Origin of the sequence: Tolypothrix sp. VBCCA 56010 (assembly GCF_050875635.1) — a bacterium.
Classification (GTDB): domain Bacteria; phylum Cyanobacteriota; class Cyanobacteriia; order Cyanobacteriales; family Nostocaceae; genus Hassallia.
On record NZ_JBPAOH010000001.1, the window covers coordinates 115204 to 156502 of the forward strand.

Annotated in this window: 31 protein-coding genes and 4 pseudogenes (1 of these 35 cut by a window edge); 8 read left to right on the forward strand and 27 right to left on the reverse strand. The window is 41.2% G+C overall.

Annotated elements, in window-relative coordinates:
* Positions 1 to 151: the 5' end (the start) of a peptidylprolyl isomerase gene (locus tag AABK37_RS00515; RefSeq protein ID WP_432549663.1), read on the reverse strand. 632 nt of this gene lie to the left of the window's left edge; the window shows 151 of its 783 coding nt (coding positions 1-151); its start codon is at positions 149 to 151; its stop codon lies beyond the left edge, outside the window.
* 106 nt (positions 152 to 257) lie between these two features.
* Positions 258 to 1811, reverse strand: a complete 1554-nt coding sequence (locus tag AABK37_RS00520; RefSeq protein WP_432549664.1) for an HlyD family efflux transporter periplasmic adaptor subunit — start codon at positions 1809 to 1811, stop codon at positions 258 to 260.
* On the opposite strand from AABK37_RS00520, the gene AABK37_RS00525 reads away from it, so the two are divergent.
* Entirely contained in the window at positions 1792 to 1920 is a 129-nt protein-coding gene (locus tag AABK37_RS00525) for a hypothetical protein (RefSeq protein WP_432549665.1), read from the forward strand. The two genes, AABK37_RS00520 and AABK37_RS00525, sit on opposite strands and share 20 nt — an antisense overlap.
* 88 nt (positions 1921 to 2008) lie before the next feature.
* On the opposite strand, the gene AABK37_RS00530 is transcribed toward AABK37_RS00525, so the two are convergent.
* Entirely contained in the window at positions 2009 to 5020 is a 3012-nt protein-coding gene (locus AABK37_RS00530; RefSeq protein ID WP_432549697.1) for a peptidase domain-containing ABC transporter, read from the reverse strand.
* 261 nt (positions 5021 to 5281) lie between these two features.
* Positions 5282 to 5485: a hypothetical protein gene (locus tag AABK37_RS00535; protein ID WP_432549666.1), complete on the reverse strand. Its 204-nt coding sequence runs from the start codon at positions 5483 to 5485 to the stop codon at positions 5282 to 5284.
* 2171 nt (positions 5486 to 7656) lie between these two features.
* On the opposite strand from AABK37_RS00535, the gene AABK37_RS00540 reads away from it, so the two are divergent.
* A complete protein-coding gene (locus tag AABK37_RS00540; RefSeq protein ID WP_432549667.1) occupies positions 7657 to 8490 on the forward strand; it encodes a hypothetical protein in 834 nt (277 codons plus the stop codon).
* Here the strand turns inward: AABK37_RS00540 and AABK37_RS00545 are convergent.
* From AABK37_RS00545 to AABK37_RS00645, 21 genes are all read right to left on the reverse strand, one after another.
* The gene (locus AABK37_RS00545; RefSeq protein WP_432549668.1) at positions 8404 to 9474 is read right to left on the reverse strand and encodes an MvdD family ATP-grasp ribosomal peptide maturase; all 1071 of its coding nucleotides are present in this window, start codon (positions 9472 to 9474) and stop codon (positions 8404 to 8406) included. The two genes, AABK37_RS00540 and AABK37_RS00545, sit on opposite strands and share 87 nt — an antisense overlap.
* Before the next feature lie 29 nt (positions 9475 to 9503).
* Positions 9504 to 10496 carry an MvdC family ATP-grasp ribosomal peptide maturase gene (locus AABK37_RS00550; protein WP_432549669.1) on the reverse strand — a complete coding sequence of 331 codons (993 nt, stop codon included), beginning with the start codon at positions 10494 to 10496 and terminating at the stop codon, positions 9504 to 9506.
* 100 nt (positions 10497 to 10596) lie between these two features.
* Complete coding sequence (locus AABK37_RS00555) at positions 10597 to 10929, reverse strand: microviridin/marinostatin family tricyclic proteinase inhibitor (RefSeq protein ID WP_432549670.1); 333 nt, start codon at positions 10927 to 10929, stop codon at positions 10597 to 10599.
* Between the two features lie 182 nt (positions 10930 to 11111).
* Positions 11112 to 11450 (reverse strand): hypothetical protein, encoded by a 339-nt coding sequence (locus tag AABK37_RS00560; protein WP_432549671.1) that lies wholly within the window; start codon positions 11448 to 11450, stop codon positions 11112 to 11114.
* A gap of 91 nt (positions 11451 to 11541) precedes the next feature.
* Positions 11542 to 13302, reverse strand: a complete 1761-nt coding sequence (locus AABK37_RS00565; protein ID WP_432549672.1) for a GNAT family N-acetyltransferase — start codon at positions 13300 to 13302, stop codon at positions 11542 to 11544.
* A 43-nt stretch (positions 13303 to 13345) separates the two neighbouring features.
* The gene (locus AABK37_RS00570; RefSeq protein WP_432549673.1) at positions 13346 to 13669 is read right to left on the reverse strand and encodes a TonB-dependent receptor; all 324 of its coding nucleotides are present in this window, start codon (positions 13667 to 13669) and stop codon (positions 13346 to 13348) included.
* 34 nt (positions 13670 to 13703) lie between these two features.
* Positions 13704 to 13916: a hypothetical protein gene (locus AABK37_RS00575; protein WP_163518782.1), complete on the reverse strand. Its 213-nt coding sequence runs from the start codon at positions 13914 to 13916 to the stop codon at positions 13704 to 13706.
* A gap of 71 nt (positions 13917 to 13987) precedes the next feature.
* Positions 13988 to 14317, reverse strand: a complete 330-nt coding sequence (locus tag AABK37_RS00580; RefSeq protein ID WP_432549674.1) for a hypothetical protein — start codon at positions 14315 to 14317, stop codon at positions 13988 to 13990.
* A gap of 107 nt (positions 14318 to 14424) precedes the next feature.
* The gene (locus AABK37_RS00585) at positions 14425 to 14697 is read right to left on the reverse strand and encodes a hypothetical protein (RefSeq protein ID WP_432549675.1); all 273 of its coding nucleotides are present in this window, start codon (positions 14695 to 14697) and stop codon (positions 14425 to 14427) included.
* Positions 14698 to 14838: 141 nt separating this feature from the next.
* Complete coding sequence (locus AABK37_RS00590) at positions 14839 to 15111, reverse strand: hypothetical protein (RefSeq protein WP_432549675.1); 273 nt, start codon at positions 15109 to 15111, stop codon at positions 14839 to 14841.
* Between the two features lie 465 nt (positions 15112 to 15576).
* Positions 15577 to 16359 carry a peptidylprolyl isomerase gene (locus AABK37_RS00595; protein ID WP_432549676.1) on the reverse strand — a complete coding sequence of 261 codons (783 nt, stop codon included), beginning with the start codon at positions 16357 to 16359 and terminating at the stop codon, positions 15577 to 15579.
* A 125-nt stretch (positions 16360 to 16484) separates the two neighbouring features.
* Positions 16485 to 16682, reverse strand: a complete 198-nt coding sequence (locus AABK37_RS00600) for a hypothetical protein (protein WP_039748075.1) — start codon at positions 16680 to 16682, stop codon at positions 16485 to 16487.
* Positions 16683 to 16782: 100 nt separating this feature from the next.
* Positions 16783 to 18336, reverse strand: coding sequence for an HlyD family efflux transporter periplasmic adaptor subunit (locus AABK37_RS00605; protein WP_432549677.1), 1554 nt, complete (start codon positions 18334 to 18336; stop codon positions 16783 to 16785).
* Between the two features lie 221 nt (positions 18337 to 18557).
* Positions 18558 to 21629 carry a peptidase domain-containing ABC transporter gene (locus AABK37_RS00610; protein WP_432549678.1) on the reverse strand — a complete coding sequence of 1024 codons (3072 nt, stop codon included), beginning with the start codon at positions 21627 to 21629 and terminating at the stop codon, positions 18558 to 18560.
* Between the two features lie 847 nt (positions 21630 to 22476).
* Entirely contained in the window at positions 22477 to 22656 is a 180-nt protein-coding gene (locus AABK37_RS00615) for a hypothetical protein (protein WP_432549679.1), read from the reverse strand.
* Between the two features lie 1242 nt (positions 22657 to 23898).
* Positions 23899 to 24648 carry a peptidylprolyl isomerase gene (locus AABK37_RS00620; protein WP_432549680.1) on the reverse strand — a complete coding sequence of 250 codons (750 nt, stop codon included), beginning with the start codon at positions 24646 to 24648 and terminating at the stop codon, positions 23899 to 23901.
* A 252-nt stretch (positions 24649 to 24900) separates the two neighbouring features.
* Positions 24901 to 25371 carry a HetP family heterocyst commitment protein gene (locus AABK37_RS00625; RefSeq protein WP_432549681.1) on the reverse strand — a complete coding sequence of 157 codons (471 nt, stop codon included), beginning with the start codon at positions 25369 to 25371 and terminating at the stop codon, positions 24901 to 24903.
* Positions 25372 to 25619: 248 nt separating this feature from the next.
* The gene (locus AABK37_RS00630) at positions 25620 to 25889 is read right to left on the reverse strand and encodes a hypothetical protein (RefSeq protein WP_432549682.1); all 270 of its coding nucleotides are present in this window, start codon (positions 25887 to 25889) and stop codon (positions 25620 to 25622) included.
* Between the two features lie 217 nt (positions 25890 to 26106).
* Entirely contained in the window at positions 26107 to 26442 is a 336-nt protein-coding gene (locus tag AABK37_RS00635; protein ID WP_432549683.1) for a hypothetical protein, read from the reverse strand.
* Positions 26443 to 27110: 668 nt separating this feature from the next.
* A complete protein-coding gene (locus tag AABK37_RS00640; protein WP_432549684.1) occupies positions 27111 to 30224 on the reverse strand; it encodes a cysteine peptidase family C39 domain-containing protein in 3114 nt (1037 codons plus the stop codon).
* A 981-nt stretch (positions 30225 to 31205) separates the two neighbouring features.
* Positions 31206 to 33716, reverse strand: a complete 2511-nt coding sequence (locus AABK37_RS00645; RefSeq protein ID WP_432549685.1) for a GH116 family glycosyl hydrolase — start codon at positions 33714 to 33716, stop codon at positions 31206 to 31208.
* Between the two features lie 116 nt (positions 33717 to 33832).
* Between AABK37_RS00645 and AABK37_RS00650 the strand changes: the two are divergent.
* From AABK37_RS00650 to AABK37_RS00670, 5 genes and pseudogenes are all read left to right on the forward strand, one after another.
* A pseudogene (locus AABK37_RS00650) lies at positions 33833 to 34037 on the forward strand (RNA-guided endonuclease TnpB family protein); the annotation flags it as partial.
* 298 nt (positions 34038 to 34335) lie between these two features.
* Positions 34336 to 35137 (forward strand): annotated as a pseudogene (locus AABK37_RS00655) (IS1 family transposase).
* A gap of 833 nt (positions 35138 to 35970) precedes the next feature.
* A pseudogene (locus tag AABK37_RS00660) lies at positions 35971 to 36174 on the forward strand (reverse transcriptase N-terminal domain-containing protein); the annotation flags it as partial.
* A 41-nt stretch (positions 36175 to 36215) separates the two neighbouring features.
* A pseudogene (locus tag AABK37_RS00665) lies at positions 36216 to 36793 on the forward strand (RNA-guided endonuclease InsQ/TnpB family protein); the annotation flags it as partial.
* 231 nt (positions 36794 to 37024) lie between these two features.
* Positions 37025 to 37384, forward strand: a complete 360-nt coding sequence (locus AABK37_RS00670; protein WP_432549686.1) for a DUF6464 family protein — start codon at positions 37025 to 37027, stop codon at positions 37382 to 37384.
* Between the two features lie 126 nt (positions 37385 to 37510).
* Here AABK37_RS00670 and AABK37_RS00675 read toward each other — a convergent pair whose 3' ends face one another.
* Entirely contained in the window at positions 37511 to 37750 is a 240-nt protein-coding gene (locus AABK37_RS00675; RefSeq protein ID WP_432549687.1) for a hypothetical protein, read from the reverse strand.
* A gap of 2 nt (positions 37751 to 37752) precedes the next feature.
* A complete protein-coding gene (gene fmt, locus AABK37_RS00680) occupies positions 37753 to 38757 on the reverse strand; it encodes a methionyl-tRNA formyltransferase (RefSeq protein ID WP_432549688.1) in 1005 nt (334 codons plus the stop codon).
* A gap of 836 nt (positions 38758 to 39593) precedes the next feature.
* Here fmt and AABK37_RS00685 point away from each other — a divergent pair.
* Positions 39594 to 40856: a hypothetical protein gene (locus AABK37_RS00685; protein ID WP_432549689.1), complete on the forward strand. Its 1263-nt coding sequence runs from the start codon at positions 39594 to 39596 to the stop codon at positions 40854 to 40856.
* Positions 40857 to 41299: the final 443 nt, after the last annotated feature.

Genomic DNA, 41299 nt, shown 5'->3' on the forward strand with positions numbered 1-41299 from the left:
GTTCTGATTCTGCGACTGTAATACCTGCTTCTGTTGCAGCATCGACAATAATTTTTTGCCTAGCTATAGCCTCTACTAAATCAGGAACTTGGCAAGATAGTTTAATGCAGTGAATTATGTCTTCAGGCGAAATAAAAAGAGGTGTGGACATGATATAGTACCAAGGGAGAATTGTAGTAAGCACGCTTTGTGCTTAAAATCCTTGCTCTGAGCGGTAAACCACTCACTAGGAACAGTCAAGCAGATACGCCCAATGACTAAAGTTCTATACCGCCTTTTTGGAACTTTTGAAATGGCTCTAAGATGAAGTCAATAACGCGCCGCTGGCGAACAATTACCTCGGCTGTTGCTGTTTGACCGGGGCTTAATAGAATGTGTTGATTGCCATTCTGAATATAAGGTTTATCCAAGGTAATTTCTAATTCAAAGCTTTCGATATTACCTTGGGGTGTTTGCTGCACTTTCGTATCAGGTGAAATCCAATTGACGCGCCCTTGAACTATTCCATATTCTTGGAATGGATAGGCATCGAATTTTATTTTTACTGGCATTCCTACTTTCAAGAAGCCACTTTCCTGGCTGGGTATATTCGCTTTGAGTACGAAGCCAGCATTTTTCGGGGCAATTTGAGCAATCCTCTGACCTGGTTGTAATACTGCTCCTGGCTTGGAAACTGGCAATTCAAAAATCATGCCATCAACAGGCGATCGCACTATTCTTTGCCCTAACTGAAGCTTTAGGGATATAATCTGGCTTCGGGTTTGAACGATTTGCGATCGCGCATCACCGATTTGCGTTTGCAGCGATTTCAGCTGTTCCTGAGTTTTCAGCACAGCTAGTTTCCCAGCATTCACCACACTTTGATAGCTACTTTGCTCCTCTTGCAGTCTAAGTTTTGCTTGCTTGATATCAGACTCCAACTGGTTAATTGTTGTCTGATAGCGACTGAGTTCTTCAGCTAAACGTAATTCTGCTTGTTTGACATCGGATTGCGCTTTCTGGTAAAGTCGTTTGCTTTCTTGTTCTTCTTTTCGGAGTTGGTCAATTTGGTTTACGGAAACCGCACCATCCTTTACAAGTTGGCTAAAGCGTTCGACTTGTCTGGAATCTATACTTAAACGACCAAGAGCCGACTTTCGGTCATTCTGACTGGTGCTAATCTGTTGCTGTGCTTGACTGACTAATGACTGTTTTTCTAACTTTTGTAAATTGTAACTACTCTGTTTAGCTTCAAGATTCTGCCGTGCTTGATTGATTTGGGCAATCTTTTCTAATTCTTGAGATTTGTTTTGTTGCTCTTGAACGCTAATTGCTAACTGTAATTGGTTTTTGAGTAGTTCTTGTTGTGCCTGCTGGTTTTGTAGTCCATAAAGCTTGGCTTCTGCTTGTTGCAAATCGGTTCGCAGAACATCAGATTCCAGTTCTAGAAGAATTTGCCCTGTTCTTACGTTGTCTCCTTCTTTGACTCTGACAGCAGTGACGCTACCCCCAGAAAGACTATCTAATTTTTGCGTTGCTCCTTTGGGTTCTATCCGTCCTCTAGCGCTCCCGGTTTCATCGACTTTAGAGAGAATTGACCAAGGTATGATAATCACGACAAAGCTAGTTAGCATATACACCAAAGAGCGTGTCCAAACTCTGGGTAAGGCATCTAACAGTTCTTCGGTTCCGTAGAACCATTCCTTCGCTTCGCTGGTTTCTTCTGTCTGAGGATTTATCTCAGTAAATTCACTGTTGTCAATGTAAGCTTTATCCGGATCTTCTTCTATATGTGCAAGGGGGGATGGTGAATTGCGGGATGGGTGTGGCATAGTTTCCTTTCCACGATGGGGAGGGGGGGAGGGGGAGATGGGGGGAGAGGGGGACAAGGGGACAAGGAGACAAGGAGACAAGGAGACAAGGAGACAAGGGGGAGAATAAGAACTCCGCGCCTCTTGTACAGACGTTCCACACAGAACGTCTCTACCGTGCCTTCTCTTGTACAGACGTTCCATTGGAACGTCTCTACTCAACCTGCTTGCGCGAGTTGTTGTTGATTCAGATAGTAGTAATGACCTTTTTTAGCGATTAAGTCTTCGTGAGTACCGCTTTCCACTAAGACACCTCCATCTAACACCAGAATTAAGTCAGCATTCCGCACGGTGGAAAGCCGATGGGCGATAATTAAGCTTGTCCGCCCTTGGAGAATTGTTTTTAAATTGTTCTGAATAATGCGTTCTGATTCGGCGTCAAGATTACTGGTGGCTTCATCGAAAATTAATAAGCGCGGATTACCAAGCAAAGCACGAGCGATCGCTAAACGTTGGCGTTGTCCACCCGAAAGCATTCCGCCACCTTCACCGATTTGGGTTTCATAACCCATTGGTAATTGTTGAATAAATTCATCTGCCCCTGCTAGATGCGCCGCTTCGGTAACTGCTTCATTGTCAGCGTCTGGATGAGCTATACCGATATTTTCGCGGATTGTACCGCCAAACAGAAAGTTCTCTTGATCGACGACACCGATTTGCGTTCTGAGCGATCGCAAAGAAATACCCTTGATATCATGACCATCAATGAAAACTTTGCCATCTGTCGGCGGATATAAACCCAAAATTAATTTGGAAAGTGTTGTTTTCCCGCTTCCGCTACGCCCGACCACGGCAATCATTTGCTCTGGTTTAATTTCAAAGCTGATATTTTCTAAGATGTTGATATCGCTTTCTGGGTGATAGCGGAAAGTGACGTTATCAAAGCGGATGTTCGCTCGAAGTTTGCCTAAAGACTTACGGTCAGAGGTGAGCAAGTCTTCTTCTGGTTCCGCTTCTAAGACATCGTTCAGCCGTTCCACAGAAATGAAAATTTCTTGCAATTGATTCCAAACTCCTGCCAATCGCTTGAAGGGACTGATAACATTACCCATCAACATATTGAAAGCAATTAATTGTCCGATGGTAAGTTGATGATTAATCACCAACGATGCCCCATACCACAGCAATCCTGTAGATGTCAAGGTATCAATGCTGCCGCTGATAACTTGCAAGCGAATGTTAATTACCTGTGCGTTAAAGCTTTTTTTCACCAAAGTATTTAGCAGTTCTTCCCAACGCCAGCGCACTGTCTGCTCAATTGCCATTGAGCGCACAGAACGAATACCTGTGAGTGATTGAATTAGATAGCTATTCTCTTGGGCACCAGCATTAAAAATCTCTCTCGACATCCGCCGCAAAATGTTGGTACTTGCCAATGCCAAGATGAAAAATGGCGGCACAATCAACAGTACCAGCAACGTCATGCCCCGGTTGTACCAAAACATCGCTGCCAAATAGATAACTATTGTCAATAAATCCAGAATGATGGATAGCGTTTCCCCTGTGAGGAAACTCTGTATTTTCTGGTTTTCTTGGATACGGGAAACAATATCGCCGACGTAACGAGACTCAAAGTACGACAAAGGCAAGCGGAAGGTCTGTTTCATAAAACCCACCAGCAGCGCTACACTCACACGGTTGGCAGTGTGCGACAGCAGATATTGCCGCACGGCGTTCATAACGATGCTGAAGAAGCCAAAAATTAGCAAGCCTAAACTGATAGCGGTTAAAGTGATGGTGCTGCCCTGGACAATCACTCTATCTAGCAGTAGCTGAGTAAATATTGGCGTGATTAATCCAAATACTTGGAGTAATAAAGAGGCGATAAATACCTCTAATAGAATCTTCCAGTGAGGTTTGATTAAATTAGAGAATTGCCATAAAGAGTTAGTAGCTTCTTCGGCGTTTTCTAATTCGGTGGTGGGTTGCAACAGCAATGCATATCCAGTCCAGCCGGCGTTGAATTGGGCATGGGTAAGGCTGCGTTGACCGATCGCCGGATCGCAGACAATCACTCTTTTAAAGCTGATTTCATGAACGACAATGTAATGCTTGCCTTCCCAGTGAGCGATCGCTGGTAGTGGTTGTTCTGCTAATTTGTCGAGACTCGCTTTCACCGGACGGCTCGTAAAACCGAGAGTTTCGGCTGCTGTTGCCAAGGCACGCATAGATGCACCGCTACGATTAGCATTGGTGAGATCGCGCACTTTATTGACGCTAAAACGCTTACCCCAGTGGCGACCAATCATTACCAAACAAGCTGCGCCACAGTCGGAGGCGCTATGTTGAGCAAAGAAGGTATAATTTTTGCTCAAGCGTCCCCATAAATGCCCTGCTACGACTTTAGGTGAAGGAAAGTAAGGGCGTGGTTTTTTCGAGTTTGGTTTTGCAGTGCTAGAGCTTTTGGCAGTTTGACCATCGCGCTGCGGAAAGGGGATAATGTTTTTCGGGGAAGCAATTCGTTCTGGTTTAGATTTCCTCGTAGATGTCTGAGTCACCGACTGTTCTGAGCCGATAATTGGTGCTAATTGCGGACAATGTTGTAGTGCGGTAGATACATCTGAATTCTTGAGAATGTAAAGGATACTGCTTTGGGTAGCCATCCATTGCGTTTGTTTTTCGGCTTCTGGAACCAAGAAATTTCCTGGTGTGATGCAATTATCTTTGTGCTTGAGTTGACCTTTGTATAACAGCCACAGCTTGCTATCTGAAGATAATGAGGCATCTAGAGAGCCAATTTCTACTTGATGTCGTTCAAATAGAGATAAAGCTTTGAGCATTCCCTGGTGTTTATTTTGACAACTCAGCAGGAAATCGCAAATTTCTGCGCGGGCATTCAGGCGATCGCCGATACTTGGATGTTCGCGAATTAATTCTTGCAGCGCTTCTAAGGGGATATAGCCAAGCTTTAAATTAACAGAAGCCCTAGCTGCGTAATTTGTCAACTCTTGTTTGGGAAACAGAGTCACCTCACCGAATGATTCTCCGCTGGTGAGAGTAGTAATTAAGTTATCAGCACTATCTAATAGTCTGCATTTACCCGCCAGGATAATATAAATTCCCGGTTTTGCCGATGCTGCTTGCCAAAATTGCTTTGCCGGTGATGGTTCGACAATTTCCACCGCTGCCAAACACCTGTCAAGTTCGCTATCGCAAAGCGTCTCAGCCATAACTTGGGTGAGTTGTTGACTTAACTGTTGCCGTGAAAACACAGTTTCCCCCTGCAAATTTCACATAATAGTCAAGAGTTTTTGGCACTTGACGTCATATTAATCGAAACTAAGGAACATAAGTTAGATTGGTAGTTGCAGATCTTAATTCCCACATGCTTAGAGGAGTGAATTTCTTCACGCGCCAAATAATTTTTGTTAAGTGGACGCGATCGCGCTCCTAAGCGTGCCGCTCTTATCGCTCGTTCTAGATATTGATGATTAGGTATGGACGTGCGATCGCGCTCCTAAACGTGCCGCTCTTATCCAAATCGAACATCCGACAGCAATCCAACCGAACGCTGTTTCTGGTAAATAACCTAATCTTTTAGACATTCGGGTTGTAAATTCACTCCTCGAAGCCAGCAACATAGTTTTTCTCCCACTACTATATTCTGGCTGCAAATTCGCGCCGAAATTCTTCATTCATAGCTTGACATCCACCCATGCGTTAACAACTTGCTTTTTTGCAAGTCGTATCTCTCAAGAGCCTTGTCTTTCAAAAAATCTTGTGACATAATTTTATCCAGTTGTCATCAACTGTAGAAAGTGGGCAAGTTCGTCCTTCTCAGCTGTTTCTTTAAGCCTGCAAGCAAAAGTTTTCCAGCTGAAAAGGGTTAATTAGTCGTAAAAGGCTAATTAAGTTGTTAAGTGATGTGCAACTAACACCGGGTTTCCCCCCTTTGCTTTGCGAGTCTAGGGGGGTTACTACCTGGTTGTATCATTTGATGCGTTAATATCCACGGATAAGAACGTTTCTCCAGAAATATAGGGGCATTAAAGACTTGCAATCACATGATGTCGTGTTTTTATTTTGTTCGTCAACCAAAATCCTATCTGAAAACTTCGCTATCCGAAGGTGAGTCCATGATAAACAACGATACCTGACACAGCACCTCAAAGACTGAATTAGTTACTAGTTAAACCCAGAATTTGTCAAGCTTTTAGAACTTACATCAATGCGTAAGTTTTATTGTATTAATTCCATACCTCCATTCGTGACACGTTAACATAGCGCAAACAAGTAAATAAGCAATTATGCTGAATTTTAACTTGAAATTCAGGTATCAAATTAACCTAGTAACCCAACTGTAGCGGTATTCTGGAGAGATAGATGTAAAGATTATGTTAAATCTTCCCTGAAATTATAAGTTTTCTACAAAGTATTCTCAAGAATTCTCAGTATTATTACTAATTGACAAATGGGATGAAACCCTAAATTTTCACAAATGCATACCTCATCTCAACGTCGGTTAAGCGAAGACAGAGCTTTTTTGTGTTCCTGTATCCTTTATGGGTGTATAAAAATAAAATTATACACTTTTGGGATAAAAACGAGAAAAAGCTGAGAAATTTATGACAACCATAACTTAATCTTCAGCAAATACTCGCCTGCTGTAACGCAAAAAGTGAAGTTGATTCACACAACCACTTTATCAAGTGCATCAATTAAGCGCGATCGCGAAAATCAACAGGCACAATACACTTGTAGCTATTATAACATACTTTCTCAGCAAATATTCTTAATAAGTTTGATTGGAATCTGTCAAAAAGTCTTATCTTCATTATCTTGTTGAATTCTGCACCATACCTGCGTAGCTACTCCTCCAAATATTTGCATTTGTTAAGGATGGTTAAGAAAAAAAGTTTAAAACTGTTCTAGCCATTGAAGATAAAAGCGACTAAGACGCTTGTCTTAGTACAATACTCACTTTTTGCTAGCCTACCATTAGCTCTTTTATAATCAGCAGATTCTGAGAAATCTGAAATAATCTAAAAGTCAATGAACAGCTAGAAAGCTACATATTTTTATACTATGGATCGCACACTTACTCTTTGTTAATAGATTTAAGTATATTTCGTCAAGGTATTCTGATAAAAAAAGCAAATCTTCATCGCAATTTTATAATTTATTTACGAAATTTTAATATCGTATTGTATTTGACATAACTATATAAGAACTTCAAGTTAATTTAATTTTTATTAACTATTTTGTTTGATAAACATTTTCTCAGCTAAAAATTAGCGCTCAAAATCTTGTGATGTCATTTATTTTTTACAGCCAAGATTTAATTGCCAAAAAGACTATATAGTATTTGTGCATCTATCTAAAGTAGTAAAAATATAAATTTATTTAAAGCATCTATCAGAAGTATGAAAATAATATAGTCTGACTAATGAGATTTTAAATGCCTCGCTTCAGCTAAACAAACGAACAAACTTGCGTTATGACCGCTCGTAACCTTTGCGGTAACGAAGTTAAAGCTGCGCTTATCGGCTTTTTTCCACGTAGGTGAATTAGAGCTTTCTAACTTTATCATAATTTTGTATAAATTTGACATAAATTACACAAACTTCATAGAAGGCATTTTTTTTGCGCCTTAGTATGTTTACGTAGGCAATAATTTACTGCTCAAAGAGCGATCGCAATTCTACTGATGCGTTTATCGCCTTATTTTGGGTGCGAAGATGGTTGAAAATCATTTGTGATTGAATCAAACATGGCACGCCAAAACGTCAAGATGAACTTCAGAACTTCTCAAGCTCAGTAATGTCCGCTGTCAATTTTTGTGTGTGCCTAGTTACTTTACAATTGTATGAACCAATATCAGGAATTTACCAAGCGCTTGTTGCTACTAGTTACTCCGGTAATAGCTAGCTGTGTGTTAGCATCCTCACCCAGTAAAGCTGCTACTTTTGCTTTTTCTCAAGGTAAAGCAAACTTTACAAACTTTAGTCAAAGCCCCTCGGGCGTGGGAACTAACACTGACACTAACACCCTTACTATTGCCAAGGATGGCATGGTGACGGCTTTGGCTGACGCAAATGCAACTTTTGTAGTAGCTCCACCATCAGCATCCAATTCATCTTTAAGCATAGCCTTGGGTAAAGGTAGAGATTATTTAGGACTAGCTGAAAGTGAAGCTACAGTTATCGGTTTCTTTGATGTAGGTGCAAATACAAATTTTTCTTTCAACTTCAATGCTAATTTAAACCTGCAAACAAAAATAGACAATCCACCAGCGGAAAATGCCAGAGCAGCTGGAGATATATCTTTCGCTTTATTGGACACTAATAATAACAGTATTTTAGACTTTTTTAGCGTTGTCGGTAATTTAACTACCGAAGGCGATGACGATTTTATTGCCGTTCAAAAAAGCGACAATGTTACCTTAAAAAATCAAGACATAAATTTCAATTTTGGCGGTAAACAAGAATTTGCCACAGCTTCTTTTGATGGTTCTCTACAGCGTTATTTTGGTAATCAAACAAATTTCGCCTTAATCGAAGTTAAGCAAAATCGGGCTACAGTAAAAGCACCAGAACCTTCAACTAGTCTAGCTTTAATCTTGTGTGGTGGCGTAATTGGCGTTGTCTTGAGCAGACGCAAACCAACTGCTGTACTCTGGTTTGTCAGAAACAAAGGATGATGAATATGTATGTCCGTTAGTTAGCAGCACCTCAGCAATTGCTTGAGAAATCGGAAAACCCGGACAATGTTCCAGCCAGAAAAACTCACCTACGGGGTTAATCTCAAGGAATATATGCCGACCGTCTGGTGTTAAAATAATATCAATTGCTCCATAATTTAAGTTAAAGTAAGCCATCAGTTGGAGAAGTTTTTGCTCTATATCCTGGGGTAAATCGTAAGGTTGCCAAGCATTGAGTAAGGCAATTCCTTGTCGTCGCCAGTCGTAACGAGATAGCTGCAAACTTTGGGAATCAACAGCAGCGGTGAACACACGCTTACCCACAATTGTTGTCCGCAACTCCAGCGCTTTGGGTACTTTTTCTTGAAATGTCATCGGACACAAATCCAATCCATCCAGATTGTCTAAATCTGCATCTGTAACCGGATTGGTGAATACCACATGCTCTTGTCCAAGGCGATCGTAGATAGCAAAGGAAGAGAGCATTTTTGCAATCATACCCTGCTCGCACTCCTGGGAAAATTCCTTGACTGCCTGGGGGTTATTTGTAATCAACGTGTGTGGTATATCTAAACCTAGCTGTCGTGCTACTTGTAGTTGTAGTTGTTTATTATCAGCTAAACGGATATTTGGCAATCTGTCTAAATGGAATCCCTGAATACTGGCGATCGCACCCTGAACGGTGACACGAGATTCCTGAACAGAGGCTTGTCTTAGTTGCGAGTCCATTGTATTAGGAATTCTTTGGGCGATCGCAATTCGTCGATACCAAACTGCTGATACTTCACTCAAATCTAACTTTTTATCTTCATCGACTAGAATCTGTTGCTCTTTTTGTTTGCCGTAATAAACATTTAGCTGCACTTGCGTAGGAAATCTATCTGTATCAAAACGAAATGCCTTTCCTCCTTGGGCTGCGATCGCTTGCATTACCAAAGGAATGCTTTCGTTATCTTGGCTATGGGTAATTATTAAAACTGTCATTATTAAATTTAGAATTTTAAATGAATTTTTTAGTCAAGCAAAGCCGAAGCGATCGCTGACGAAATCGGGTAGCCCAAATCTCGCTCTAACATTCCCCATTCCCCTACCGGGTTAATCTCTAAAAAAACGTATTCTTCTGCTGGTGTAACGATAAAATCAAAGGCTCCGAAAACCAGCCCAAACCTTGCCATAAACTCTTTGAGACAAAGTTTGACTTTCAAAGGTAGTTCGTAGGGTTGCCATACACAAGCTTCGTTTTTCGCACAACGCCAGTCAAGGGTGGATGCATTATATACAGATGCGTCCAACGCTCCCACAAAGAAATTACCATTAACAAATACCACCCGCAATTCCCATTGTTTGGGTATTTTCTCTTGAAAAACCATCGGGGAATAGCGCAGTGTTTGAGCATCAAGCAAATCTTCCTCTTTAACAGCGCTGGTGTAAAGGAAAAAAGGGGAGCCTTTCATACTTGTGGAAAGAGGAACTAACAGTTTAGCCACCATTTTCCCCTTCACCTGGGAGAAAAACTCCCGCGCCGATTCAGCATTGTTAGTGACAACAGTCCGAGGGATAATAAGACCAACCTCAGACGCTACTCGCAGTTGGTGTAGCTTGTTCTCCGCAGCGTTGATTTGCTGCAAATTATCTACCCAACGCGCTTCACGCAAACTATCCCAAAAACCATCTAAAGTTGCTAATGACTCTCTAGCGCAGGCTGCTTGGAACTGAGGAGCCAATTCTTGACTCAGATAAGGCGGAAAAAGACGACGCATCCAAACTGCTTGCACTTGATCGGTACTAATAGAATGTAGATTTGGCGAGGCTTCGTGATATTTCAGTTTGTAACTACTTCTAGAGTTGCTCAGTTGCGCTTCTAGTTTCACTACCAAGGGAAATTTATCAGTGTCGAGACGAAACGGTTGTGCGCCGCGTTTTGATACAGCTTCTGCCACTTTATCTACTGTGAAAAAATCACCACTATGGGTAATTAATAAAACAACGTCACGCGATAAGTGCATAAAAACATTTGATTATTTTTGGCGTTTTCCCTTACCACCTAGCTGCTACGCTGATGTGTCGTGCGATCAATTGGTAGTAAGCATTTTAATGCTTCAGTATTTAATCTATAGGAAAAGCGTGGTCGTCTCCATCCGATGGATACTTTTGTGTCACAGCATATTCATCAGCATCTGATGGGGACTTTTTGGTAACAACTCCTCCACCCCAATCATGTTGATCCCGGAATTTGTTAGTGATTATTCCTCCACCTATTCCTCCATCATGACTGCCTTCTTCGTTGTCGGAGGGATATTTTAGGGTAACAAATCTAGTACCACCTTGAACTGTGTCCATTTCTTCTTCTGACAAATCTTCACAGAATTGCCCTTCTAAGTAACGAGCGAAGAATGGTACTTTTGAGGAATTTAAATCTAGCGGTTTGTTGTCAGACATATAGATTGCTCCTTCAGGTGAATGTAAAAAGTGTATGTGGTTAACAACTAATTAAATAACAGTGGCTACAGGAAAAATTGCATTTTCAGGGAATTTTACATCCAGCATCATTTCGGCGGTAATATGTTATAATTAAGTATGAATAGTGCTGACATCAAAGCTAAAACGCTGACTGCAAGCTATCATTTGTTTGGTCGATCAATCGCTTTTATCTTAACAATCTCCAAATCAAAGTTTTCTCCTTGTATAGAACGAGTTTTTACCTTCACTTTATCAAAACCTTGAAGATCGTAGTAGACATCAGCTATAGGATCGTCGCCGATCGCCAGAGCTATTCCTGTACCCTTTACCTTAGAACCACCGTTACGCAAAGCCTTGTGTGCAAGGTCTGTATCAGTAACAGCGAGAGAATTAGATCCTTGAGCTGATGCATTAGCTTCTATATACGCACTAGCAGCACCTAAAATCAACTCCTCTTCTGGAGCATTATCTAAATAGGATAAATCATTGATTAGCATCATGAGTCTTATTTTTTAACTAAATAAACTGACGGGGTTAGGTTTGTGTATTCCACTGAAAAAGTCAAATACTTTTGCTAAAATTTAGTGGTTACTAGGCACGAATGAGAGTTTTTTGATCGCGGGTGCTTGCAGTTTCATTTTCACTTTGTTCTTGCAGCACCAGCTCCAAATTATAGCGAGCTGATGCCAAGTCAGGCTGCATAGAAATGGACTGCTGATAGTAGGCGATCGCCGTTTTTAAATCCCCTGCCTGTTTACACTTCGAGCCTAAATCGTTGTTCATCGCTGCGTAATGAGCTTGTTTATCTGGGGAGAGCTTTCCTTGAGCATAAAGTGCATTGGCTAAGTTAACCTCAGCTTCAACGCAATCAGGCTGTAGCGAGAGTGCTTTTTGATAACAAGCGATCGCATCTTCAACATCACCTTGTTGATGCAGCGCATAGCCAAGGTTATTGTATACGGCGATCGCCTGTGGCTGTAGAGCTAAGACTTGATTATAGGCTTCTATCGCTTTTGATAATTGACCTTGAGCTTGATATAAATTCCCCAAGCTAAATAAAGCCTTGATAGAATTGGGCTGAACCTGAAGCAAGTTTTTGAGAAGATTTTCGCTTCTTTCGTACTCACCTTTTTGCCTCATCAACACCCCCAGTCCATAGAGTGCTTCCGGGTGATTTGACTGAGCTTCTAAAATCTGACGGTATCCCTGCTCGGCTTCGGTAAGTCGGTTTGCTCGATGCTCCCCAAGAGTAAGTTGCAGCGCGAAAGGAATAATCCTCACATCGAGTTGTCTATTCTGGCAATCTTTGTATTTGGCTACGATATGCTGAATCCGACGCTCTTTAGCCCCAAAAGAATACTTGTATTCCTCATTTCCCCTTAAAAAGTCGTAAACTTTAAATCCATTTTGAATAGCGTATCGGATAGCGTCAGCATGAAGGATAAGTCCAGGTGGCGGATTTTTAAAAGTTTCATCGCGACCTGTAATGGAGAATAGCATGGATTTTTGACGAACATCAACAAAGTTAGCGATCGCTCCTAAAGGTGTATCCCCTTTCCATAGAACCGGTAAATACAGACAGTTATTTTCAAAACAATGACGTAAAATAGCGCGAACGTAATCCATAATTACGTCACAGTTATCCCCTTTTTTATCTCTCCATTTTGACTCCCAGAACCTGAGTAGTATCTCAATATGAGACTCCAGATTGTTTGCGTCAACGTGGGTAATATGAAACTCGTTATAGCTTTCGATTTTCTTTAAAAAGCGCCTGATTTTTTGGCGAGTATTTGAACCTACGTTGTTTTGCAGATATTGATCCCAGTCGTCTGCTAATGAAACATAAGGGGCAATATAATGATCGGTATCTTCTCCCTGATTTTGAATGCGGTGTTGACTGAACTCAAAAGTATCTCTAGAGAAATGACTCAAGAAGAGGGACATCCGTGTATCTGTTTCTAAAATATTTTGTACATCGAAAGTAGACCATACTAACTGCTGTTGGATGTAAGCGGCAAAAGCAGGAATTACCTCTTCTTCATAACCTGGCAGGCAAATAAGTCCCGTGTAATCTGCCATGCTATTTCCTGCCATGTAGAGTTGAGTATAAAAACCACCTCCATTCTGCTGTTCTAGTACAACTTTCAGCGGAAAAAACGCAACATAGGATGAATCGTGGGTATCTGGTTTGGCAGCTAATATGAACCACGGTTCATGCACCATCTGCAACCATCCAGACAGCCAAACCCAAGATAAGAAGAACTCAGCCTGAGGATCGGCAGCGTATACAGAATCCCAATTTTCTCTTATTTTCTTAAATGTTTCAAAATTATCAATTATGTTAATCTGCATATCATTTTTGCCTCAGCAATAATCTTCCTATCGGGTGAGACTATTAACGGTTGGTTAAATTAAGTGAAATTGAAGTACTACTACTCCGAGATGAAGCAGTTTGGTTTCCAGTTTTTGCATATGCTGTGGCTGTTGCATCGGCTCGACTATAGTCAAGGCTACCCAAGTTTTTAACATTTGTCTTGCTTTGAGTATTAGTATAAGTAGTCTCACCGATGGCAACTGCACCTGCACCAGCTGTGGCATATCCAGGACTGGTTGTTGTTGTGGTAACTGTACCAGCGTAAACATTGCCACCATACACAATGCTGCTTTCGTTAATCGATTGTAAATAACTTAAGTCAGAGATGATCAAGAAATTCCTCACACTTACCTCACGAGAAATTTTCAGCCAACTAAATTCACAGAAAAGAACTACTAGAGCAACTAGATGTTGATGTGCTGCTACTATTTGCGTAACTGCTGGAACTATTACCAGATGAAACGTGTACAGAAACGCTTTGACTAATCTCACCCTCATCATCACCAGATGTTTGGACTACGCTTTTAGCCTCGGCAATCACTTTACCATCAGGTGAGACTATGCGTTTAACCACAACTTTATGTTGAGTCATAATCTTAACACCATCTCTTGTTAATTATCAAAAAATAGCAATCACTAAGATGTGATTGCATAAAATACTAACTAAGTAGAACGGCTGGCGAAGGAGACGGCATAATTAAGATTATTTATCTGCCCAGATGCTCCACCCAATAGTTCTTTACCATCTTGACTAGTGGCTCGATATCCGTAATGTTGCCCGTTTTGATCGCTGAATTCTTCAAGCAAATATTCCCCTGTTTTTTTTGAAGATTGTTTGTAAAATCCAGGGATGCGAATCATTAACCAGTCCAATATATCAAGTTTCGGTGCTATATCTGCTGTATCAGCTGTATCTTCTGATAATCCGCCTCGAACTTGACTAATATTGGCTGTTTCACAAAAGCTGAGATCGTAAATTTTGAGTCTGCTCATATGACTCCTTAAACCCCCTGAAAAAGACAGCCAGAAGCTATCTATATATAGTTTCTGGCTGTTTTTAAGTAGAGCTATTTGTTGCTCTAGTGTTCAACGGTTAATAATCAGTTTGTAGCAGCAATCGAGGTGCTCTTAGAAGAATATGGAGTGGTCTCAACAAAGGTTTGGCTAACAGTATCGTAACCGTAAGCTTCAGCTTCAGCAGTAGCTGCGTTGCCCTTGACGTTAACTTTTGAATCAATATCTTTTTTGATACTGACGTATTCCTTAACGTAGAGTGTACTTGACGCATTAGATTTACCATTACCTAGATAGATACCACCAACAACAGCAGAACCTTCAGTAGCTTCTAAGTAGTTCAAATCTGAGATAATCATTGGGTTTCTCCTGGGAATTAATAACTATGTTCTGGGAATTGGTGCAAACAACTTGTTATTTATTGTTTGCTTTTTCTGCAAGCAACTTGTTTCTCTTTCAAGTAGAGCTATTTCGTTGCTCTAGTGTTCAACGGTTAATAATCAGTTTGTAGCAGCAATCGAGGTGCTCTTAGAAGAATATGGAGTGGTCTCAACAAAGGTTTGGCTAACAGTATCGTAACCGTAAGCTTCAGCTTCAGCAGTAGCTGCGTTGCCCTTGACGTTAACTTTTGAATCAATATCTTTTTTGATACTGACGTATTCCTTAACGTAGAGTGTACTTGACGCATTAGATTTACCATTACCTAGATAGATACCACCAACAACAGCGGAACCTTCAGTAGCTTCTAAGTAGTTCAAATCTGAGATAATCATTGGGTTTCTCCTGGGAATTAATAACTATGTTCTGGGAATTAGTGCAAACAACTTGTTATTTATTGTTTGCTTTTTTTGCAAGCAACTTGTTTCTCGTTGCTCATATTTATAAGATACCTTATTCATTTAAAAAGTCAACCCGTTTTTTAGGTTTTTTTGAAAAATTTTGGATTTTTATTTTATTATTAATAACCACAATAACACATGATAAAACTAGGCAATATTTAACTTTTTTACTGCCTAGGAACAATGTTTTTATGACTATTTTTAGAAGTTATAAAAAATTATTCTTTCGGAACAAAGATTCCAAAAGATAAATAATTTTTCTTGTCTACTATGAATTTACCTGTCTTAAAAAGAAGTATGGTTTGACATATATTTCCCTTTTACACCCGAAAATGGGCGGATTATCCGTGATAAAAATGTTTAAATTTATCAGGTATTTTGTGTTGGTTAATAACAAGCTTAAGCCGGCTTAAGCACTTCTGACTGTGGTTGCGAATTGCCATCCGAGTCTAACTTAGTGACAATTTCCAAAACCTGAATTTGTTGCTTTAACCACTCAGAAAACAATTCCGAAATGATTTTTTCGCGTAACTGGTCATCCAATTGGGGTTGAATAATTTCTTCCACCCAAATGAAATGCACTTGTTTTGAAGTGGTAATCGGTTTGAGAATTTTTGGAGCAGAAGCAAGAAATACAGCGGCTGCAATTTCTGGACGGAAATCTTTGCGGTATCGGAGTCCCTGATATCCATAAGCACGGCGAAGTTCAGGTTCTTGGATATATTGGCGAGCGATTTCTGGAAAAGTGATTTCGCCTTCTTCGAGGGCATAAAAAAGCTCTAAAGCCAAGTCTCTATCCTCAAAGATGACCTCATAGGTGACAGCAGCCACATAATCTAGTTGGTGTTCATAAAAGAACTTTTCGACGTGAGCCGAAAAGAGATGATTCGCCAACTTCCTGGAAAGGACGTTGTTATAGACTAATTCTTCAAACTCATTGACAGACAGATGGTGTTTTTCTAACCATGTCCATGTATCTTTAGCTTTGACAAGCTTCTTGGCTAGGCGTAAGTTATCTCCTTCTTGCTGTAGTTCGGCTTCCGTCAGCTTAATGCCAGCTTCTTCAGTTGCTTGGACAATAATTTTTTGAGATGCGATCGCTTTTACTACATCAGGAATTTGGCAGGAAAGTTTGATGCTATGAATAATGTCTAAATCAGTAATCGTCAGAATATTGGACATAATGCAATTCCTCCATAAGTTATTCCTTATCTACAAACTAGATAAGATGGAGTTTTGATTCTTAATTCCTTATTAAAACCCGACTTGGAAATGGGGTCTAGGTCACTTAGGTAGTAACAATGGTTCTATGCAGATACAGACATAGTTGATAATTCCCGATCAATTTTTTCCGCTAGTTTGTAAGCCATTAATGGGGGATTTCGATAGTTGCTGGCAGTTTTTCTAAATCCCCATCGTCTGGTTTCAGCTTCTGAAACTCCAAACTCTGCGGCTAGGTGGTGATAAGACCAGCCATATTTTCTCATTAAGTCAATTGGATGCATATAATAAGCTTGCTCCTGGTGTTGCTATATCTACGTTTAGGGTTTCCGAATGCTGCTAGGTCGAAGGTGGACTTTATATGCGCTCCTATAAAAGTGTTGACTACATCTCTAAACCGCCTTTTTGCAGTTTCTTAAACGGATCTAAAACAAAGTCAATCACGCGTCGCTGGCGAATAATTACTTCGGCGTTTGCTGTCTGACCGGCGCTTAATTGAATGCGTTTCTCACCATTTTGAACATACTGCTTGTCTAAGGCGATTTCTAACTCAAAGTTTTCTATGGTTCCTTGGGGTGTAACGCTTGCTTTGGAGTCGGGAGAAATCCAAGTAACTTTACCTTGGCTGATGCCATATTCTTGGAAGGGATAAGCATCAAACTTGACTTTGACTGGCATTCCCACCTTCAAGAAGCCGCTATCCTGAATAGGCATATTCGCTTTGAGTACGAAGCCACTATTTTTGGGTGCAATTTGGGCAATCCGCTGACCTGGTTGTATCACCGCTCCGGCTTTGGTGGTTGGCAACTCAAAAATCACTCCATCAATAGGCGATCGCACTACTCTTTGTTGCATCTGAAGCTTTAAGGATGTGATTTGGCTTCCTGCTTGAGCGATTTGAGATTGCAGTGCCCCAATTTGTGTATCCATGTCTTTGAGTTGTTGCTGATTTCTCAGAAGCGCCAATTGACCGTTTTGCAACAAGCTTTGATAGCTGTTTTGCTCCTCTTGCAGTCGGAGTTTTGCTTGCTTGATATCAGACTTTAACTGACTGATTGTTGCCTGGTAGCGATTCTGTTCTTCTTGCAGTCGGAGTGTTGCTTGTTTAATGTCAGATTGCGCTCTTTCGTAGAGTCGTTTGCTTTCTTGTTCTTCTTTTTTGAGTTGGTCAACTTGGTTTGCAGAAACGGCACCATCCTTCACTAGTTGGCTAAAGCGTTGGACTTGTCTTGAATCTATATCCAAACGAGCTTGAGCCGACTTCTGGTCATTTTCAGTGGTGCTAATCTGCTGCTGTGCCTGATTGACTAATGCCTGTTTTTCTAACTTTTGCAGGTTATAAGTACTCTGTTTGGCATCCAGGTTTTGTTTTGCCTGGTTGACTTGGGACATCTTTTCTAGGGCTTGGGATTGGTTTTGTTGCTCCTGAACGCCAAGAGTCAACTGTAATTGTTTTTTGAGTACATCCAGTTGCACCCGTTGATTTTGCAGTCCAGATAGCTTTTCCTGAGCCTGTTGCATTTCCGTTTGCAAGATATCAGACTCAAGTTCTAACAGAACCTGCCCTGCTGTTACGGTGTCACCTTCTTTTACCCTGACAGCTTTGACACTGCCACCTGCTTGAGAGTCTAATTTTTGCGTTGCACCTTTGGGTTCTATACGTCCTTTGGCGCTTCCAGTCTCATCTACTTTCGAGATGCTTGCCCAAGGTAAGGCAATGACGGCAAAGCCTACCAGCACATACAGCACACCACGTGTCCAGAGCCTAGGTAAGGCATCCAGGAGTTCTTCGGTGCCGTAATATAAATCTTGGGCATCACCTTCTCTTTCTCTACCAGGTGGAACCTCAGTAGATTTATCAGTCTCTGCGTAATTTATATACTCATCCGTTTCATCCTTGGTAAGTGCGGATGAGGAATTAAGAGATGTAAATGGCATAGTGATATCTCTGTTGAACGTTAGATGGGAAGAGGGGGAGAGGGGGGACAAGGGGGAGGGGGGGGAGCAGGGGGAGCAGGGGGAGCAGGGGGAGCAGGGGGAGAGTATTAAATTTTGAATTCTCCTTGTCTCCTTGTCTCCTTGTCTCCTTGTCTCCTTGTCTCCTTGTCTCCTTGTCTCCTTGTCCCCTTGTCCCCTTGTCCCCTTGTCTCCTTGTCTCCCTAAACTGCTTGAGCCAGTTGTTGTTGATTTAGGTAGTAATAATGACCTTTTTTGGCGATTAATTCGTCGTGAGTGCCGCTTTCGACTAATAAGCCGCGATCCAAAACCAGAATTAAGTCAGCATTGCGGACAGTAGAGAGTCGATGGGCAATGATTACACTAGTCCGTCCTTTAAGAATTGTTTTTAAGTTGTTCTGAATAATCCGTTCTGATTCAGAATCTAGGTGACTTGTGGCTTCATCAAAAAGTAACAAACGGGGATTTCCCATCAAGGCACGGGCGATCGCCAGACGTTGGCGTTGTCCACCAGAGAGCATTCCCCCACCTTCACCGATTTGGGATTCATAACCCATTGGCAGTTGCTGAATAAATTCATCAGCTCCTGCATATTTTGCTGCTTGAATAATTTCTTCTATAGACGCTTCCGGGTGCGCGATGGAGATGTTTTCGCGAATGGTACCACCAAACAGAAAGGTATCTTGATCGACAACACCGACTTGAGAACGGAGCGATCGCAAGGATACACAACTGATATCATGACTGTCAATCAATACTTTGCCATCTGTCGGAGGGTATAAACCTAAAATTAATTTGCTCAGGGTTGTTTTTCCAGACCCAGATCGTCCAACTAGTGCCACCATTTGATTGTTCTGGATTTCAAAGCTGAGATTTTCCAGCACGTTCGTCTCACTTTCTGGGTGATAGCGGAAGGTGACATTATCAAAGCGAATGTTACCGTCAAGTCTACCTAAAGTCTTCCGGGGTTTATTGTGTAAGTCTTCTTCCGGTTCCGCTTCTAAAACATCATTAATGCGTTCGGTGGAAATCACGATTTCCTGCAATTCGTTCCACAGCAGCGACAGCCGTTGAAAAGGACTCAATACGTTACCCACCAACATATTGAAGGCAACTAATTGCCCAACGGTGAGATCCCCTTGAATCACCTGCCATGCTCCAAACCACATCAATCCTGTATTCACAAAGGTTTGAATTGCACCACTGATGATTTGTAAGCGATTGCCGATTATCTGAGCATTAAAGCCTTTTTTTACCAAGTTATTCAGTAATTCTTCCCAACGCCACCGTACTGTCTGTTCAATTGACAACGAGCGGACTGTACGAATTCCTGTCAGGGATTCAATCAAATAGCTGTTTTCTTCGGCACCAGCGTTAAAAATCTCTCTGGAAATACGGCGCAAAATACTGGTGCTAGCTAGTGCCAAGATAAAAAATGGCGGCACAGTACACAGCACAAATAATGCCATCCGCCAGCTATAAGTGAACATCATCGCCAGATAGACGACCAATGTCAGCATATCCAGCATGATTGACAGTGTTTGACCGGTCAGGAAACGCTGAATTTTCTGGTTTTCTTGGATGCGAGAGACAATATCCCCGACATAACGCGACTCAAAATAGGAGAGGGGCAAGCGGAAGGTATGTTTGATAAAACCCACCAGTAACGAGAGACTAACGCGGTTTGCCGTGTGATCCAGCAGATATTGCCGCACTCCGTTCATGGCAATACTAAACAACCCAAAAACGATCATCCCCGTACCAACGGCGTTTAAGGTGGCAACGCTGCGTTGTACAAGCACTCTGTCTAGCAACAACTGGGTAAATACCGGCGTTACCAGTCCAAATAGCTGCATCAGCACGCTTGCCAAGAAGACTTCTATCAATACCTTATAGTGAGGTTTGATTAACTCAAAAAACTTCCAAAAGCCTGCACTCTCGGCTTTGGCATCTTTTAGTAGTGATGTGGGTTGCAGTAATAATGCATATCCAGTCCAACCGATTTGAAATTCCTTTTTGGTCAAGCTGCGTTGACCAAGGGCAGGGTCGCAGATAATTACTTGCTTTTTGGTTATTGCATAGACGACAACGAAATGCTTGCCTTCCCAGTGAGCGATCGCTGGCAGAGGTTGTTCTGCTAATTTATCGAGGGTAGCTTTCACGGGACGGGTAGCAAAACCAAGGTTTTCTGCTGCCGCTGCTAGGGCACGTAGAGATGCCCCACTGCGGTTGACGTTGGTCATATCCCGCAAGCGATTGACACTAAAGTGCTTACCCCAATAGTTACCAATCATCACCAGACAAGCAGAACCGCAATCTGATGCGCTTTGTTGGGCGTAAAAGGGATAACTCTTGGTGAATCTTCCCCACCAATGCCCCGCTCGCACTTTTGGGCTAGGAAAGAAAGGACGTGATTTTTTTTGTTTTTCTTTTGGCTCTTGTTCTCGTTTGGGAAAGGGAATGACTTTAGCTCTGGAGTCATAAAGCTCAACACTTGACCTGTTCTTTCGTGGCTTTCGCTCAACGGTTGCGTAGGATCGGCGCTCTTGGTCAGCGACAAACGACTGTAATTCTGGGCAGTTTAAGAGTGCTGTTTGCCAATCAGAATTCTTGAGAATGTAAGCGATCGCTGGTTGCTGAACCTGCCAACTACCTGTTTTTGGCTGTGCATAAATGTTGCCAGGAGTCAAGGTGTAACCCTGAGAATGCTGTAGTTGCCCTCTATGTAACAGCCACAATTGCGATTGGGATAGTTCTGTACTCACTTCGCCAATCTTTAGATTGTGCCGTTCAAACAGAGATAAGGCTTTGAGCATTCCTTCCACTTGAGAAGTATGGCGCGGAAATTGTGAGTTTTGGCGACACAACAGCAGTAAATCCCAAATTTCGGCGCGGGCATTCAGGCGATCGCTTATACTTGGATATGTGCGAAATATGAATTCCAGCGCTTCAAAGGGGATATAGCCAAGCTTTAAATTAACAGAAGCTCTAGCTGCGTAATTTGTCAACTCTTTTTCGGGAAACAGAGTTATCTCACCGAATGATTCCCCAACACAAAGAGTAGTAATTAAGTTATCAGCACTATCTAAAAGCCTGCATTTACCCGCCAGGATAATATAAATCCCTGGTTTTGCTGATGCTGCTTGCCAAAATTGCTTTGAGTCAGGTGGTTCGACAATTTCAATTAATGCCAAACACCTGTCAAGTTCGCTGTCGCAAAGCGTTTCACCCCAAATTTGGGTGAGTTGTTGACTTAACTGTTGCCGTAAAAACACTGTTTCCCCCTGTAAATATCACATAATAGTCAAGGGTTTTTGACACTTGACTAATGAAAACGCCAGATTGAAAGATAAATGGAAACTAAGTTGATCTTATTGGCAGTTGCAAATCTTAATTCCCCCATCCTTAGAAAAGAGAATTAGTTCTTAACAGGATAATTTTTGTTAAGTGGACTTGAGCGCTCGTTCTAGATATTGATGACTAAGTATGGACGCGCGAGCGCGATCTCGCGTCGTGCAGGTATCGACATGCCAACATCTAGCAGCAATTTAATGGGAGCGCTATTTCTGGGAAATAACTGAATATTTCAAATATTTGGGTTTGATATTTCCCCATATTTGCCAGCAACATAGTTTTTCTGCGACAACTATATTCTCGCTGCAAATTCGCGCCGAAATTCTTTATCTGAGCTTGACATCCAAAAAGCTTTAACAACTTGCTTTTTTGCAAGTCGTATCTCTCAACAGCCTTGTCTTTAAAGAAATGTTGTGACATAATTTTATCCAGTTGTCATCAACTGTACTTTGTGGGCAAGTTCGTCCGCAGCAGCTGTTTTTCTAAGCCGGCAAGCTAAAGTTCTACAGCTGCTTGCATTAATTAGTCCTAAAACGACAATTAAGTCGTTAAGTGATGTGCAACTAACACCGGGTTTCCCCCCTGTGCTTTGCGAGTCTAGGGGGGTTATTACCGGTTTGTATCATTTAATGCGTCAATCTCCTGTCTTTAATTAGTTTCTCTGGAGATATACCGACATCAAAGACTTGTAGTCACATGATGTTGTGTTTTGATAAAGTTCCTTAAGCCAAACCATAGCTGAAAACTTTGCTACATCAGGTGAGGAATTTAAATGACTTTTTGCCGATGCCAAATCACTATAAATGCATACATAGGCATGAGTCGCAACTCTACTCTATCCTGTTGTCGAATTTTTTCCTCAATCCAGCCGATGAAAGTTTGGTGAAGTAAAACTGCAAAGCGAATTGTTAGCCAGCAGTAGTAAGCAAAGAGTAAAAAAAGATACATAATCCATAGTTGGCGAGCCCCTAATAAACAACAGTAAATGACAAACGCACCTCAAACGGTGAATTAGTCACTAGTGGAACCTAAAATTTCTCAAGCTTTGATAACTTACGCATTGACATCAGTGGGAATTGTGTTCATTCAGCCACACCTCATTTTTTGAAGGTCAGTTAAGTCTCAAGAGCTTTTGTTCTCTTTTTGTATCGTAATGGGTGTATCAAAATAAAATTATGCACTTTTGCGATAAAAATGATAAAAAAGCTCAGTAATTGTTTACAACATTAACTTAATATTCAGAAAACACAATAATCGTGTAAGTATGATGGCGTAGATTCACACAATTCTTTATCAAAGCCATCAATTCCACGCGAAAGCGAAAATATGATGGTATATACATTTGTTACATTTTTAACATTACTCCTCAGCAAATAATTAGAAAAAAGCTTATTGGAGTCTGCTAAAGGGTTTTCTTTTATTTTAATTATCTTCTTGAACTCTGCACAACAATAAGTGCGTACCTACTCCTCCAAATATTTGATGTTGTTAAGGATGATTAACAATCATACGTTTTAAGCTGCTCTAGCCATTGAAGATAAAAGCGACTTAGACTAAGTATTAGTACAACAGTCACTTTTTGTTAGCCTACCATGACCTCTCTTAGTAATCAGCAGATTCTTATAAATCTGAAATAATTTAAAAGTCAATTTCAGCTAGAAAGCGAGAGATTTTTATACTCTGCACTCACACACATCTTCTTCTTAATAGATTTAGGTATATTTAGTCAAGCTATTCTGACAAAAAACCCAAATCTTTATCACAATTTTATAATTTTTTCACCGAAATTTAAAATTGTATTTTCTCTGACACTAAAATTAAAGTTTATTTAAATTTTATTAACTATTTGGTTTCTCAGCATTTTCTAGGTGGATTAGTAGAACTCAAAATCTGTTAAAGTCAAACTTTATTTCTTACAGCCAATCTTGTCCAAACGCATATATTTTAATTAATATTTGTGCATCTATCTAAAGTAGGAAAAATATCAAGTCATTTTAAAGCACATGTATACAATTTAAGTATCTATCATAAGTAAGAAAATATTATAGTCTATTCATCAGATTTTAAATACCTCGCCGACGCCGGGGAACCAGGATTAGCTACGCTATCGGCTAAACAAACGAACAAACGAAATTCTGAACGCCAAAAGCCAAGGAGCGTCGGCTTTTCTCCACGTAGGTGGACTGGAGCTTATCTTATTTGTAATTGTGATAAATTAAGCATATAGTCTAACTCCGCAGTTAGCCACTGCTGAAACATATTATTCAGAATTTCTTGATATCTTTCAGGTGATAATTCCGCAGGAATCAACTCTTCAACCATTAAAAGATGATAACCTCGGTCGGTTTTCAGCGGTCCAATCAACTGCTGAGGTATTGTTGTAAATATAATAGCAGCTATATCTGCCTCTATGGAACAACGGTAGACTTTTCCTTCGTAACCGCACTGTTGTCGGCGCTTATCATCAATATCATAAAGGTGAGCCGCATCATAAAAACTGATTTCACCTTCTTCAATTTGATAGTAAAGTTCTTGAGCCAGTTTTTCATCATCAACAATGATTTGATAAAAGATAACTTGCTCAAAACTAAGGCTATTTTGGAGAAAAAAACTTTCTACTTCTTTAGCAAACAGCGTCTGAGCCAATTTTTGTGACAGTAGATGATTGCGGATTCCGACTTCCCAATCATCCAAACTAATCAATTCACCTGTTAACCATGACAAAGTATCTGTAGCTTTCTCCAAATGCTTTTCACGACGTTGACGATTCGCTTCTGCCTCAATTTCCTGTGTCGTGACAATAATCCCTCTTTCTTGTGCAGCCTGACATATCACCTTTTGAAATAAAATCTTTTGACAGACTTCTTTGAAACTAATTTCGCTTTTGAGGAAGTTGACAATCTCCTTTGGTTCAATAACTAATTTTGAAAGGTCATTCATGATTTTTTAACAACTAACTAAGTCGGCGCTATTATTTCAAGCTATGTTAATAAATTTAAATGTAGGGTGCGTTAGCCTACGGCGTAACACACCCTACGAACTACTACGAACTGCGGCTTTAATAACTCTTTTTGAAAGGTCATTCATGAGTTTTTAATAAATATCATAGCTTTGGCGAAAGGTAATAGAGCATAGAAGTTATTAACCATGCCCTATTCTTAATGACCAAAGCTATAAGTTGATGACACACTGTTAATTGAGATTACAGAATTTTTCGGAAAATTCTGGAGCTATTTCTGGTCTTAATTCAGATTTAATGGATTGATGCTCATCAATCTGTGTTCCCAACTGTTGATCTAGACCGCGACCACGAATTTCTGTTTTATGTTTGCCAACCACTTCTAAATAAGCTAGGTCTTTAATTTTGCTTAAGCAACTGGGTGAAAGATTACCTTCAGACCTTTTTTCGGAAGATGATTTGACGATTTGTAAATTTTCGTTGTGCTGTTGATTTGACCTTATCTGCTGCATGTTTTCTTTGAGCAATCGATTATAAGTGCGGTAAGGAATGTAATGTAAAGGATTGTACCCGGCGAAACGTAGCATCAAAACACAAGCCCAGGAATACTTTCCGGCAAGAATGGCTTCAACTACCTGGTCTAATTGCTCGGGATTAATTGCCTTATTTAATTTGTGACTAATGTTAGTAATGTCTTGATTCATGGTTTTAGGTGTCTTGGATGAAGTAAATCAGCTTAACTTTGGCTTTGATTTTTGGTGGCAAAATGAAAAGAGCGCTTTTATCAACTGTGCTTTGCGTGCAGCTACAAAGATTAGCTCCTGAGGGGATAAATTGGTAGATGATTGCGTGCAGTGGTCTTTTTTGTTATAAAACGATCGCTCTAACTCTTACCCTCAACATCAAGTTTGATTTGCACCTTAATTTTTTTGTTGACAAAATCTGCTGATTGCTAAAGCATTCCTAAGCAATCATCGTCGAGCATTATTAAGAGCGATCGCACAAATGTTTGTACCACTTGCCATGACCTCTCACAGATGCGCCATTTTACAGTTTTTTGGTCTTTTAACAAACGCTCAAGAGCTTTTATAGTGTTTTGCAAATGGCTAGTGGTAATTGCGCTTGTTTTATCTTTTGCTAATACCACCTGCTGGGAAAGCACTTGCTGACCATCTGTTGTGCTTGGTTGACTTGAGGTTTCGACTGCATTTACTAAAATCATTTTTTCCATAAGCTGACCATTGATGGGAAACTTGACTGTTTGCAATCAAGTTTGTTTACTACTCCTGCTGTCAATGCTGTCTGATTTTGTTTGGTCTAAAGGCAAAGAACTCAGCCCAAGAGTCAGACTTACAGTTTGAAAGCGGAAAGTCGAGCCAGTCGCTTGGGCGGGTTTCCCGACCCCAAAGGGGTCAACGAGATTTCCATCGACGCAAGGCTTAAGAGGTGGAACTCGTTGACTTGGGCGAACTGGCGTTGAGCGGAGGAAACCTCCGATCAAAACTTTCCAAGACAGCTGTTGCTTGGCTGTAAGTCTTGGGTAAATTTTTACCTTTCGTCATGACAGATGACTGGCACAGAAAAGTCTGCGTGTGGCTTTTGGTAGATACAGCTTTGTCAAAAATGGAAATTGTGCCAACTCCTAATTTAATTACTTTTCCCTGATAATTGTATGTATTTAAATTTACAATTTCATTAGGAGGGCTTAAGAAAAAACCGATGGTTCTTAGACTGGCGAAGATAAAATCTTTATCTTCAATCGTTAAGAGTGACATTTGTATTTATACTATTTTTTGCTGTTAATGTCATCTGCCATTTTGGCATTTTTATAAGTCAAATTTACAGTTCATCTTGTGAGATTTACTTAAGTGTTGTGCAACTTTCTATTTTGTCCTTTATTAATTATTGAATAGGGGGTTACACCCCTCATCAAATACTTAATTGAGACTTTTTCTTGGTTGCCTTTCTTGTCAATGCTATTAAATAAAATTTTTAATAAGATGGAAATAAAACTGTATTTATGACATTTGTCAAACCAATATTATTGATTCTTATAAATAATTAATTTGAGAAAATTTAATATTATTCTTGCAGCAAGTTTTGTCTTAACTCATTGATAGCAAAGACTTTGGCGGTTATGACATGATTGCAAAATCCGCATAAATAGCTTGTAAGTTTTGCATAAAAGTCAGCAACTAAATATAGATAACAAGTTGTTAAATGTGAAAAACTATGATATAATGTCCTCACCTGTAAAAGATTTTTTATAAATAAGATAAAATACCCATAAGGAAATTTTTGGCAAAAAAAAGACGCAGCAATTTAAGCGAGTAAATCGTTACGTTATTTAGTAAGTTATATAAAATTCAGTAGTGAATTTAACTAAATTATTCTCAACACAAATGTTTTGAGATTAAGATGAAAATAAGTGATACCAGTGATATTACAGATATAATTGCTGTTGATATAAGTTGTAATAAATACCGTGAATTGCCATTAGTTCTTGATGAGTGCCCTGCTCAACAAGGATACCTCGGTCTAAGACAAGTATGCAGTCAGCATTGCGAACGACACCAAGATGATGGGCGATCGCGAAAGTGGTACGATTCAACCGGGCTAAATTTTGTTGAAACCGACGTTGTGATGCATCTAGAGAACTTGTGACTTCATCTAAAATCAAGATTTGAGGGTTCCTGACAAGTGCGCGAGCGATCGCTATTTTTTTCTTCTGTTCATCACACAACATCAAACCTTGTCCCACTTGAGTGTTGTAACCGTCGTGCAGCGCTTCGATAAAGGTGTGTGCTTCGGCTAACTTGGCAGCAGCGATCGCACTCTCGACAGTCAACTGCGAGTCAAACAAAGTAATGTTTTCCCAAATCGTCCCCGAAAACAGAAAACACTCTTGCGACACCACACCTAACTGACTTCGCAACGATTGCAGAGAAACATCAGCAATATCATGTCCATCAATCCAAATCCGTCCCGCGCTTGCAGGATATAAACCAGCCAGCAAATTTACTAAAGTGCTTTTACCCGCACCGCTAGCACCAACAATCCCAATCGTCTGTCCGGGTTTCACCTTAAAGGAAATATTTTGCAAAATGTGCCGTTCACCTTGGTTGTAACTAAAAGACACATTCTCAAAAATTACCTCACCCTGAATCGGTGGCAGCACCGATAGCGGTTTTTGAAGATTTTCTTCAGCCACACAAGCAAAGACATCATTCAGCTTTTCTATGGAAATTAGCACCTCTTGGAACTCATCCCACACTTTCACTCCTGCCAAAACTAAGTTGAGGACATTACTGGCAAGCATGTTAAAAGCGACAAACTGACCAATCGTCATTTGCTCGCTCATTACCGAAGTCGCTCCACACCACAACACCGCTGTAGTACCGAGGTGATTAAGCAAATTGCTAATTAGTTGCAAGTTGTTAGCTAGTTTCTGCCCCTGAAACCGCACTTTCAACATATCCATAAAGCGTTCTTGCCAACGCGAACTGATTACGCTTTCAACTGCTGCGCTTTTGACGGTGGTAATACCTGCGATCGCCTCAACTAAAGATGAATTTTGCGCTGCCGCTGAGTTGGCGATTTCTCGCGACACTCGATTGAGCAACGGATTTGCCGCCAAATTCAAAATTGCGATCGCTAAAACAAACAGCACTACCAGCAACGTCAGCGGCAAGTTGTAAAAAGCCATCAATCCGATATAGACAAAAGCAAAAAGTGCATTTATAATTGCACTCACAGCATGACGGGTGAGAAACTGTTGGATTTTACGGTTTTCCTGAACACGGCTGATTATGTCTTCGACTTGGCGAGAAGCGAAAAATTCTAATGGCAACTTTAGCGCGTGGCGAATAAAATTGCCAATTAATGTTAAGTCGATTTGGTTAGCAAAATAGTCTAGAAGGTGTTGGCGGAATGCGGAAAACGCCACACGCCAGATGCCAAAAAAAAGAAAGCTGCCAACAAGCACATTTAATGTGATGCTGCTTTTCACTTGTTTCATGTCGAGAAACAACTGAGCAAATAAAGGAGTTACCAGCCCAAAAATCGCTAGCAACAATGAAGTAAGAATAATTTTTGATAAAAGGTGGCGGTAATCGCGAAATAACTGCAAATAGCGCGTAGCGGAAATTTTTTCGCTTTCAATCGCTTGGAAGCGTTGTGTGGGATGTAAAAGCACAGCATATTCTGTCCAGCCAGCGGTAAATTCTTGGCGCGAAAGCGATCGCTTGCCGATCGCCGGATCGGAAATGATGACGCGATCGCCTTTAACTCGCCAAACAACTACGTAGTGAATTTTTTGCCAGTGGGCGATCCAAGGGTTGATTTGCCATTCCAACTTACTCAAAGAAGCCCGCACGGTTAGCGTATCATATCCTAACGTTTCTGCTGCTGCCGCTAAAGCTGAAAAAGACGCACCGGTTTTGTCTATTTGTGCTAAGTCACGCAAAGTGTTCAAACTCAAGCGTTTACCCCAGTATTGGCTAACCATCGCCAAACATGCAGCACCACAATCTGAAGAACTGTGCTGTTGAATAAAAGGATAGCGATACCATAAGGAAGCGATTGACCAAGGTGGCTTTACTTGGGGAAAGTCAGAAAACAGAGCTGGGGGAGATGGGGGAGATGGGGGAGATGGGGGAGATGGGGGAGAGGAGCTGCTTCTTGAGCGAACCCCATATTTAAAAGCTCTGCGTTCTTCGATTTCCTGGTGATTTGCTGTGCCAGTTTGAACAACTGGCTGCTGGTTGACTAATTGAGGAGCCGAAGAAGCCAATTCCCAATTTTCTCGCGGCAGGTGATATAATAGTAAATCACTTTCGGCAATCCAAGTTGGTAGCGTCATCGGATATCCCCAGCTTTCTCCCACAGTTGGTGGTTGAGTGTCTGATAAAGTGCGAATTTTTCCACTCTTCAGCCAAAAGCGACCTTGGTCATGTGGAATGGCATCTAGCAAAGATGAGCCAGCATTTATCTTGATTTGTCTGAAGTTGGGTAAAAGTTTTTCTAGTTTAAGGCTTGTTTGCGAGCGAAATTCTGTATGGGTTTTTAAGAAAATCAGCTTTTGTCGCTCATAAGTTGTTTGTTGTAAATAATCTTTAAGATTGGGTATTTTACTGAACCACGGTTTTAAGTCATTTAGGGTAATGCAAGCAATCAAACCCCCAGTTGAGGCGATCGCTCGATATTGTAAAGATTGATGAATAAAGAAATCGTCCGCGCCAAAAATTTGCTCTGATGCAAGCAACTGAGTTGACACTTCTCGTCTTTGAGTTGCATCAAAGCCTAGCAATCGCACTTTTCCACTGCAAACTAAGTAAACAACATGACGGCTGTCTTCATCTCCAAAGATACCGTATCTAGTCAAATCGTCACCTAGTTGAAACTCCAGAATTTTCCAAAAAGAGCTAAAGTCCAATGCTAAATTTGTATTACCCGCAACTAACCTCAACAATCCGAGGATAGCCGCATTGCGAGTGGGATGCTGATTGCTTGTATATTTCAGCTCTCCCTGAACTCTTAACGACGAAAAGGAGTTCATGACTTAATCTTAAATGTTTTAGTAAACTTTTTAACTGAGGCAAAGCGTGCTATTATAGCACCAAAAAAAATGACAATTACTTAAGCGATTGGATTAAGCTTTATTCCAACAGCCTCTGAAAAACGCAATTCATTGTGTTTTTAATTACTAATTGCTTTACTATCATTTTTCAGCAGCTTTTCGTTAAATAACTGTATCAAATCAAACATTTTTTTGGAAAAACCAATTACTTGTATCACCAGTGTATTAATTGCCCAAAGAGTGCCCAATCGATCAAATTTCGCCTATTCCCGTTAATAGCCCTTCCATACTTTATCAAAATTTTACTTATCCTTTAACCGGAATTTAAAAAAATAACCATCAAGCAAATAACTGCTATAAGTCCTCTTTTAATTTAAACATAGATTGCAGATAAATGTAATTGAAAGGAAATTCATTTGTGTTGCATTCATTTTTACAGATAAAGTTTTCACGCATCGTGGCTTCACAAAAAAATCCTGATAAAAGCATTTTTTCTCAAAAAAATTGTGCATTGTGAACATAATTAATGTGATATTGGTTATAGTTTTGGCTCAATCTAGTAATATTTGCATTTTTTCAACTAGTAATCTTGAGTCTTTCCTTCGCTCAAACTTAACCACTACTCATCTTTTCTGTTACTTCTTTAAATAACCGGAAAGTGTAACCATAGATGTAGAAATATTTTTGAGAAAGACTTACCGCAAGCTAAACTAAAAAACGCAGATATTTAATTATCTGCAAGTTTTCCTAAATATCATTTCGTATCTTAGATTACCAAAAGAGGGGAAAGAAAATAAAAATAAAGAATTATTTAAATATCCACCCTTCATTGCGCGATAAAAAACAGCTTAAGCTTTTGCGCTTACAATTTGCAATGCTTAAAATTTGGAACCAAAGCCTCAAACTTTCTCCCCCCCTCCCCCTCTCTGCCGAGAAAGAGAAAATTAAAAGTATCACAGCTTATTCACCAATAACTAAGTAAATAGCCCAAATTGCCATTGCGCGGAGATAAGTACTGGCACGAAATGTACCAGATGCGGTGATTGCTTCTGGTGTACGGAATTGCAGACCATTGTCATAAATTTGTTGCACAACAGCTTGCGTCAAGCTAAATGCTTCATTTTTCATTTTCATTTGTACCAGAAAAGCCGCCAGTCCAAAATTTATTCCTGTCCAAACTTCTAGAGGATGAGTAGCTTGAGGATTTTCTGGTGAACCGTCAAGACGAAGACCGTTAGCAGCACCAAACTTGCCATTATGGAATTTGAGAAAGCAAGTATTATAAATCGTTTGTAAGGCAGAAAAAGCGCGATCGCCTGAAACAATATCAGGTAAACTTAACAAACGCGCATAAAATTGACCGCATAATTGATCCGCCATCACCACATCAGAACCGCTTTCACTATCAAGTCGATAATATTGACCATTCCAGAGTTTTTCCTCATAAATGAAGCGAGATTCTTCCAACCAACCCTCATAAGTCGATTTTCTCTCTCTTAACTCCTCTGCGTCCTCTGCGTCTCTCTCTTGGAAAGTTCCGATGCCTGCGGCAACCCCTTCGGGGAACGGAGGAAACCTCCGCTCGGACTTTCCGCTGCGGTTTGTAATCAAAATATTACTAATAGCGATCGCCGCTTCTAAAGCTGCCAACCACAACCCACCACAATAAGCACTTACACCTAACAAGCGCCAATCATCAAAAGTTTGGTCGGGTGCCCCAGAATTTTCTGGAATCCCATCACCATCTTTATCAAAATCTTTCACATAATCAAGAGTCTGCACAATTGCATTCCAGCAATCAGCTAAGAATTCTATATCATCAGAACCTGTAAACAAAAAGTCACGGTATACTTGCAAAACAAAATCACAGCCTAAATCCTTCCACAAATTGCAATCTTGATAGCTGGTATAATTTGTTTTCTCCCAAACATGTTCATTCGGTGCGCCTAAATCGTGAGGTGTTGCCCCTGGCGCTTTCCTGATTGCTATCGGACTTTCTGCTTTGATAGTTAAATAGTAGCCAATGATACGTTCCGTTTCGTCACTTTTCGGAATAGCCCGCGCAAAAGCACGAATTACCGCTTTTTCCAGTTCCGGAAACAGCATCAACAAAGCAAAGGAACCATACAACCGCACATCGAGACTTTCATACCAGCGGTAATCCAAACACTCTAACACCGCAAATTGACCGATAGGATCGAGTTCTGACGCTGCACTCCAGAGAGTACCGCCGCTAGTGAGGTTGTAAAGCTCATTAAACAAAGCCATTTTGAACCAAGAGGGCAAATCTTGGCGGTCGAGAATTGGTTGTTGCCAAGTTTGAATTTGCGATCGCCAACTTTGGTATTGTTGAAGAGCAACAGAGGCGATCGCCCAAGCATTCTTGCCACTACGACCAAAAAAATCTGTATATCTGCGATAATAGTTGATTCCGGATGCAAATTCTGTCACCGGAAAATCCCAAGCAAGAACAAAGGGAATTTCTAGAGTTTCTCCAGGTTGCAGAGTAAAACGAACCGCAAGCGCAACTCCTATTTGTTCCCCCGCCACTGCCGATGTTCCAATTCGATAATTTGACAAAGAACCATCTAGAGCGAAGCTTTGCCACACATCCTCACCCCTCCCAACTGGATTCCAGCGGCTATGGTAGAATAACTCAACTTGGGGATGTTTTTCGGTAGCAATGCACCATTGCCCTTCACCTTCTTTTACAGGTTCATTAATCGAAGCTTTACCCAACTCAAACCCGATATATTGACTATTTTCAACTATTGTGTTATAATTATCTTCACTTTCGCCCAAACGCGGTTGATACTCGTAAACCGGACTGCCATCATCGCGTACCCGCACTTCAGGAGATTTAACAGCATTAGTAAACCACCCCACCATATTTTGCCAAGTGAGCATAATGCTGAGAGTAATAGGTGCATCAGTTGGATTATGAGCAGTCCAGACAAACATCGCCACAGGATAGCTAGTTTCTTGATAATTATTAGCCCATACAGGCGAAAACTGCTCGCAAGTTAACTGTGCTTGAAACACATTTTCATACACAAACCAGCTGCGCGGATACAAAGCGTGATAACTTCCCGTAGTGACGCGATTTATCGCGTCCCCCTCATCCTCACCCCCAGTCGGATACCACTTCCACGCAGCCAAAGTATTATCTTCAGGCGATCGCGTACACAAAGCGTATGCTTGAGAAGAACTTTTATCTGACTCAAATACACTAAATTGACAAGCGGGGATAGTTTGAAAAGTATGTTCCCCCCCGTCAATATGCCAAAGATTGAAATCTCCCCGCGAAGAACGACCGATACAACCTGCACCAAAACCGCCTAAAGGCATTCCATGCCAAGGTCCATCATCAATATTACTGGCATAACGAACAGTATAAGGTTTGTCCCACCCCTTACCAATGGAACGGTTCCAAGTGCAAGGAGGAATTTCTGGGGAAGATTGATTTGTCATCGCCTGATGTTACCGAAAAACTGGGTACAAAGCCCCGTCCTTGAAGGACGGCTTTTTATTATATTTTTAGCTAATCTTATACTCGAGATAATAGTATAAAATCAGGAGGTAAAGCAATGCTTGTTTTTGAGTTTAAAGCTTATGGGAAGTCAGTTCAATTAACAGCAGTAGAAGATGCAATTCGTGCTGCCAAGTTCATTAGAAATAGCTGTATTCGGCTATGGATGGACAACAAAGACATAGGTAAAAATGATTTGCATTCATTTCTGCGCTGTACTTGCGGCTAATTTCCCCTTTGCGAATGAACTTAATTCAATGGCGGGCGTTGCAGAATAGAAATATGATAATGGGCGATCGCGCTTGTAATGTCCAAGGTGTGAATCTACTCAAAGAGCGCTTATATTGGGCGGCAACGTGGTAAACGCTCACTACATATGTGTTAACTGTAAACGTCAGTGAGAGCGAATTTTCTAATCGGAAAGGATACACGGAAGATATTAAAAGTGAATGCGAGACTTGCGGCTAATTTCCCCTTTGCGAATGAACTTAATTCAATGGCGGGCGTTGCAGAATAGAAATATGATAATGGGCGATCGCGCTTGTAATGTCCAAGGTGTGAATCTACTCAAAGAGCGCTTATATTGGGCGGCAACGTGGTAAACGCTCACTACATATGTGTCAACTGTAAACGTCAGTGAGAGCGAATTTTATAATCGGAAAGGATACACGGAAGATATTAAAAGTGAATGCGAGCGAAATGTATGTCAATGGTTCTGGGTTCCGGGCGATAGAAAGAGTCGCCGGTACACCGCCTTTTAAAGGCGGTGCCTGCGGCGACCACCTTCCGTGGTTAAAAAAGTACATCATACTACTGTTAGAAATTGGGTGAAGCAAGTGGCTAGCACTTTACCAGATACACCTTATAGAAGTGAAATACCGGAAGTAACACAAATCGATGAACTAGAAACTTTTATTGGCTCAAAAAAACAAAATTTGGCTGTGGACAGCCGTAAATCACAGCGTTCCAGGAATTATAGCTTGGGTCTTAGGCGACAGAAGTTCAAAAACTTTTAAACATTTGTGGTTGATAATAAGATGTTGGCAGTCTTATTTTTACGTCACCGATGGTTATCCTGTTTATCCTTGTTTTATCAGCAATGAAGATCACATCGTTAGTAAAACATAATTGACTTGAGTGGAGGCGGCGGTTCGCCGGACAGAAGCTTCTGTCCGGCGACACGCCTTGGAGAGAATAGTCGTTTAAGACATCCGGAGTGCTCGACTACATCGTAAAAGTTTTTGTGACTCGCGCATCCGAGTAAATGCTTAAACATTCAATTCGTTTAGTAATACAACAACTAGGTATGGCTCAGTGGCGAGTAAAGGTGCGTAGCGCCACTGAGCTTAAGGCGATCGCTTGATTCATATTTTGGTTCAGCAACGCCCAATGGCGCGAGACTTGCCAGCGCAGAGCGAGCATGGTCTTCTATTTGTCGATTTTATGATAACTGCACTCATAGCGTTTCTGGCAAGAAAGGGTATCCTTAATTCCAGAAAGATTGTCGTGTCGAGTACAAAACATCAGGATGGGTGCGATTCGTTCTCTCGAAATGGATTATGTCCAAGGATGAGAGGCAATTCCGAAAAGTAGACTATAAAACTACTGGAATTGACAACTTAATAATCATGTAGGTGCAATTCCTACCACTCTTGGTGAAGAGTTGACAGCATAACCCTACAGTGGAGACTGATTATCAATGCTGGAGTGCAAGGGTTAAAAGCAGGTCACTGCAAGCCTAATGCGGAATCCCTGCAAGCAAGGTTGTAAACGGGTAACTAACGTGAAGGTACGCTTGAATCGTCGTTAAAGTTAACCAGTCAAATAAGGCTGATAGGCTGGAGTCAAAAGACAAAGGATATATGGGGTCAGCGTTTCCAACCGCGACTGGCATTCACCCTCAATAAACCCGGCGAATAGTACCACCCTAAACACAGCGCCAAATGATTATTAGGAACGAAATAATCCTTATAATAGCTCTCAGGAAAGGTCGATTTTCTGAGAAGGTATCAACCGCAAGCTTTATGAGGACAGGATTGTCTCAGAAGCAAAAGCTCTTGGTAATGCAAGAGATAAGCAGACGGAGACACGACAGTTTGGAAGATAAAGCTACCAATTAGAGTAAAAAAGTCATGAACACGGCGTTACAACCAATGTATGAATGGAAAAATATTCTAAGAGCGAAAGCTAGAGAAGAATATTTTCAAGCTCCAAAGGCGGATTTATCAAGCCTCTAATCGTGGTGATGTCAAGACAGTCCATAGACTCCAACGTCTGTTGATGAAATCCTGGTCTGCAAAATGTCTTGCAGTTCGTCGGGTAACTCAGGATAATCAAGGAAAAAAGACAGCCGGAATAGATGGAGTGAAATTATTAACTCCGCTACAAAGACTGACACTGGTCTCCAATCTTGAGCTTAACCATAAGGTCAATCCAACCAGAAGGGTTCAAAGAATAGAGGCAAGGCTAGACGGGTTTGCGGGTTACGCCACCTCAAGCCGGAGTAGGCAATCGTATTGCACCATGCAGTAAAGCTTGCACGGTGCGTAGTTCAGTCTAACGACTTGATAGCCTACGAAAATTTGAGGATTAAAAACATGGTTCGCCAGCGCGTTGGGCGGGTTCCCCGACTTGAAGCGACTGGCGAACCCGTAAGGGTGAAAAATCACTGTTTAGCCAAGTCAATAAATGACGCATCTTGGTATCAATTCCGTGTCTGGGTTGAGTACTTTGGAAAAGTATTTAAACGAGTCACAGTTGCGGTCAATCCGCAATATACAAGTCAAGAATGCTCTAGCTGCGGTGAACTTGTTAAGAAAACACTATCCACGCTTTACACACGTTTGCAGGTGTGGGTGCGTAATGGATAGAGACGAAAACGCAGCTAGAAACATACTATCTCGAGGATTGGGTACGGTAGGGCATACCGGAACCTTTGCGCTAGATGCTTTTCCCCGCTTGGGGAGATGAAACCTCTACTCTAGTTGGTGAAAACCTGCTTGAGCAAGTTATGTCTTAGAGCCAAGAATCCCCGTGTCAATAGATGCGGGGAGTGTCAAAACATGCAGTCACGATTATGAAGACTAGCGCATCGGTGTAACTTTTCTCAAGTCATTTGTACTCATTCGATTGCTGATTGTTAGGAAACTTAGACTTTTCGGCAAATCGTTAACCCTAACATAAACTAAGCAAGATTAGGCAACAAGAGTGCGTTACCATCCTAATAATGTAAACCAAATTACAAAAGCTTATGGAGCCATCTCTTTCAACCGAGGTGATTCTGACGCATCCGCGCCAATCCCTCGGCAACGTGCAATTTGATTGGACACCGCAACCTGGAAACTATCTTGATTTGCAAGGTAAAACCTACGCAGTTTTAGAACGTCGCCACAAATATCAGCTTAAGGCAGGACGTTACCGTTTACAAAATATAGCTCTTTACGTCCAATCCGCCAAACGACCATCAGAGAAAAGTTTGGTAAACGGACGTTGGGTAGTCGGAGATGCCACCTGCCGCTATAATGCTAATTCAGAAATTATTCGCTGTGCAGTTAACCCAGAAGGACCTTGCGACTCTTGCCGATTTTATGAAGAGTTAAAAGTTAGCTAGTTAGTGGTTAGTTGTTAGTGGTTAGTGGTTAGTGGTTGGTGGTTAGTTGTTAGTGGTTAGTGGTTAGTGGTTGGTGGTTAGTTGTTAGTTGTTAGTGGTTAGTGGTTGGTGGTTGGTGGTTGGTGGTTAGGAGTCAAGAGTCAGCAATTCCCTTGTCCCCTTTGTCCCCACACCCGTCGCCCCTTGTCCCCCCACTCCCCACTCCCCAACGCCAGGTGCACGGCTGCCGGGGAACCCGTCCAACGCACTCGCTCCTCCCCACTCCCCACTCCCCAACGCCAGGTGCACGGCTGCCGGGGAACCCGTCCAACGCACTCGCTCCTCCCCACTCCCCACTCCCCACTCCCCACTCCCCCACTCCCCCACTCCTAACTCCCAGCGGCAAACGCTTCTCCTACAGCTAAACGGGTACCATTAACAAAATCCCATCCTGATTGGGGACGTTTGCCGGCTTGCTGAACTTCTCGTAGCAATAATAAACCATCGCCGGTTTGAGCGATCGCTCCCACTCCCTTAACAATGCTTACCACTTCTCCTGGATTACTTGATATTGTTGACAAATCCGGCAGTTTATGCTCTATTTCTTGTAATTCTGGTGGTAACTCACTCCAAAAAGCAGAACCAAGCGGAGCGGTGGCGGTGATTTTTAGCGGTTGGTTGCGAAAAGTGGCGGTGCAGTTGGGATAAAAGCCTCTAATTTGATTGTGTAATGCAAAAGCGCTTTTTGACCAATCCAACGCATAATCCGGTTTTTTAATTAAAGGTGCATAAGTAGCTTGTGAATCGTCTTGAGCGATTGGTTGAATTTCTTCTTGTTCTAGCTGAGATAGCGTTTCCACCAGCAAATCAGCACCGATTAGAGATAGCCTAATTGCCAAATCTTGAGCATTATCTAATAATCCAATAGGTGTAGTAGCTTTAAGTAGCATCGCTCCCGTATCCATCCCCGCATCCATTAACATTGTCACGATCCCGGTTTCCTTCTCACCGTTATACAAACACCACTGAATCGGAGCCGCACCCCGATATTTCGGCAAAATCGAGCCATGTACATTAATACAACCCAATTTGGGCATATCCAAGATTTCTTGAGATAAAATCTGCCCATAGGCAACCACGACAAACACATCCGCCTGTAATTGTTTAAGTTGAGTTAAGGTTTCAGTGTCTTTTTTTATGCGCTGGGGTTGCCATATTGGTAGGTTAGCAGCAGTGCTGACAGTTTTTATCGGTGACGGTGTAAGTTTGTTACCGCGTTCCCGACGTTTATCTGGCTGGGTAACTACTGCCAAAACTTCAAATTCTGGATGATTCAGCAATTTTTCTAGGGTAGGTACAGCAAATTGGGGAGTACCAAAAAATACGACTTTCATAATAAATTAGGGAATTTTGCTTTTTTACAATCACACTAACTAAAAAATTGCTCATTTAGCTGTAAAATAATCTGGTGCTTGTAAAAGACAGCATCGCTAACCAGGGTTATAATGAATCATCTGGCAGATAAGCCAGTATGAAACGCATCTGCTTTTGGCGAATTTAATTGCCTTGCGATGTCTAAGAACATTTTGTTCTGAGTTTACTACTCAATATCGTTCCTAATAGTTCCCAAAGACTTCGGCTTTCGTTGTAGTTAATATCAATTAAGTAGTAGTTTGCTTTTGCAATGCTTGCAAAAGCAATTGCAATTTATGTCTTTTGGTAGATGCCAGTGGTACTTCTAGAGTATTATTGGTTGTGCGTTTACCAAATTTTTGATAATGGTCATACTTTTACAGTTATCGGGGTCTGCTGTGTGGCACAAAATAAAAATAAGCTGCCTATAATAGGTTAGCTTTTACTAATGCCACAATAAACAAACACATCGTATGAGCGCAGGTTGCCAGTAAAAGTAGTAAGTACAATTGATGCGTTCAACAGCCAATTGGGGATACCTGTATTTTGGTGTAGTTGAATTTTAGCAGCGGGGGATTTCTGTATCTCAGTAGTTCCTCTGTGCTTTGTGTCAGTACACTGCTAGCATTTCTCGTAAAAGCTGAGTACTTTTTCAAGGTATAGGCCATGTTACGTGGTTTATGTAAAACTGTGCAAAATTTGAATAAAATATCTGGTTCAATCAATTAGTTTGTTGTTATACATATAATGTAGTTTGCCCCGTCACTGTCTCAGCAGGTGCTCCTCACACAGCAACCGCCCTCTAGAGAGTTAAAACATGCTTAAAACCCTTTTGCTGTCAGGATGGTTCCGCGTGAAACCATTCACCAAGTATGTTGTCGTTGTGCTTTTTATCGCACCTTTAGTGGCTGCATCGGGTCACTCTAGTTCAGCGAAACAATCACAGGTAGCTCAAATCACTCCTGCGTCAGGAAACTCTGACTCAGAACCAGTGGAAATAGCTGCTGTTGACCCACAACTATCACAAGTAGATAAAATGCAGCCTTTGACAGCAGAAGATAATTCTCTGTCAAGTCAAGAACCGACTGTTGACCGTTTGGCAGCGGTTGAACTCGCACCATTAATCGAGGAAGAGGCATCTACTCCCGACCCCTTGGCAGCGGTTGAACTCGCACCACCCACGAGTGTATCTGGCAGTCAAAGTAATTTAGTGGAAAGATTGAAAGCTGCTAAACTCAAGTCTTTGACAAGCGAAGATACTGTTATCGCAATAGATAAGCCTGCTGATGAATCATTAGACGCAGCAACAATCTCGCCTGTAAAAGGAGGATCGCAACCAAATACAACAAACATAAATGTCGATCCCCAGCCTGATGAGTCTCAAACAGCACAGACAGATCCGATAGGAAGTCCTTATCCTATTCCTTGGGAATGGATACAGTCTACTCAAGAGGCTATGAGTTCCAAGGGTGGTGGAGTGCGCTATTTCCGCAGTAGACCTGTAGTTTCTCCGGATGGTAGGTATGCTGTTTATAGCCGCGTACAACTAGAAGTAAAGTCCCAAATGCACAATAGCCGGGTTAGCAGTGTTCTGTTTATTGAAGATAGGCAAACCAAGAATTTACGGGTAGTGTCTTCAACTTCTTACAACAGAGATGCACTATTGAATGTTAAGGTATCATCACCAGATCCTAACGGTGAAGGAACTATTGGCGTTTTAGTTCCTGTCAGCTGGTCTGAAAAAGGCGATCGCTTTTTAGCACGTAGATTTGAAGCCGTATTTAATACATCTGATGCTTCTGATAGCGCGGTGATTTGGGATCGACAAAAGAATAACACTAATACTGTTGCCCCTAGCGATGGTAACGAAGAACACGATAAAATTTCGGTGTTGTTAGGTTGGAGCAAAAATCAACCTGATAATGTTATGTTCCGTACTGGTGAATTAGGAGATGAAAATTGGCCTTTAGTAACAGTTTCTAGTGATGGTAAAACTGGCGCCGCAACTGAGGTAGATCTGCCTACTACTTATGGTGAACAAGTTACACAAGTTTGGACACCACAAGTCGCTTATCGATAGTTTATACAAAATCTTCTTATTATTCTCCCGTTATAGCGATCGCCTATGACGGGATTTTTTTGTTGTTTGTTAATTGTGGGGTGCGAGTAGCATTGGAACAATAATGTACTCTAACCCCATCTACAAAATTAATTGTCGGTGGGACGATAATATTGCCGCGACTGGAACCATTATCTTGCCACCCGTTGGGCTGTAATGCTCATTCTTCCGTTAAGCGATCGCCAAGAAATTTTCGCTTTTGGAAAGATAACTTTGCCAAAACCCCAAAATCGCACCATAAGTCCGCCAAAATACCAACACCTTTTAGTCAAAATAGGACATATTTTTTACAGGATGACAACTAGTACAGGGTGGCGGAAATAGACCGACCATTAAATAGCCAGCACCTTACCCTTATAAGTCCATTTGAAAGGTTTAGCCATCGTTCGATTGAAGTAATCAAT

What these genes read in the sequence shown, in the direction of transcription:
- AABK37_RS00560 (WP_432549671.1), bottom strand. Translation starts at nt 11,450, where the DNA reads ATGATGCTAATCAATGATTTATCCTATTTAGATAATGCTCCAGAAGAG.
- AABK37_RS00600 (WP_039748075.1), bottom strand. Translation starts at nt 16,682, where the DNA reads ATGCATCCAATTGACTTAATGAGAAAATATGGCTGGTCTTATCACCAC.
- AABK37_RS00645 (WP_432549685.1), bottom strand. Translation starts at nt 33,716, where the DNA reads ATGACAAATCAATCTTCCCCAGAAATTCCTCCTTGCACTTGGAACCGT.
- fmt (WP_432549688.1), bottom strand. Translation starts at nt 38,757, where the DNA reads ATGAAAGTCGTATTTTTTGGTACTCCCCAATTTGCTGTACCTACCCTA.
- AABK37_RS00635 (WP_432549683.1), bottom strand. Translation starts at nt 26,442, where the DNA reads ATGTCACTCTTAACGATTGAAGATAAAGATTTTATCTTCGCCAGTCTA.
- AABK37_RS00640 (WP_432549684.1), bottom strand. Translation starts at nt 30,224, where the DNA reads ATGAACTCCTTTTCGTCGTTAAGAGTTCAGGGAGAGCTGAAATATACA.
- AABK37_RS00575 (WP_163518782.1), bottom strand. Translation starts at nt 13,916, where the DNA reads ATGACTCAACATAAAGTTGTGGTTAAACGCATAGTCTCACCTGATGGT.
- AABK37_RS00590 (WP_432549675.1), bottom strand. Translation starts at nt 15,111, where the DNA reads ATGATTATCTCAGATTTGAACTACTTAGAAGCTACTGAAGGTTCCGCT.
- AABK37_RS00670 (WP_432549686.1), top strand. Translation starts at nt 37,025, where the DNA reads ATGGAGCCATCTCTTTCAACCGAGGTGATTCTGACGCATCCGCGCCAA.
- AABK37_RS00615 (WP_432549679.1), bottom strand. Translation starts at nt 22,656, where the DNA reads ATGTATCTTTTTTTACTCTTTGCTTACTACTGCTGGCTAACAATTCGC.
- AABK37_RS00520 (WP_432549664.1), bottom strand. Translation starts at nt 1,811, where the DNA reads ATGCCACACCCATCCCGCAATTCACCATCCCCCCTTGCACATATAGAA.
- AABK37_RS00540 (WP_432549667.1), top strand. Translation starts at nt 7,657, where the DNA reads ATGAACCAATATCAGGAATTTACCAAGCGCTTGTTGCTACTAGTTACT.
- AABK37_RS00630 (WP_432549682.1), bottom strand. Translation starts at nt 25,889, where the DNA reads ATGATTTTAGTAAATGCAGTCGAAACCTCAAGTCAACCAAGCACAACA.
- AABK37_RS00545 (WP_432549668.1), bottom strand. Translation starts at nt 9,474, where the DNA reads ATGACAGTTTTAATAATTACCCATAGCCAAGATAACGAAAGCATTCCT.
- AABK37_RS00550 (WP_432549669.1), bottom strand. Translation starts at nt 10,496, where the DNA reads ATGCACTTATCGCGTGACGTTGTTTTATTAATTACCCATAGTGGTGAT.
- AABK37_RS00565 (WP_432549672.1), bottom strand. Translation starts at nt 13,302, where the DNA reads ATGCAGATTAACATAATTGATAATTTTGAAACATTTAAGAAAATAAGA.
- AABK37_RS00555 (WP_432549670.1), bottom strand. Translation starts at nt 10,929, where the DNA reads ATGTCTGACAACAAACCGCTAGATTTAAATTCCTCAAAAGTACCATTC.
- AABK37_RS00620 (WP_432549680.1), bottom strand. Translation starts at nt 24,648, where the DNA reads ATGAATGACCTTTCAAAATTAGTTATTGAACCAAAGGAGATTGTCAAC.
- AABK37_RS00625 (WP_432549681.1), bottom strand. Translation starts at nt 25,371, where the DNA reads ATGAATCAAGACATTACTAACATTAGTCACAAATTAAATAAGGCAATT.
- AABK37_RS00530 (WP_432549697.1), bottom strand. Translation starts at nt 5,020, where the DNA reads ATGGCTGAGACGCTTTGCGATAGCGAACTTGACAGGTGTTTGGCAGCG.
- AABK37_RS00605 (WP_432549677.1), bottom strand. Translation starts at nt 18,336, where the DNA reads ATGCCATTTACATCTCTTAATTCCTCATCCGCACTTACCAAGGATGAA.
- AABK37_RS00595 (WP_432549676.1), bottom strand. Translation starts at nt 16,359, where the DNA reads ATGTCCAATATTCTGACGATTACTGATTTAGACATTATTCATAGCATC.
- AABK37_RS00535 (WP_432549666.1), bottom strand. Translation starts at nt 5,485, where the DNA reads ATGAAGAATTTCGGCGCGAATTTGCAGCCAGAATATAGTAGTGGGAGA.
- AABK37_RS00585 (WP_432549675.1), bottom strand. Translation starts at nt 14,697, where the DNA reads ATGATTATCTCAGATTTGAACTACTTAGAAGCTACTGAAGGTTCTGCT.
- AABK37_RS00685 (WP_432549689.1), top strand. Translation starts at nt 39,594, where the DNA reads ATGCTTAAAACCCTTTTGCTGTCAGGATGGTTCCGCGTGAAACCATTC.
- AABK37_RS00580 (WP_432549674.1), bottom strand. Translation starts at nt 14,317, where the DNA reads ATGAGCAGACTCAAAATTTACGATCTCAGCTTTTGTGAAACAGCCAAT.